General features: G+C 65.2%; 48 protein-coding genes, 2 tRNA genes, 1 other RNA gene and 9 pseudogenes (1 of these 60 running past the window's edge). 23 read left to right on the top strand and 37 right to left on the bottom strand.

Annotation, left to right across the window (positions count from 1 at the left end):
* From zwf to WJW29_RS04125, 5 genes are all read right to left on the bottom strand, one after another.
* Positions 1-331: the start of a glucose-6-phosphate dehydrogenase gene (gene zwf / locus WJW29_RS04145; RefSeq protein ID WP_011407429.1), read on the bottom strand. Its footprint begins 1,466 nt before the window's first position; the window shows 331 of its 1,797 coding nt (coding positions 1-331); the start codon lies at positions 329-331; its stop codon lies off the left edge, out of view.
* Positions 328-2,127, bottom strand: a complete 1,800-nt coding sequence (locus WJW29_RS04140; RefSeq protein ID WP_113055237.1) for a glycoside hydrolase family 15 protein — start codon at positions 2,125-2,127, stop codon at positions 328-330. The genes zwf and WJW29_RS04140 overlap by 4 nt, the downstream gene beginning before the upstream one ends.
* A gap of 63 nt (positions 2,128-2,190) precedes the next feature.
* Complete coding sequence (locus WJW29_RS04135) at positions 2,191-2,520, bottom strand: phosphotyrosine protein phosphatase (RefSeq protein ID WP_041181939.1); 330 nt, start codon at positions 2,518-2,520, stop codon at positions 2,191-2,193.
* Positions 2,521-2,546: 26 nt separating this feature from the next.
* Positions 2,547-5,867 (bottom strand): ankyrin repeat domain-containing protein, encoded by a 3,321-nt coding sequence (locus WJW29_RS04130; RefSeq protein ID WP_027704266.1) that lies wholly within the window; start codon positions 5,865-5,867, stop codon positions 2,547-2,549.
* Positions 5,860-6,120, bottom strand: a complete 261-nt coding sequence (locus WJW29_RS04125; RefSeq protein WP_011407425.1) for a YcgL domain-containing protein — start codon at positions 6,118-6,120, stop codon at positions 5,860-5,862. The genes WJW29_RS04130 and WJW29_RS04125 overlap by 8 nt, the downstream gene beginning before the upstream one ends.
* A 218-nt stretch (positions 6,121-6,338) precedes the next feature.
* Here WJW29_RS04125 and WJW29_RS04120 point away from each other — a divergent pair, with 218 nt between their 5' ends.
* From WJW29_RS04120 to WJW29_RS04100, 5 genes are all read left to right on the top strand, one after another.
* Entirely contained in the window at positions 6,339-7,538 is a 1,200-nt protein-coding gene (locus WJW29_RS04120) for a beta-ketoacyl-[acyl-carrier-protein] synthase family protein (protein WP_011407424.1), read from the top strand.
* On the top strand, positions 7,538-8,311 hold the full coding sequence (locus tag WJW29_RS04115; RefSeq protein WP_011257393.1) for a beta-ketoacyl synthase chain length factor: 774 nt from the start codon (positions 7,538-7,540) through the stop codon (positions 8,309-8,311). The genes WJW29_RS04120 and WJW29_RS04115 overlap by 1 nt, the downstream gene beginning before the upstream one ends.
* Positions 8,308-9,129, top strand: a complete 822-nt coding sequence (locus WJW29_RS04110) for a glycosyltransferase family 2 protein (protein WP_011257392.1) — start codon at positions 8,308-8,310, stop codon at positions 9,127-9,129. Before WJW29_RS04115 ends, WJW29_RS04110 begins: the two co-directional genes overlap by 4 nt.
* The gene (locus WJW29_RS04105) at positions 9,126-10,748 is read left to right on the top strand and encodes an NAD(P)/FAD-dependent oxidoreductase (RefSeq protein WP_012446289.1); all 1,623 of its coding nucleotides are present in this window, start codon (positions 9,126-9,128) and stop codon (positions 10,746-10,748) included. The genes WJW29_RS04110 and WJW29_RS04105 overlap by 4 nt, the downstream gene beginning before the upstream one ends.
* Positions 10,749-10,858: 110 nt before the next feature.
* The gene (locus WJW29_RS04100) at positions 10,859-11,173 is read left to right on the top strand and encodes a hypothetical protein (RefSeq protein WP_229002660.1); all 315 of its coding nucleotides are present in this window, start codon (positions 10,859-10,861) and stop codon (positions 11,171-11,173) included.
* 103 nt (positions 11,174-11,276) lie between these two features.
* Here WJW29_RS04100 and fabG read toward each other — a convergent pair whose 3' ends face one another.
* The 4 genes from fabG to bioB all read right to left on the bottom strand — a co-directional run bounded on the left by fabG (position 11,277) and on the right by bioB (position 16,008).
* The gene (fabG, locus tag WJW29_RS04095; RefSeq protein WP_113055241.1) at positions 11,277-12,014 is read right to left on the bottom strand and encodes a 3-oxoacyl-ACP reductase FabG; all 738 of its coding nucleotides are present in this window, start codon (positions 12,012-12,014) and stop codon (positions 11,277-11,279) included.
* A gap of 178 nt (positions 12,015-12,192) precedes the next feature.
* Positions 12,193-13,252 (bottom strand): IS630 family transposase gene (locus tag WJW29_RS04090; RefSeq protein ID WP_113082437.1). Its coding sequence is split into 2 segments (ribosomal slippage): positions 12,193-12,360 and positions 12,362-13,252, totalling 1,059 coding nucleotides; the frame shifts between segments, so codons are not numbered across the junction.
* Between the two features lie 424 nt (positions 13,253-13,676).
* Positions 13,677-15,050, bottom strand: coding sequence for an 8-amino-7-oxononanoate synthase (gene bioF / locus WJW29_RS04085; RefSeq protein WP_027704113.1), 1,374 nt, complete (start codon positions 15,048-15,050; stop codon positions 13,677-13,679).
* Complete coding sequence (bioB, locus tag WJW29_RS04080) at positions 14,974-16,008, bottom strand: biotin synthase BioB (protein ID WP_113055217.1); 1,035 nt, start codon at positions 16,006-16,008, stop codon at positions 14,974-14,976. Before bioB ends, bioF begins: the two co-directional genes overlap by 77 nt.
* A 49-nt stretch (positions 16,009-16,057) precedes the next feature.
* On the opposite strand from bioB, the gene WJW29_RS04075 reads away from it, so the two are divergent.
* Positions 16,058-16,783, top strand: a complete 726-nt coding sequence (locus tag WJW29_RS04075) for a ComF family protein (RefSeq protein WP_042465430.1) — start codon at positions 16,058-16,060, stop codon at positions 16,781-16,783.
* 255 nt (positions 16,784-17,038) lie between these two features.
* Here WJW29_RS04075 and ubiA read toward each other — a convergent pair whose 3' ends face one another.
* The gene (gene ubiA / locus WJW29_RS04070; protein ID WP_011257385.1) at positions 17,039-17,938 is read right to left on the bottom strand and encodes a 4-hydroxybenzoate octaprenyltransferase; all 900 of its coding nucleotides are present in this window, start codon (positions 17,936-17,938) and stop codon (positions 17,039-17,041) included.
* A 454-nt stretch (positions 17,939-18,392) separates the two neighbouring features.
* On the opposite strand from ubiA, the gene WJW29_RS04065 reads away from it, so the two are divergent.
* The 4 genes from WJW29_RS04065 (at position 18,393) to WJW29_RS04050 (ending at position 22,460) form a co-directional block, all read left to right on the top strand.
* A tRNA-Arg gene (locus WJW29_RS04065) sits at positions 18,393-18,469 on the top strand.
* A 604-nt stretch (positions 18,470-19,073) separates the two neighbouring features.
* Positions 19,074-20,180: an AI-2E family transporter gene (locus WJW29_RS04060; RefSeq protein ID WP_011407418.1), complete on the top strand. Its 1,107-nt coding sequence runs from the start codon at positions 19,074-19,076 to the stop codon at positions 20,178-20,180.
* A 131-nt stretch (positions 20,181-20,311) separates the two neighbouring features.
* Positions 20,312-21,049 (top strand): HAD family hydrolase, encoded by a 738-nt coding sequence (locus WJW29_RS04055; protein WP_011257383.1) that lies wholly within the window; start codon positions 20,312-20,314, stop codon positions 21,047-21,049.
* Positions 21,050-21,089: 40 nt separating this feature from the next.
* Complete coding sequence (locus tag WJW29_RS04050) at positions 21,090-22,460, top strand: leucyl aminopeptidase family protein (RefSeq protein WP_011257382.1); 1,371 nt, start codon at positions 21,090-21,092, stop codon at positions 22,458-22,460.
* A gap of 53 nt (positions 22,461-22,513) precedes the next feature.
* On the opposite strand, the pseudogene WJW29_RS04045 reads toward WJW29_RS04050, so the two are convergent.
* Both WJW29_RS04045 and WJW29_RS04040 read right to left on the bottom strand, forming a co-directional pair.
* Positions 22,514-23,266 (bottom strand): annotated as a pseudogene (locus WJW29_RS04045) (anti-sigma factor).
* Positions 23,263-23,778: an RNA polymerase sigma factor gene (locus WJW29_RS04040; protein WP_011257380.1), complete on the bottom strand. Its 516-nt coding sequence runs from the start codon at positions 23,776-23,778 to the stop codon at positions 23,263-23,265. The pseudogene WJW29_RS04045 and the gene WJW29_RS04040 overlap by 4 nt, the downstream one beginning before the upstream one ends.
* Before the next feature lie 164 nt (positions 23,779-23,942).
* Here WJW29_RS04040 and WJW29_RS04035 point away from each other — a divergent pair, with 164 nt between their 5' ends.
* The 4 genes and pseudogenes from WJW29_RS04035 (at position 23,943) to WJW29_RS04020 (ending at position 27,380) form a co-directional block, all read left to right on the top strand.
* Positions 23,943-25,034 (top strand): catalase family peroxidase, encoded by a 1,092-nt coding sequence (locus WJW29_RS04035; RefSeq protein ID WP_011257379.1) that lies wholly within the window; start codon positions 23,943-23,945, stop codon positions 25,032-25,034.
* Complete coding sequence (locus tag WJW29_RS04030; RefSeq protein ID WP_011257378.1) at positions 25,031-25,564, top strand: cytochrome b; 534 nt, start codon at positions 25,031-25,033, stop codon at positions 25,562-25,564. The genes WJW29_RS04035 and WJW29_RS04030 overlap by 4 nt, the downstream gene beginning before the upstream one ends.
* 159 nt (positions 25,565-25,723) lie before the next feature.
* A pseudogene (locus WJW29_RS04025) lies at positions 25,724-26,038 on the top strand (IS30 family transposase); the annotation flags it as partial.
* A gap of 226 nt (positions 26,039-26,264) precedes the next feature.
* Positions 26,265-27,380: an alpha/beta hydrolase gene (locus tag WJW29_RS04020; protein WP_011407417.1), complete on the top strand. Its 1,116-nt coding sequence runs from the start codon at positions 26,265-26,267 to the stop codon at positions 27,378-27,380.
* Between the two features lie 79 nt (positions 27,381-27,459).
* Here WJW29_RS04020 and rarD read toward each other — a convergent pair whose 3' ends face one another.
* On the bottom strand, positions 27,460-28,368 hold the full coding sequence (gene rarD, locus WJW29_RS04015; protein WP_011257375.1) for an EamA family transporter RarD: 909 nt from the start codon (positions 28,366-28,368) through the stop codon (positions 27,460-27,462).
* Positions 28,365-29,287: pseudogene (yedA, locus tag WJW29_RS04010) on the bottom strand (drug/metabolite exporter YedA). Before yedA ends, rarD begins: the two are co-directional and overlap by 4 nt.
* Positions 29,288-29,331: 44 nt before the next feature.
* On the opposite strand from yedA, the gene WJW29_RS04005 reads away from it, so the two are divergent.
* Both WJW29_RS04005 and WJW29_RS04000 read left to right on the top strand, forming a co-directional pair.
* Complete coding sequence (locus WJW29_RS04005; protein WP_011257373.1) at positions 29,332-29,784, top strand: Rap1a/Tai family immunity protein; 453 nt, start codon at positions 29,332-29,334, stop codon at positions 29,782-29,784.
* Positions 29,785-30,203: 419 nt separating this feature from the next.
* A non-coding RNA gene (locus WJW29_RS04000) (sX9 sRNA) lies at positions 30,204-30,280 on the top strand.
* 4 nt (positions 30,281-30,284) lie between these two features.
* Here WJW29_RS04000 and WJW29_RS03995 read toward each other — a convergent pair.
* From WJW29_RS03995 to rocF, 7 genes are all read right to left on the bottom strand, one after another.
* Positions 30,285-31,937 carry a M28 family metallopeptidase gene (locus tag WJW29_RS03995; protein WP_027704117.1) on the bottom strand — a complete coding sequence of 551 codons (1,653 nt, stop codon included), beginning with the start codon at positions 31,935-31,937 and terminating at the stop codon, positions 30,285-30,287.
* Positions 31,938-32,399: 462 nt separating this feature from the next.
* Positions 32,400-33,344 (bottom strand): MBL fold metallo-hydrolase, encoded by a 945-nt coding sequence (locus tag WJW29_RS03990; protein WP_041181936.1) that lies wholly within the window; start codon positions 33,342-33,344, stop codon positions 32,400-32,402.
* 130 nt (positions 33,345-33,474) lie between these two features.
* Positions 33,475-34,764, bottom strand: a complete 1,290-nt coding sequence (locus tag WJW29_RS03985; RefSeq protein WP_011257370.1) for a tryptophan--tRNA ligase — start codon at positions 34,762-34,764, stop codon at positions 33,475-33,477.
* A gap of 168 nt (positions 34,765-34,932) precedes the next feature.
* Entirely contained in the window at positions 34,933-35,142 is a 210-nt protein-coding gene (locus tag WJW29_RS03980; protein ID WP_011407411.1) for a CsbD family protein, read from the bottom strand.
* Positions 35,143-35,385: 243 nt separating this feature from the next.
* The gene (locus tag WJW29_RS03975; RefSeq protein ID WP_011257368.1) at positions 35,386-35,520 is read right to left on the bottom strand and encodes an entericidin A/B family lipoprotein; all 135 of its coding nucleotides are present in this window, start codon (positions 35,518-35,520) and stop codon (positions 35,386-35,388) included.
* A 63-nt stretch (positions 35,521-35,583) separates the two neighbouring features.
* The gene (locus tag WJW29_RS03970) at positions 35,584-35,736 is read right to left on the bottom strand and encodes an entericidin A/B family lipoprotein (protein WP_011407410.1); all 153 of its coding nucleotides are present in this window, start codon (positions 35,734-35,736) and stop codon (positions 35,584-35,586) included.
* Between the two features lie 107 nt (positions 35,737-35,843).
* Complete coding sequence (rocF, locus tag WJW29_RS03965; RefSeq protein WP_011407409.1) at positions 35,844-36,767, bottom strand: arginase; 924 nt, start codon at positions 36,765-36,767, stop codon at positions 35,844-35,846.
* 321 nt (positions 36,768-37,088) lie between these two features.
* On the opposite strand from rocF, the pseudogene WJW29_RS03960 reads away from it, so the two are divergent.
* The 4 genes and pseudogenes from WJW29_RS03960 to tmk form a co-directional block, all read left to right on the top strand.
* Positions 37,089-37,307: pseudogene (locus WJW29_RS03960) on the top strand (hypothetical protein); the annotation flags it as partial.
* Positions 37,299-37,763 (top strand): annotated as a pseudogene (locus WJW29_RS03955) (hypothetical protein); the annotation flags it as partial. The pseudogenes WJW29_RS03960 and WJW29_RS03955, both read left to right, overlap by 9 nt.
* A pseudogene (locus WJW29_RS03950) lies at positions 37,760-38,302 on the top strand (GTPase). The pseudogenes WJW29_RS03955 and WJW29_RS03950, both read left to right, overlap by 4 nt.
* A gap of 479 nt (positions 38,303-38,781) precedes the next feature.
* Complete coding sequence (gene tmk, locus WJW29_RS03945) at positions 38,782-39,465, top strand: dTMP kinase (protein WP_011257363.1); 684 nt, start codon at positions 38,782-38,784, stop codon at positions 39,463-39,465.
* A gap of 700 nt (positions 39,466-40,165) precedes the next feature.
* On the opposite strand, the gene WJW29_RS03940 is transcribed toward tmk, so the two are convergent.
* The 4 genes from WJW29_RS03940 to birA form a co-directional block, all read right to left on the bottom strand.
* Positions 40,166-40,241: transfer RNA gene (locus tag WJW29_RS03940), tRNA-Thr, on the bottom strand.
* A gap of 32 nt (positions 40,242-40,273) precedes the next feature.
* The gene (locus WJW29_RS03935; protein ID WP_011407408.1) at positions 40,274-41,194 is read right to left on the bottom strand and encodes an SPOR domain-containing protein; all 921 of its coding nucleotides are present in this window, start codon (positions 41,192-41,194) and stop codon (positions 40,274-40,276) included.
* Between the two features lie 9 nt (positions 41,195-41,203).
* Positions 41,204-41,932, bottom strand: coding sequence for a type III pantothenate kinase (locus WJW29_RS03930; RefSeq protein ID WP_011257361.1), 729 nt, complete (start codon positions 41,930-41,932; stop codon positions 41,204-41,206).
* Positions 41,929-42,945 carry a bifunctional biotin--[acetyl-CoA-carboxylase] ligase/biotin operon repressor BirA gene (gene birA, locus WJW29_RS03925; protein ID WP_012446310.1) on the bottom strand — a complete coding sequence of 339 codons (1,017 nt, stop codon included), beginning with the start codon at positions 42,943-42,945 and terminating at the stop codon, positions 41,929-41,931. The genes WJW29_RS03930 and birA overlap by 4 nt, the downstream gene beginning before the upstream one ends.
* Positions 42,946-43,251: 306 nt before the next feature.
* Here birA and WJW29_RS03920 point away from each other — a divergent pair, with 306 nt between their 5' ends.
* Both WJW29_RS03920 and WJW29_RS03915 read left to right on the top strand, forming a co-directional pair.
* Positions 43,252-43,563 carry a hypothetical protein gene (locus WJW29_RS03920; RefSeq protein WP_012446311.1) on the top strand — a complete coding sequence of 104 codons (312 nt, stop codon included), beginning with the start codon at positions 43,252-43,254 and terminating at the stop codon, positions 43,561-43,563.
* A 20-nt stretch (positions 43,564-43,583) separates the two neighbouring features.
* The gene (locus WJW29_RS03915) at positions 43,584-44,327 is read left to right on the top strand and encodes a M90 family metallopeptidase (RefSeq protein ID WP_042464394.1); all 744 of its coding nucleotides are present in this window, start codon (positions 43,584-43,586) and stop codon (positions 44,325-44,327) included.
* A 152-nt stretch (positions 44,328-44,479) separates the two neighbouring features.
* On the opposite strand, the gene WJW29_RS03910 is transcribed toward WJW29_RS03915, so the two are convergent.
* From WJW29_RS03910 to WJW29_RS03860, 11 genes and pseudogenes are all read right to left on the bottom strand, one after another.
* The gene (locus WJW29_RS03910; protein ID WP_027704119.1) at positions 44,480-45,664 is read right to left on the bottom strand and encodes a DUF1501 domain-containing protein; all 1,185 of its coding nucleotides are present in this window, start codon (positions 45,662-45,664) and stop codon (positions 44,480-44,482) included.
* 119 nt (positions 45,665-45,783) lie between these two features.
* A complete protein-coding gene (locus tag WJW29_RS03905; protein ID WP_012446313.1) occupies positions 45,784-47,373 on the bottom strand; it encodes a DUF1800 domain-containing protein in 1,590 nt (529 codons plus the stop codon).
* Between the two features lie 120 nt (positions 47,374-47,493).
* Complete coding sequence (locus WJW29_RS03900) at positions 47,494-48,864, bottom strand: ATP-binding protein (protein WP_012446314.1); 1,371 nt, start codon at positions 48,862-48,864, stop codon at positions 47,494-47,496.
* Positions 48,865-48,938: 74 nt separating this feature from the next.
* Positions 48,939-49,622 carry a response regulator transcription factor gene (locus WJW29_RS03895; protein WP_002808458.1) on the bottom strand — a complete coding sequence of 228 codons (684 nt, stop codon included), beginning with the start codon at positions 49,620-49,622 and terminating at the stop codon, positions 48,939-48,941.
* Positions 49,623-49,693: 71 nt separating this feature from the next.
* Positions 49,694-49,996 (bottom strand): hypothetical protein, encoded by a 303-nt coding sequence (locus WJW29_RS03890; RefSeq protein ID WP_024711526.1) that lies wholly within the window; start codon positions 49,994-49,996, stop codon positions 49,694-49,696.
* 336 nt (positions 49,997-50,332) lie between these two features.
* Entirely contained in the window at positions 50,333-51,337 is a 1,005-nt protein-coding gene (gene dusA / locus WJW29_RS03885; protein WP_011257354.1) for a tRNA dihydrouridine(20/20a) synthase DusA, read from the bottom strand.
* A gap of 463 nt (positions 51,338-51,800) precedes the next feature.
* Positions 51,801-52,025, bottom strand: coding sequence for a hypothetical protein (locus tag WJW29_RS03880; protein WP_012446316.1), 225 nt, complete (start codon positions 52,023-52,025; stop codon positions 51,801-51,803).
* 720 nt (positions 52,026-52,745) lie between these two features.
* Positions 52,746-53,321 (bottom strand): ankyrin repeat domain-containing protein, encoded by a 576-nt coding sequence (locus tag WJW29_RS03875; RefSeq protein ID WP_011257351.1) that lies wholly within the window; start codon positions 53,319-53,321, stop codon positions 52,746-52,748.
* Between the two features lie 58 nt (positions 53,322-53,379).
* Positions 53,380-54,885: a catalase KatB gene (gene katB, locus WJW29_RS03870; RefSeq protein WP_027704120.1), complete on the bottom strand. Its 1,506-nt coding sequence runs from the start codon at positions 54,883-54,885 to the stop codon at positions 53,380-53,382.
* Between the two features lie 580 nt (positions 54,886-55,465).
* A pseudogene (locus tag WJW29_RS03865) lies at positions 55,466-55,687 on the bottom strand (hypothetical protein); the annotation flags it as partial.
* Between the two features lie 8 nt (positions 55,688-55,695).
* A pseudogene (locus WJW29_RS03860) lies at positions 55,696-55,791 on the bottom strand (hemolysin D); the annotation flags it as partial.
* A gap of 234 nt (positions 55,792-56,025) precedes the next feature.
* On the opposite strand from WJW29_RS03860, the gene WJW29_RS03855 reads away from it, so the two are divergent.
* Complete coding sequence (locus WJW29_RS03855; RefSeq protein ID WP_042464383.1) at positions 56,026-56,214, top strand: hypothetical protein; 189 nt, start codon at positions 56,026-56,028, stop codon at positions 56,212-56,214.
* A gap of 12 nt (positions 56,215-56,226) precedes the next feature.
* On the opposite strand, the pseudogene WJW29_RS03850 reads toward WJW29_RS03855, so the two are convergent.
* Positions 56,227-56,684, bottom strand: a pseudogene (locus tag WJW29_RS03850) (IS1595-like element ISXo5 family transposase); the annotation flags it as partial.

The raw sequence follows: 56,684 nt of genomic DNA, 5'->3' as shown, positions 1-56,684 counted from the left end.
CCAGCGCCTGATACGCACCCAGGTCGGTGAAGTCGCCGCACAGGTAATGCATGCGCTCGCGCAGCCAGTCCCAGGGGGCGGTGTCGAATTCGCCGGCCTGGAATTCGGCATCGCGGCTGCTGAGCAGCTGCGTCATCGATTGCCCCATGTTGCTGCGCCACGCACGCTCGCTGATGTCGCCATGGTCCATGCCGACGATGGCGAATTGCTCGCCCAATGCGCCAGCGCGGCGCAGGTTGTACAGCGCCGGCATCACCAGGCGCTTGGTCAAATCGCCGCGTGCGCCGAACACCACAATGATGCACGGCGGGGTCGTTGCTTGCTCACTCATGGATGCGTTTCCTTTTCGCCCATGCGTCCGTGCAGGCGCAATGCCGCATTGACCAGGGCCACGTGGGAATACCCTTGCGGGAAGTTGCCGAGCATGCGTTTGCTGCGCGGGTCGTATTCTTCGGCGAGCAGACCAACGTCGTTGCAGAGCCCGAGCAGACGTTCGAGCAGCGCACGCGCCTGGTCGGTGCGGCCGATCAAGGCATAGTTTTCCACCAGCCAGAAACTGCAGGCCAGGAAGGTGCCCTCGCCGGCCGGCAGGCCGTCGGCGCTGTCGTCGGCACGATAGCGCTCGATCAATCCATCGATGGTGAGATCGCGTGCGATCGCGTCGGCGGTCGCAGCGATGCGCGGATCGTCCGGCGGCAGAAAACCCACGATGGGGATCAGCAGCAGCGAGGCATCCAGCCGATCCGAGCCATAGCTCTGCACGAAATGGCCGTCCGGATGTACGCCTTTTTCCAGGACTTCGGCTCGAATTTGGTCGGCAATGCGGCCCCAGTGCGCGCGTTTTTCAGCGTCTGCATTGGTGATGCCGTCACGCGCGCCGCAGTCGAACGCCAGCCAGGCCATCACCTTGGAATGGACGAAGTGGCGGCGCTCGTCGCGGATTTCCCAGATGCCTTCATCGGGTTCGCGCCACAGCGTTTCCAGTGTATCGAGGATGTTTTCCAGCAGCGATGCGGACGAACCATCGTCGTCCGACGGCGGGCCGACGCCTTTTTCGCTTGCGTAATGAAAGGCGCCGATCAACTCCCCATAGACATGGAGCTGAAACTGATCCACCGCGCCATTACCGATGCGTACCGGGCCGGAATCTTCATAACCGGGCAACCAGGACGCTTCCCATTCCTGCAAGCGGCGTTCGCCGGCGATGCCGTACAACGCCTGCAATTGATCCGGCGAACCGGCAATGGTGCGGTGGACCCAATCGCGAAACGCAGCGGCTTCATCGCGATACCCGGCCTGCAGCAACGCAATCAGGGTGAACACCGAATCGCGCAGCCAGCAGTAGCGGTAATCCCAATTACGCGTGCCGCCCAGATGCTCCGGCAACGCGGCAGTGGGCGCGGCGACAATGCCGCCGGTGGGCAGATAACTCAGTCCCTTCAAAACGACCAAAGAGCGGCGTACCTGCTCGGTCCACGGCCCGACATCGGTGCAGCGGCGCGCCCAGCCATGCCAGAACGCGGTGGTGCGTTGCAATGCCTGTTCGGCATCGATCAGGGGCGGCGTCTCCAGATGCGAGGCGCCGTGGCTGAGCAGAAACCAGGTGCTTCCGCCTTCGCGCAGGGTGAAGTCGGCTTCGGTGCCCATGTCTTGGCCGCGCAGCGTTTGCGGCGAACGCAGTGCCAGTTGATCGGGGCCGGCGATGGCGCGGATGCCATCGACGATACGTGTGACCCATGGCACCGTGCGGCCGTAGTTGAAGCGGAAGGTGAGGCGCATGTGCATCGGCACGCTGCCCTGTACGCAGCGCACGAGACGCACCAGGTGCTGGTGGACTTCGGTGTTTTCGCTGGCCACCATGAAGTCGACCAGTTCCACCGTGCCGCTGTCGGTGATCATGCGCGTGCACAGCACCAGACTGTCGTCTTCGTAGGCGCGCTCGGTGCGGAAGTCGGCAGCCGGCGACAATGCCCATTGCCCATGTTGGTCAGCGCCCAACAACGAGGCGAAGACGGCGTCGGAATCGAAGCGTGGCAGACACAGCCAATCGATGGTGCCGCGGTGATCGACCAGGGCCGCGCTGTGGCAGTTGCCCAGCATGGCATGGTCCTCGATACGCACGCTCATGGGTTGGGCGCTTCCTTCCGGCGAAAGAACGCGCAGTTTTGCATGCACCGTGTCGGGATCAGGTCACGACTGCGCCGGCAAACCAAGCAGCGGTGGCACCGTGTGTTGCAGGCGCCGTATCAGTGCCGGATCCATGTACGCGTAGTCGTCGGGAATCTGCAGACAGATCACCCGGCAATGGCGCAGGTGCGCAGCGAAGCGTTGACGCAGCAGTTGCAGATGACGGCGTTCCATCACCAGCACCACCTGCGCCTCTTGCAGCAATTCCGGGGTGACCTGCACGTCGGCGTCTGCGGCCACTCCCGCCGATTGCGCCTGCACGCCGGGCCAGTCGGCGAACACGCGCTCGGCAGTGGGGCTGCGCAGCCGGTTGCGGCTGCACACGAACAACACCCGCAGCGGTTGCCCGCCGCGCTGGCTCAGCGGCCTTCGCGCAGGAAGCGCGCCATCGAGGACACACCCGGCAAGGCGGGTTCGAACTGGCCGGCCACATCGATGAAGCCGCGCATGATGGCGATCTCGCGCGGGGTGCGGTTGAGCGCATCGCGGCGGTCGGCATCGGCGCCGGCCCGCAGCAAGCGCTGCACCAGCAGCGGGAGGCCGTGCAGTGCGGCCAGATGCAGCGGGCCGAAGCCGCGTTGGTCGGCCACGTCCAACGAGACATCTTCGTCGAGCAGACGTTCGACCCCGGCCAACACCACCTGCTCGTCGCAGGCGGTGCCCGGTTCGGCACGTGCGCCCAGCAACAGCAGCAAGGGGCTGACCCGGCCACCGGCCAGGTGTTCCGGGTCGGCGCCGGCCAGCAGCAAGGTGTCCAGCAAGGCCAGCAGGCGATTCTTGTCGCGCGCGCTGAAGCCGTACAACGCGGCGCAATGCAGCGGCGCCAACCCTTGCTCGTCGGTGGCGTGCACGTCGGCTGCGGCGGTGAGCAGGCGCGCCACGATGTCCGGCAGGCCCAGCGCGCAGGCCAGCATCAATACGGTCACGCCGCCGGGCAGGCGGTGTTCAATCTGCGCGCCGGCCTGCAGCAACGCAGCCACGATCTCGGTCTGGCGCATGCTCACCGCCGCCGACAATGGCGTGGCGCCGCTGTTGGCGGCACGCTGCGGATCGGCGCCGCGGCCGAGCAGATGCGTCACCACGCCAAGGTGGCCGCCACCGGCCGCACGCAGCAGTGCGGTGCAGCCTTGCGCGTCGAGGGCGTCGACCGGCAGACCGAGGTCGATCAGGCGACGCACCGCATCGGTATCGCCGGTCATTGCGGCAGCCGGCACATCCGCTTCGCGCAGCGTGCGGCGCGGCAGCGACCAGATGCGCCAATCCAGCCAGCCGGCCAGATCGCGGCGGCCGATCGACAGCGCCACGCCCAACGGGGTCTGCCCATCGGCAGCGCGCGCTTCCGGCGAGGCGCCGTGTTTGACCAGCAATTTCAGCGAGGCGTCGCGGCCCAGCGCGGTGGCCAGATGCAGCGCCGTCATGCCGTGGCTGTCGCGCGCTTCGCGGTCCACGCCATGTTCCAGCAACCACTGCTGCAAGCGCAGCCAACCCAGCCGCACCGCCAGCGACAACGGCGGATCGTCGGCAGCCGACGCAGCGAACGGGTCGGCACCACGTTCGAGCAACTCGAGCGCGAACTGTTCCAACCCGCGCGATGCCGCGTCGTGCTGCACGCAGGCGCTCAGCAACCGGGTCAGACCACCGGCACCCGCTGGCGAGACGCCATGCCGCAGCAACGCCTGCAGGGCCGGCACCGCCTCCACGCCGCGCGCGAGCAGCGCGAACATCGGCACATCGCCGCAGGCGTCGCGCACTTCGGCATCGGCGCCGTGGCGGAGCAGCCAGTCGACCGCCTCGGCGTTCAAGGCCAGATGCGCGTCGTGTAGCAGGCCGCCAAGTTCCTCCGGGGCGCACAGCCGCGCCAGCGCGACCAGACCGTCGCGCTGCCCGAACTGCAGCCCTTCGCGCAGCAGCACCAGCGGCGGGCGATCGGGCAGCACGGCAACGCCAGGCGCATCGCCCTGCGCGTCGCTGACCACGGCGGGCAACGGGTAACTGGGATCGAGCAGTTGCACGATCGCCCAACGTCCGGCTTCGGCGGCCACATCCACCGCGCGACGACCATGCGCATCGACGCTATCGGCAGGCACCTGCAGATCCAGCAGACGGCGGATCAACGCCGGCGAGACGTTGTCGGCGGCGCAGGCCAGCATCAACGCGTTGCGGCCGTCGCCATCGATGGCCAGCACATCGGCCTTGCGCGCGACCAGGCGTTCGAGCACCGCGCTGCGCGCCTGCCGCGCGGCATCCAGCCACGGCGTGCGACCGAGCAGATCGCGCGCTTCCAGATTGGCTCCCGCCGACAACAGCGTCTCGACGATGTCGCCGTGGCCGGCCAGTGCGGCTTCGTGCAGGGCGCTGCGACGCTGGCGGTCGCGGGCATCCACGCGCGCCTTGTGCTTGAGCAGCAATTGCACGCCGGCCGGATCGTCTTCTTCGGTAGCGGCTGCGGCCAGCAGCACCGGGGCGCCGCCCTCGGGTTCGGAATGCGCGCCGCGTTCCAGCAGGAATTTGGCCAGCCGCCAGTTGCCGACCTGGCAGGCCATCGCCAGAGGCGAGTGACCTTCATTATTGAGCGCGTCCAGTTCGGCAGCGGCATCGCGCAACAGCGCGGCCACGCCCGGGTCGGAACTGCGCACGGCGTGATGCAGCGGGGTATTGCCGTCGTTGTCGCTAGAGCGCGGGTCAGCACCGTTGGCCAGCAAGGTCATCACCGCGTCCGGGCGACCGTGCCAGCTGTCGCGGGTGGCAGCCAGCAACGGGGTCATGCCGCGGTGCGGTTGGTTGACGTCGACGCGGCGCACGATCAACTCGCGTAGCAGGCGCAGATCCGGCAACACCGCCGCCAGCGCCGGCAGGCTGCGTTGGTCACGCCATTCCGGCAGCGGCAACGCCTGCGGGTCGGCACCGGCCTCAAGCAATTGCAGCGCGCGGTCCACCCGGCCACTGCGCGCGGCTTCAAACAGTTCGGGCACCAGCTGATGCTGCGCCACCGGCTCCAGCGGGCACGGTTCGGCTGCGGCTTCGGAGAAGAAATCGGCGGCACGGCGTGCCGGCGGCGCAGCGCTGCGCATGGGAGCGGCGCTGCGTTGCAGCAGCAGGTGGGCCGCCGGCAGCAGCACAGCGGCGGCAACCGCCAGTCCCCAGCGCAGGCCCCCGGACAACCAGCCCGGCCAGGCCAGCACCACGGCCAGGGTGCACATCGCCAGCACCAGTACGGCTGCCAGCAGGCCGCGCCAGGCATGCAATTCCTGTGTGGCCAGCGCCTGCCAGCGCGGCGCCAGCGCACCACCGTCGCGTTCCACCTCGCCCCACAACGGCCAGGTCCGCCACAACCCGAGCAGGGCGGCGCTGACTGCCACACTCAAGGCCAGCGCGGCGGCCAGGCTGCCGCTGTCGCGCAAGGCGGTCAGTGGCCAGCTGATCAGTGCAGCCAGCGCCAACAGGCCCACGCCCCAGATCGCCAACAACGGCGGCAGCGTTTGCGCGATGGCGCGCGGCTGGCTCGGCACTGTGCGCGTGCCACGTGCCCACGACACCGCCAGCGCCAAGGCCGGCTGCGCCAGCCACAGGCTCAGCGCAGCAACCACACCGCCAACGCCACTGAGCAGGCACAACACCACGCCAGCCGCACCGGCCAGCGCTGCGGCGCGCATCCGTGCGCCGCGCGCAGGCTCAGTCATAGTCGCACTCGCCTGCGAGCACGCGTGTTTTCGGCAATTGCAGATAGAAACCGTGCTTGCCCAGCGCCTCGCGCACCGTTGCCACGTCGGCCTGCGCCAGCCGTCGCTCGGGCGTCAACGCCACCTCCAGCACGAACGAAAACGGCGCCAGCTGCGCCTGCACTTCGGCAGGAAGACCGGAGAAATCGTCACGCGTGGCGAGATAGACGAAGGTGTCCTGCTTGCGTTGGCTTTTATAGACGTAGGCGTGCATGCGCGCGTGGTCGCGCTCGAAAGAGAGATGTGTCGCGTCGATTGTGTCGCAATTGCGGCGATGGCGAAAGCGCGGCCTGCGCAAGAATCCCAGCCGCGTCAGCGACATGACTGTCACGTTCAGTTGCGCTGTCCACGGGGCGGGCGCACGCCATCGATATACTGACCACACTTTTTGCCAGCCAGACCATCGTGAGCCAAGTGCAGCATTCGTCCCAGATGGCCCCGGTTGCCGTCACCGCGTTCACTTCCACCACTGCGCTCGGCGCCGGGCTTGCCACCCAGGCCGCCGCGTTAACGGCCCGCCGTAGCGGCCTGCGGCGCAATGATTTCGGTCCGCAACCGCTGCTGCCCTGCTGGGTTGGCCGCGTCGATGGCGTTGAAGACGTCGTGCTGCCCGATGCCCTGCAAGACTGGGACTGCCGCAACAACCGCCTGGCCTGGCTTGCTCTGCAGCAGGACGGCATGGCGCAGGCCGTGCAGGCCGCCGCACAGCGCTACGGCGCCGAGCGGGTGGCGGTGATCATCGGCACCTCCACCTCCAGCATCGGTGCCAGCGAAGAAGCGTATACGCGGCTGGTCGACGACGCCGACGGCGCGCGTTTCCCCGAGGATCTGAATCGCCCGATCGTGCACACCCCGCATTCGCTGGGCGACTTCGTACAGCACGCCACCGGCTTGCGAGGCCCGTGTGTCACCGTGGCCACGGCGTGTTCGTCCAGCGCCAAGGTGTTCGCCCAGGCGGCGCGGCTGATGGATGCCAGGGTCATCGACGCCGCGCTGGTCGGCGGCGTGGATACGTTGTGCGGCAGCGTGCTGTTCGGCTTCAACGCGCTGCAGGTGGTGGCACCGGAGATGTGCCAGCCATTCGATGCGCGCCGGGTCGGCCTGAGCCTGGGCGAGGCGGGCGGCTTTGCGCTGCTCGAACGCCCGGCCGCCGCACCGGATGCGGCGCTGTGGCTGTGCGGCTACGGCGAATCCAGCGATGCGCACCATATGTCGGCGCCGCATCCGCAAGGTTTGGGCGCGCAGTTGGCGATGCGCGGTGCGCTCGAGCGCGGCGGTCTGGAGCCGGGTGCGGTGGGCTATCTGAATCTGCACGGTACCGCCACGCCGGCCAACGACAGCGTGGAAGCTGCTGCCGTCGCCGCAATCTTCCCCGGCAGCTTGCATGCCAGTTCGACCAAGGCCTGGACCGGCCACACCCTCGGCGCGGCAGGCATCGTCGAATCGGTGATCGCCCTGCTCGCGCTGCGCGACGACGTGCTGCCCGGCACGCTCAACAGCGAGGTGCCCGACCCGGCCTGCGGCCCGCAGATCCGCTTCGACAACGCCCATGCCCGGATCGACTACGCCATGAACAACTCTTTCGGCTTTGGCGGCAACAACTGTTCGCTGCTGTTCGGGCGGGCGCGCTGATGCTGACCGCGACCATCGAAGGCATCGGTTTCTGGACCCAAGGGCTACCCAACTGGGAAGCCGCCAGCGCATTCGTGCGCGGCGGCGCGCTGCAGGAAACCCCCACCCGCCCGGCGCCGCAATTGCTGGCGGCCAACGAACGCCGCCGTGCGCCGGACACCGTTGCGGTGTCGCTGGAAGCCGCGCTGGCGGCCTGCACCGCCGCCGGCCGCGACCCGGCCAGCCTGCCGTCGATCTTTACCTCCACGTACGGCGACCTGGCGATCTCCGACTACATGTGCACCACGCTGGCCAGCGACCCGTTGGCGATCTCGCCGACCAAGTTCCATAACTCGGTGCATAACGCCGCGGCTGGCTATTGGACCATCGGTGCCGGGGCGATGACCCCGGCCACCGCGATGAGCGCCAGCCTGGGCAGCTTCGCGCAGGGCCTGCTGGAAGCGCTTGTGCAGCGCGCTGCCGGCGCGGAGGCCGTGCTGCTGGCCAGCTACGACGCCCGCTCGGTCGGGCCGCTGGGCCGGGTCGCGCCCAGCCAGGGCCTGCTCGGTAGCGCGCTGGTGCTGGGCGCCCCCGGCCAGTCCGGCAGGCCGCAGCTGCACGCGCAGTTGGAAGACGGCACGCCCTCTCCCGGCGATGGCGCGCTGTCGCGCCACATTGCCGGCAATGCGATGGCGCCGATGCTGCCGCTGTTCGACCTGCTGGCCGGCAGTGGCGACAGCGTGGCGCTGTATGCAGCCCCGGGCAGGGTATTGCGCGTGGAGATCCAGCGATGAGCCGGCAGCCGCTGAGCCGCGACGACACCGCCATTCTGGTGCCGGCCTTGAACGAGGCCCTGCGCATCCGCGAAGTGGTCACCGACGCGCTGACCTACTGCGCGCACGTCATCGTGATCGACGACGGCTCCGACGACGGCACCGCCGAGTGCATCGCCGGCATGCCGGTCACGCTGATCCGTCACCCGCAGCGCATGGGCAAGGGCGCCGCACTGCGCAGTGGTTTTGCCGAGGCGCAGCGCCTTGGCATGCGCGCGGTGATGACCATGGACGGCGACGGCCAGCACAAGGCGTCCGATTTCCCGCGCCTGCTGGCTGCCGCCAACCGTCACCCGGGCTGCGTGATCATCGGGGCGCGCATGCGCAAGCGCGCCACCCAACCCACCATTCGCCGCATCGGCAACGATTTCGGCGACTGGGGCATTGCCTGGGGCTGCGGCTTCCGCTTGGTCGACAGCCAGAGCGGCCAGCGGCTGTATCCGGCTTCGGTGTTCACCCTGCCCGACGTGCCCGGCGAAGGCTTCGTGTTCGAAGCGCAGCTGCTGATCTCGGCCGCACGCCAGGCCGGCGCGCGCGTGGTTGCGGTGCCGATCGAAACCCGCTACGCCGGTACGTCGCCGGGCACGTTTCGCAAGAGCCATTTCCGGCTGGTGCGCGATCTGTGGCATATCACCTCGCACGTGGTCAAACAGGTCTGGGCGTACGGCCATGTGTGGCGCGAATATCGCCGCGTGCGCGCCAACCCGGTGATCGTTGACGATGCCGACGGCGAATTTGCTACTGTGCCCGCCATCATCAGGAGCAACCAGTCCCCATGAATACACAGCGTGCCGATGTCGTGATCACCGGGGGTGGCCTGGCCGGCCTGAGCCTGGCGTTGCAGTTGAAGCAACGCGATCCCGCACTGGCGATCACAGTGCTGGAACGGCGCGCGCATCCGGTCCGCGAGGCCGCGTTCAAGGTCGGCGAATCCACGGTTGAAATCGGCGCGCATTATTTTGCCGACGTACTCGGCCTGCGCGAGCATCTGGAGACCGAGCAGATTCGCAAATTCGGCTTCCGCTTCTTCTTTTCCGACCAGCGCCACGACATCGACCGTTGCACCGAACTGGGCGTGAGCAAGATCCTGCCCACGCCGTCCTGGCAGATCGACCGCGGCCGTTTCGAGAATTTTCTCGGCGCGCGCGCGCGCGCGCAGGGCATCGCCTTTGTCGACAGTTGCAGCGTCAAAAGCGTTGAATTGTCTGAAGACGACACCGACCATGCAGTGCGCTTCGAACGCGATGGCACGCCCGGCACGCTGAGCGCCCGCTGGGTGGTCGATGCCAGCGGCCGCGCCGGCCTGCTCAAGCGCAAGCTCGGCCTGACGCAGGACAACGACCACAATGCCAATGCGGTGTGGTGGCGTGTGGAAGGCCTGATCGACCCCAACGGCTGGTCGCAGGACAGCAACTGGTTGCAGCGCTGCACCCCACCAGACCGGTGGCGTTCGACCAATCACATGTGCGGGCCGGGCTACTGGTTCTGGCTGATTCCGCTGTCTTCGGGGGCGCATTCGTTGGGCATCGTCTGCGATGCAGACATGCATCCGCTGGAAGGCATGAACACCCACGAGAAGGCGATGACCTGGCTGCGCACGCATCAGCCGCAGGTTGCCGCCACGCTCGACCAGGCCGACTACCGGCTGCAGGACTTTCTGTTCCTGCGCAACTTCTCGTATGGCTGCAAGCAGGTGTTCTCGCCGCAGCGCTGGGCACTGACCGGCGAAGCGGGCGTGTTCCTGGACCCGTTCTATTCGCCCGGCAGCGACTTCATCGCCATCTCCAACACCTACATCTGCGAACTGATCGGCCGCGACCGTGCCGGCAAATCGCTCAGCCCGTATGTGGAGCTGTACCAGCAGCTGTATTTCTCGTTCTACGAAAACACGCTGACGCTGTATCAGGATCAGTACGCGCTGTTCGGCGACGAGCAGGTCATGCCGGTCAAGGTGATCTGGGATTACACCTACTACTGGTCGCTGCTGGCACCGCTGTTCTGCAGCGGGCGCATCGCCAATCTCAGTTTGTTGTCGCGGATGAAGAACGACTTTTTGTTCGCACGCGATATGAACCTGGCGATGCAGCAGGTGCTGCACGACTGGGGCGTGCGCAATACCGCACAGGCCATCGCCACCGGCAGCGGACGGCTGCTGGACCAATACCTGATCGGCTGGTTCAACGACCTCAACGGCGCCTTGAACGACACGCTCGAGGACGACGCATTTGTCGCGCGCATCCACGGCAACGTCGCGCAGATGGCGGTGCTGGCCCGCGAGATCCTGCACCAGACACGTCAACGCTACCCGGACCTGCCGGACCACGGTCTGGATGCATTGACTGCCGATGCCAACGGCGAGGCGATTCTTACTGCCCCTTGGTACGCCGACGCGGCGTGAGCTGATCTAGCGCGCAGATAGCGACACCACGCGTTGAGAAAAATCTGCCGGGCATCCAGGCACTGATGCCTAATCAAACGAGGTGACCGTTGTACCGGACATTGCACGCATTGGCTGCTGTCGCGACGTTATCTCTCGCCGCGAGCAACGCTGCCGCACAAGATATCGTGCAGTACACCCACGAACCATTGCTCATGAACGGTAGCGACCTGGTTCCCGTGTGTCAGCGCGCCGCGGAGAACCATTATCTGGCGCAAGGCGCCAGCATCTCTAACTGGACGGCGTCCTACCACGACCGCGGAAACGGCCTGTATGTGGACGGCCGTCTACGTGTCAACGGCAATACGGCGTCGGTGCACTGCACCGCTGCACGTGGCTCACGCGAACGCGAGCTGACCATGAAGATCGACGAGACCGGCGGTTAATTGCCTAGCGCTGCAGTCCAAGGCTGCAGCGCGTTCTGGTCTGTCGCAGGTCATTGGCTCGCCACCTTTTCAGCGAACACGCCACACGATTCGGCTGCGGCCCTCAGCCCATCCCACCATTGACGCCAATCACCTGGCCATTGATGTAGCCACCCGCTTCCGAGCACAGAAAGGCGACCAGCGCAGCCACTTCATCGGGCTTGCCGACGCGGCCGGCCGGCACCAATTGCTTGATCACCTCCGGCGCAAAACTATCGCCAACCATGTCGCTTGCGATCACGCCCGGTGCAACGACATTCACTGCGATACCGCGGCTGGCCATTTCGCGCGACAGCGACTTGCTGGCACCGTGCAACGCCGCCTTGGCGGCGGCGTAGTTGGTCTGGCCGCGATTGCCCAACACGGCCGCCACAGACGAAACGCTGACGATGCGGCCCCAACGCGTGCGCGCCATCGGCAGCAGCAACGGCTGGGTGACGTGGAAGAAACCGTGCAGCGACACATCGATGACGCGGTGCCACTGCTCCACATTCATGCCGGCCATTGGCGCGTCGTCGTGGATGCCCGCGTTGTTGACCACGATCTGGATCGGGCCAACTTCAAGCAACGCCTCCACAGCCGCCAAACTGGCCTGCGCATCGGCCACATCGAAGGCCACCGCCTGTGCGCTGCCGCCATTGGCCACGATCGCAGCAACCACCTCTCGCGCACGCACCAGATTGCGATTGGCATGCACGATCACATGCCGGCCCTGGGCTGCCAGGTGACCGCAGATCGCACCGCCAAGATCGCCGCTACCGCCGGTGACGAGTGCACGACGTTGTGGAATGGATGTGCTCATGGAAATCTCGATGGAGCCGCGCATGCGGCAGCGGAAACAAAAAGAAGACCATACTAATCAGTCACGCCGGCCAGGTGCCAGCGATCTGCTCAAGGCTGATACCGCTGACCTCCTGCGACAGCGAACGCACATCACGACGTGCTGGGGGTTTGCGGTTGTGCACCATCGCCACCATTACTCATAAGTCAGAAATATAGGCGACACTTGGATACCTGAAGAACGAGCGCACCAATTCTGGTCGAGCTGCAATGTCGGACAACTGATCATGCACCCGATCGGCCAGCTTCTCGCCACTGCTCAGCGGGCTGCGCGCCACGCCTGTGCGCTTGGTGTAGCTCCATACCAATCTCGTCGGGATTCAAGTCCGGCGCGTAACCCGGCAGGAAATGCAGCGTCAGCCTGCCCTTCAGGCTGTCCACGTCATCGCGTACGCCACGGGTCTTGTGAGCGGGCAAACCATCGAGCACCAGATGGATTGGACGGCGACGGCCTTTCATCATTCGCTTGAGCAGGTCCACGAACAATTCACCGTTCAAGCCGCCGCTGTACACGGCGAACCAGAACCCGCCCTTGCTGTTCACCGCCGAGGCCGCACTGATGCTCTGGCGCTGCCCCGGCACCGCGACAACCAGCGTGACGCCCTTGACGGCCCACGTCCGTCCTTGCACCGCATCGGCACGGAAGCCAGACGCGTCCCAGAAGTCAATCTCGGCCTTTTCCCGCTTGGCGTGCTTCACGATCGCCGGGTACGTCTGCTTCTCCCACTGCGCTACCGCCAGTGGATCGCGCTGATAGGCGTGTTGCAGCGGCTTCTGTGGGCTCAGCCCCAGCCGCGCCAGCAACGTCCCGACGCTGGCCAGACTCAACCGTGCGGCAAACTTCTTCTCGATTAGTTCACGCACGACCTGCCGCGTCCACAAACCGAAGTCGAAGCCATGCTGGCCAGGGTTCTTGCCATTAACCCAGCCGAACACCTGGCGCTCCTGCGCCGGCGTCAACGTCCGCGGACGACCGCTGCCCTTACGCGTCATCAATGCGCCAGCGCCGCCCTCCTGTGCTCGCGCCAGCACTTTGTACGCCCAGCCGCGATGCAACCCGAACGACGAGGCCACTTCGGCCGGCGATTCGCCTTCGCCCATCCGTTGCAACGCCATCAGGCGCATTTCTTCCAGCGCTGCCCGAGATACCAAACGTCCGTCTCTCTTCTTTATGGATGGTTGGACAGCAGACGTCGACATTTGTTCGGTGAATTCAACTCCGATTCGCAACGCTTTTGAGGACCTGGCATTGTCGTAAATGTCCTCGCACATCCTGGCATGGCCGTAGATGAAGCGTCACAACTCATGGTGATCCTTCCCAGAAATTCGAAGCTCGTGGCCGAACTATGGGCGCCCAGCTCGGCGGTCGGTCTGTTACAGGTCGGTAAGCCTGTGGACATTAGCTACGATGCATTTCCTGCCGCTAGGGACATGTCAGTGCACAGATGCGATTGGATACGAGCGCGCGCCCGCTGCAACGCCGGTGCACTGCATGGGACCCATATCGGAACGAAAGATCAGCACATGGTTGTCGCCTTCCACGCGCATGCGTCATGCAATCAATGCACTCGTTGAGTGACCCACGCTTGTTTCAGCGCAGGCCATGCACAAGCCACAGCTTGTCTCAGGCAGACGCACGCAGCGGCTGCCGGCTCACCACATCGCGCGCCTGCACGATAGCGTCGATCAGCGCCTGCACCTGCTGCGGCGTATGCAGCGCGGACAGCGTCACGCGCAAGCGCGCCTTGCCTTCGGGCACGGTGGGCGGACGAATGGCGCCGACCATGAAACCCGCCTGTTCCAGTGCGGCCGACATCGCCATGACGGTCGCTTCTTCACCGCACAGCAAGGGCTGGATCGGCGTGTCGGACGCCATCAGTTCGAAGCCATGCTTGCGCGCGCCATCGCGGAACGCAGCAATCAATTCGACCAGGCGCGCACGCCGCCAATCGTCGCGACGCGCCAGGCGCACGGCTGCCAGCGTGGCGGCGACTTGGGCCGGTGGCAATGCAGTGGTGTAAATGTACGGGCGCGCGGTTTCGGCCAGATGGCGCACCAGCGCGTCGTCGCCAACAACAACCGCGCCGTAGCCACCGAGCGCTTTGCCCAGGGTCACCAACTGCAACGGCACTTCGGCCACGCCCAGCCCGGCATCGGCCACGCAGCCGCGACCCTGGGGGCCGAGCACGCCAACACCGTGCGCGTCGTCCACATAAAACAGGGCGTCCTGCATGCGGGCCACCAGGCTCAACGCGCGCAGCGGCGCGACATCGCCATCCATGCTGAAAACAGCGTCGCTGGCCAGCATCGCCGCACCCTCGGGCGCGCCTTTGAGCTGACGCATCGCGCCTTCCACATCCAGATGTGGATAGCGTCGCAGCCGGCAGCCAGCCAGCCGTGTGGCGTCGAGCAGGCTGGCGTGATTGAGCCGGTCCTGCACGCAGACATCGTCTTCTTCGCTGAGCAGTGCCTGTTGCACCGCCAGATTGGCGATGAAACCGTTGCCGAACAGCAACGCCGATGGATAGCCCAGCCACTCGGCGATTTCGCGCTCAAGCGTTTCGTGCGCGGTGTGGTGGCCGCAGATCAGATGCGAGGCGGTGGCACCGGCGCCATCGCGGGCAGCGGCATCCTGCAGCGCGGCGATCACTTCGAACTGTTGCGACAGGCCTAGATAGTCGTTGGAGCAGAACCCGGTCAGCCAGCGGCCGTCGATTTCCAGCCGCACGCCATCGCGGCGGCCGACCTGTCGCCGCACCCGCACCCGGTCCTGGGCCACATGCAATTTACGTAGCGACGAAATCCGTCCGTGCAGATCGGGGCGAGCCATGGGAGCGTTCAACGGCAGAGAAGGGCCGCTAGCGTAGCGTGCCGGGCTCAGCGCGCCCAGCCGGCACCGACGACCGGTGCCGGACGCCGGCTCAGGCGGTATGCTCGCAGGCCGCGCTGCGGGTGATCTCCGCATGCACGGTAGCGGGGTGATCGTGCTCGGCCGCATCGACGGTGATCTGCATCGGGCGCAGACCCAGGCGCTGGAACAGCGTCTGGTCGCGCTCGGTATCCGGGTTGCCGGTGGTGAGCAGTTTTTCGCCGTAGAAGATCGAATTGGCACCGGCCAGGAAGCACAGCGCCTGCAGTTCGTCGCTCATTGCTTCGCGGCCGGCGGACAGGCGCACCATCGACTTGGGCATGGCGATGCGCGCAACCGCGATCATGCGCACGAACTCGAACGGGTCCAGCTGCTGGGTGCCGTGCAGTGGAGTACCGGGCACCTGCACCAGCTGATTGATCGGCACCGAATCCGGATGCGCCGGCAGCGTGGCCAGCGCCAGCAGCAGGCCGATGCGGTGGTCGCGGGTTTCGCCCATGCCGACGATGCCGCCGCAGCAGGTCTTCAGACCGACATCGCGGACATGCTCCAGCGTGTTCAGGCGGTCCTGGTACTGGCGGGTGTGAATGATGGTGTCGTAATAATCCGGCGCGGTGTCCAGATTGTGGTTGTAGTAGTCCAGCCCGGCATCCTTGAGCGCACGCGCCTGGCCGGCGTCGAGCATGCCGAGCGTGGCGCAGGTTTCCATACCCATGGCTTTCACCTCGCGGATCATCGCGGCCACCTTGGGGATGTCGCGCTCCTTGGGCGAGCGCCAGGCGGCGCCCATGCAGAAACGCGAGGCGCCAGCCGCCTTGGCCTGACGCGCCTTGGCCACGACCTCTTCGGTCTCCAGCAGCTTCTGCGCGGTCACGCCGGTGTCGTAGCGCTGCGCCTGCGGGCAATACGCGCAGTCTTCCGGGCAACCGCCGGTCTTGACCGACAGCAGTGTGGAGACCTGCACTTCAGCCGGATCGAAATGGGCGCGATGCACGCTGGCGGCGCGGTGCAGCAGCTCCGGAAACGGCAGATCGAACAGCGCCTGCAGCTCTTTGTGATCCCAGTCATGGCGGACGACAACAGACATCGGAGTTTCCTGACAGTCAGCGGCTTGAAAGCAAGGCAGTCTGGTGAGCATGGGAGATGCTGTCAACGTCAATCAGGTGCGATCGGTTTACAGGTGGCCGCAACGGGTGTTTCGGTTGTTGCTGCCGAGCCTGTGTCTGGTGTGCGCAGAGGCAGGCACGGCCGACGGCGATCTGTGCCCCTCCTGTCGCGCCGCCTTGCCGGATCACGGCCACGCCTGTTTATGCTGCGCCACTCAGCTGTTCGCCTCCGATGGGGTGGCCCTGTGCGGGCAATGCCTGCAGGAACCACCGCCGCTGCAGCGCGTGCATGCCTGTTTCACCTATCGCTGGCCAGTGGACGGGCTGCTGCGGCGGTTCAAATTCCACCAAGATCTGGCGGCGGGTCGCCTGCTTAGCGAGCTGATGGCCCGGCGCTGCGTGGAGCTGCCGCGCCCGCAGGCGTTGGTGCCGGTGAGCCTGCACCGGCAGCGCCTGCGCCAGCGCGGCTACGACCAGGCGCTGGAGTTGGCCAGGCCGCTCGGCCGCGCATTGCAGCTGCCGTGCCTGCCGTTGCTGCGCCGCGTGCGCGCGACCGCGCCGCAATCCGAGCTGGATGCGGTCGAGCGGCAGCGCAATCTGCGCGACGCCTTCGTCGCCCGCGGCCCGTTGCCGGCACATGTGGCGCTGGTGGATGACGTGATGACCACCGGCGCGACGCTGCACGCCGCTGCGAAGGCATTGCGAAAGGCTGGAGTGCAACGGGTGGATGCCTGGGTCTGCGCGCGGGTGCCGTGATCTAGCCTGCCGGCGCCAGCTGTGTGAGGCTTCGCCCTTACCCGCACCCCTTCCGCTCTTCCGCAGGAGAGGGGCTCTCTGTCTGACAGGACAGCGTGGTCGATAGCGATCCGGCTTCCGTGGGTGGATCGCTAAAAAAGAGATTGAGCAATTGAACAGTAGAGGCTGGCAAGTTGTGAATCCTTGCTCGCTACTTCAATGTCTGATCTTCAATCGACGAATTTCCCATCTCCATCTCCATCCCGATTCCCGAATCTAACGCCCCGCCACCGCGATGCCAACGAAGATCGCCAGGCCAACCCAGTTGTTGTGCAGGAAGGCACGGAAGCAGGGGCCGCGCTCGCGGTGGCGGGCGATGCGGAATTCGTAGGCCACCAGCAGGGCCGCAACGCCCAGACCGGCCCAGTACGCCGCACCAAGATCAGCGCGCAGGTCGACCAAGGCCAGGACTGCGAACATCAGCGCATACAAGATGCCTTGCGCGACCAGATCGAATCTGCCGAACAGGATGGCGGTGGATTTGCTGCCCATGCGGATGTCGTCGTCGCGGTCGACCATGGCGTACCAGGTGTCGTAGGCAGTTGCCCACAGGATGTTGGCGGCGTACAGCAGCCAGCCCAGAACCGGCACGCTGCCTTGCACGGCGGCGAAGGCCATCGGGATGCCCCAGCCGAACGCCATGCCCAGATAGACCTGGGGCAGGTGGGTGTGGCGCTTGAGATAGGGGTAGCTGGCGGCCAGGAAGACGCCGGGCACGCTCAGCAGCACGGTCAGCCAGTTGAGCGTGAACACCAGCGCGAAGGCCACCAACATCAGTACCACGAATACCCAGAGCGCCTCGCGCCCGGAGACCGCGCCGGTGGCCAGCGGACGCGATTTGGTGCGCTCCACGTGCGGATCCAGCCAGCGGTCGGCGTAATCGTTGATCACGCAGCCGGCCGAGCGGGTCAGCCACACCCCGGCGGTGAACACGAACAGCGTCCAAAGCGGCGGCAGGCCATCGGCGGCCAGCCACAACGCCCACCAGGTAGGCCAGAGCAGCAGCAGACTCCCGATCGGGCGGTCGCCACGGACCAGCTGCCAGTACTGGCCCAGTCGCTGCGGGCACGTCAGCCCGCACGCTGCGGGCAGTCGTTCGACATCATGCTTGCTCATGCGGCAAAGGGTAGCAGCGCGGCTCGGCCGTGGTCATGTGGGCGCTGTGCGGGCGGCAATCCTGGCAATGCCCTGCCTCCGCGATGGGATACGGCTGGCCGCAGCGATCAAGGTTGCGAGCGGCCAGGGCCGTGCGTTGGTGCAGGCGGGCTGGGGCGGGCGGTGCGATTGCCCCGCAGGCTCGGCAATGACCGCGCTCAGGCGCGTGCTCAACCTGACGGTCAGGTGGGGAGCGTTGAGCAGGCTTGCATCTGGCGACGGCCGCTTGAGATGGCCGCGCCGCTGCACGTCTGGACCCTGTGCGCTTGAACCTGGGCATCCGGTGCCGCCCGGCGAATGCCCCGGCCGAGAGGCCGGTGTCATCACATCTGGAGTGACGCCGTGGCTGGCCAGGTCCCGTGTCGCCCAGCCCCATCACGCGCACGCCGGCTGTTCTGGCATAATGCGCGGCCAGGCGCTCGTAGCTCAGCCGGATAGAGTAGTGGCTTCCGAAGCCATTGGTCGGGGGTTCGAATCCCTCCGGGCGCACCAATTTCAGTTCCAGGGCTTATGCTGGGATTTAAAAGAACCCTCGAGAGATCGGGGGTTTTTTGTTGTCCGTACACAGCGAAAGGTCAACCCGGAGCCATTGGCATCCAGGCTGATCGGGCATAGATGGGCGCACCCGCCTTCAACGCAGGAGTGCAGAAGATGGATGTCCCATGCACTCAAGCGGCTTCATGGAACACTTCAACGACAGCGACCAACGCGGCGTCCTGGATATGCAAGGGTTCGGCAGTCTGCGCGAAGCTGGCAAACAGACCGGCTGGCGCTTGGCTGGCGGCCGGCAGCAAATAGAGACAGCATGGACGCGGCGGGTAAGCACCCGCCGAGTTCTGCAATCAACACACCAGCATGCCTGTCCGTTGTTAACATAGGCAAAGGTATGCTTGCGCTGCGATCCCAGCGTCGCCGGCGACGCCACATCGCGTGCCGACCCGACCCCTGAAAACTGCACCAGTGCGCGCGCGGCCGAGTCCTCCAGGCAACCACCCGCTCACTGACACCGCGCCCATGGATTCTGTGCGCGCTGTTGACGCATTGGGCCGATAATGGCGCACCGCTGGCAGCACGCCAGTCTGCTGCCAGGGCGCGTATGTCTCTTTCCGTCGACTCATCGGATGCCGCCACCGCGGCAGATTCGCTTCCGCCCGCACCAGCGCACCGCCCGCGCGCACCTGCCTCGATGGTGGTGCTGGCCACGCTTGCCGTTGGCTACACGCTGTGGGCGGCGCAGACGATCATTCTGCCGATCATGCTGGCCGTGTTTTTCGCGTTGATCGGCAACCCCATCCTGCGCGGTCTGCGCAAGTTGTATATCCCGCGGTTTCTCGGCGCTTTGCTCATCCTGTGCCTGGGCCTGGCAGGCACCGTGACCCTGGCGGTGCAACTGGCCGGCCCGGCTGCCGAGTGGGCGCAACAGGCACCGCAGCACATGCAGCAGATTGCCCACGATGTGCGCAATCTCACCAAGCCGGTGATGCAGGCCAATCAGGCGGCGGAAAATTTTGCACGCGCCGCCGGTGGCGAAGGCCAGCGCGGCGTGCAGATCGTGCGCACGCAGATGGACGACCCTTACAAGGCCCTGGTCCGCACGCCCAAGCTCGCCGCGTCGGTGTTGGCGGTGGTGCTGCTGACGTTCTTCTTCATGGTCTATGGCGAAAGCCTGCAGCGGCATGCGATCGCCTTGCTGCCGAACCGCCAGCAGCAACGTTTCACCACCGAGATCATGCTGGACATCGAACGCGAGGTTTCGCGCTACGTGCTCACCATCAGCGTGATCAACACGCTGGTCGGGCTGGTGTTTGCCGGCATTTTGTATGTACTGAAGATTCCGCTGCCGGAAGCGATCTTGTGGGGCACGGTGGTAGGGTTGTTGAATTTTGCGCCGTATGTGGGTCCGTTGATCGGCGTGATGCTGATGCTGCTGATGGGCTTTGTGGAATTCCGCACTACCTTGTCCTCGCTGTTGCCGGCAATCCTGTACCTGGCACTGCACACCATCGAAGGCCAGGTGGTCACGCCCATCGTACTGGGCCGCCGCATGGCGATCTCGCCGCTGATGCTGATCCTGGGGCTGATGCTGTTCGGCTGGTTGTGGGGCATGGTCGGCCTGCTGCTGGCGGTTCCTTTGCTGGTCTGCATCAAGATGGTGCTGAGCCGGGTGGACGTCATGCAGCGCTGGGCGCGGTTGCTTGAGTAGCGGGGACTGGGGAGCCGCAAAGGCATGCATTGCGTCACTGGATCGGCTCGAAGGCCACTTGACTGCTTTTGCCACTCTCCAATCCCGACTCCGCAACCCCCTTTTCATAGCCACCGCCGTAAAATGCGGCAATGAGCTTCCACATCCGCGCCATCACCCTCGACCTCGACGATACGTTGTGGCCCTTTGCGCCGATCGGGGCGCGGATCGATCAGATGCTGTACGACTGGATGCGCGAGCACAGTCCGGTCACTGCCGAGCGCTTTCCGGTGGAGGCGATGCGCGCGCTGTGTGAGCGCAGCTTTGCCGACAACCCGCACCTGCATCACGACCTCAGCGCGCTGCGTCGGTTGACGCTGGAAATGGCGTTGCGCGAGAGCGGCGGCGATCTGGCGTTGCTGGAGCCGGCCTACGAAGTGTTCTATGCCGCACGCAACCAGGTGGAATGCTATCCGGATGTGCTCGACGCGCTGGCGCGCATCGCTGCGCACGTACCGGTGGCCGCGCTCAGTAACGGCAATGCCGATCTGCAGCGCATCGGGCTGATGCATCACTTCGCATTTCAGCTGGGCTCGCGTGAACACGGCAGCGCAAAGCCCGACCCGAGCATCTTCCTGGCCGCCTGCGGCCGGCTTGAGGTGTCTCCGGCGCACGTGCTGCATGTGGGCGACCACGTGCGCACGGACGTGCTGGGCGCGCTGGATGCAGGCCTGCGCGCTTGCTGGATCAACCGCGAAGGTGCGGTGTGGTCGCACCCCACCCAGCAACCGGATCTGGAATTCGACAGCATGACCGGGCTGGCCGATTGGCTGGACGCGCAGCCGCCGCATCCTGGCCCCGCGCACGCCGGCATCACCCTTCCCGCCTGAGCCCATTGCTCGGCGCACGGCGCCACATTCGAGGATTCCCATGTCGCACCTCACCGGTTTCATCGATTCCAACGCCGCGGCCTTGCCGCTGTATGTACTCGACCGCGAGAGCTTTACGCGCTGGTGCGCACAACAGCCCACCGGTGTGCTGTCGTGGGCGCAGGCGCAGCGTTTCGAAGCCGCACCGGGCAGCGTACTGCTGTTGCCGGGCGACAACGGGCTGGCCGGGGCGATTCTCGGTATTGGCGATCGTGCTGATGCCTACGCTTATGCGCATGCGCCGATGGCATTGCCGCCGGCCAGCCGCTGGACGCTGGCCAACCCGTTGAGTGATGCCGAGCAGGCGTTGCTGCATCTGGGCTGGGGATTGGGCGCGTATCGCTTCGCGCGTTATCGCAAGGTGCCGCGTGCGCCGGCCGAACTGGCGGCCACGCCGTCGGCACAGACGCGCGCCTTGATCGAGGCCTGCCTGCAGGTGCGCGACTGGGTCAATACGCCCACCGAAGACATGGGCCCGCAGCACCTGGAAGACGCCACGCGCGCAGTTGGCCAAGCGCATGGCGCTCAGGTCGATGCGATTGTCGGCGAGGCGTTGCTGGCGCAGAACTTCCCCACCATCCATACGGTGGGGCGCGCGTCGCATCGCGCGCCGCGCTTGATTGAGTTGCAGTGGGGCGACACGGCCCATCCGCATCTGGTGCTGGTCGGCAAGGGTGTGTGCTTCGACACCGGCGGGCTGGATCTGAAGCCGGCCGATGGCATGCGCAACATGAAGAAGGACATGGGCGGTGCGGCGCATGCGTTGGCGCTGGCCGGGCTGGTGATGGCGCAGCAGTTGCCGGTGCGGTTGACGCTGCTGATTGCGGCAGTGGAAAACGCGGTGGGCCCGGATGCGTTCCGCCCTGGCGAGGTGATCACCACCCGCGCCGGTGTGACGGTGGAAGTGGACAACACCGATGCCGAAGGCCGCCTGGTGCTGTGCGATGCGCTGAGCTATGCCACCGAGCAGCGCCCGGACCTGATCCTGGATTTCGCCACCCTCACCGGCGCGGCGCGGATCGCGCTGGGCCCTGACCTGCCGGCGCTATTCGCCAACGACGATGCGCTGGCACAGGCCTGGATCAACGCCGGCGAACAGACCCGCGACCCGGTGTGGCGCATGCCGCTATGGCGTCCTTATCTGCGCTATCTCAACAGCCATGTCGCCGATATGGCAAACGCCGGCTCGCGCATGGCTGGCGCCGTCACCGCCGCGCTGTATCTGGAACGCTTCGTGGCACCCGGCCAGCCGTGGGCGCATCTGGACGTCTACGCCTGGAACGACAGCGACCGCCCTGGCCGCCCCGCCGGCGGCGAAGCACTGGCCCTGCGCTCGGCGTTCGCGATGCTTCAGCAACGTTACGGAAGTTGAGCGCGGTTAGCGCTGCTGTCACGCTGCGGCGAACACAGCGCTCGCTGCGCGGGTCATCCCTGGTTACGCAACAACGGCGCGATCGTGCGCATGCGTGTCTGCGTCGCCGGGCCGATCAATGCAAATGCGGTATCGCCTTCAGCCCAGTATTGTGCCAACAGACGGCCATCGCGGCGCTCGCCGGTCGGCATCGGTCCGCTGCGTGGACGCAGATACAGGCCAATGCGCGCAATTGGCACGCTATACACCAGCATCGCGGCCGCGCCTTCCAGCATGAACAGCAATTGCCCACCGCGCAGCGTATGGCCTTGCGCGCGCAGATCCGGCACGACGCCGGCATTGCCGAAATACGTGCGCAACCACGGTTGCAACTCCGCACGGCGCTGCACGTCCAACGCAACGCCCTGCTGCGTGCCGGCATCGGCGAACAGGCGATAAGCGGCGACGGCAGCGGCCATCGGCACGCGTTGGCTGGCGACCCGGCTCGCATGCAGCTGCCAGCCCAGTCCGGTACCCAAGCCCAGTGCCAGCACGCAACTGGCGGCCACAGCAAACACGGCGCGACGGCGTTGTTGCAGGCCACGGCGAATCGCCGCAGGCGTGAGTGCATGGCGCCCATCTCCGGTGCAAGGCCGGCATGCGCGGCACGTAGCGCTTCGGCATCGCGCTTCCAGCCAGCCAGCCACGCGCGCGGCCGGCGCGGGATGCGCCTGCAACCAGGCCGCCACTGCTGCGTGTTGCTGCGGGGCAAGGCGGCCATCGACATAGGCGTGCAACGCGTGTTCGTCGGGCGGTGCGATGGTCATTTCAGGATCCTCGATGCAGGTGCGTGGTTCACGTGACCTTCGTTGACTGCGCGCAAGCGTTCGCGCGCACGCGACAGGCGCGAGATCACCGTGCTAATCGGGATGCCGAGGGTGTCTGCCACCTGGCGATCACTGAAACCCTCCACGCTGACCAAGAGCAACAAGGCGCGCTGCTCGGGTGGCAACAACGCCAGACGGGCCAACATGGCGCGACCGTCGTGCACCTGTTCGGCGGATGCGGATTGGCTGGGCTGTTGTGGGGCGAACAGACCCACCACCCGCTGCCAGCGCGCGACACGGCGCTGCCCATCCAGAAACTGCCGGTACAAAATGGCGAACAACCACGGCTGCAGGGCGTCGGCGGTATGCCGTGTGCGCCACCGCCGCAGCGCACGCTCGAGTGTGGCTTGCACCAGATCGTCGGCGCTGGCGGGGTCGCCACTCAGCGAGCGCGCGAAGCGGCGCAGCGCCGGCAGCATGGCGCGCAGTTGGTCATCGTCCAGAGCATCCATTGGCAGGTTTTGGTGGTGGCATCACGCAGTGGACGCACTGAAGCGCGGATGATTCCCACCATTCGTGCGCGTGCCACACTATTATTGGCGATCAAGGGAATAACTCGGCGCACACGTCGTCTCACTGCATCGACCACTCACAGCATCGACCACAGGAGCCAGCCATGACGTTGCCACCTCCCTCGCCCCCGCGTGCGCGCAGCCCCGTGCTGCCGTTGTTGGGGATTGCCGCGATTGCCGGCGGCGTTGCGCTGGCGTTTGCCTGGACGGCCGGCTGGATCGGCAGCGACCGGCTCACTGCCGCACGCATGACCGACACCATCGAATCCAGCGGGCCGCCGCATCCGGGCTTCCGCCGTGCGCATACCAAGGGTGTCTGCGTGAGCGGGCACTTCCAGTCCAGCGGCAAGGCCACCTGGCTGTCGTCGGCACGCATCTTCAGCCAGCCCAGCACGCCGGTGCTGGGACGCATGTCGATCGGCGGCGGCGACCCGCACGGGCCCGACGGGCAGGCGCGCGTACGCAGCATGGCGCTGCTGTTGCGCAGCGACGATGGGCAGCAATGGCGCACGGCGATGAACAGTTTTCCGTTCTTCGTGGTCGCCACGCCGGCCGGCTTTCAGGCACTCAATGTGGCCTCCAAGCCAGACCCGGCCACCGGCAAGCCGGACCCGGAAAAACTGGCGGCGTTCGGCAAGCAATATCCGGAGGCAGCAAAGTTCCAGCAGTGGGCCAAGACCGCGCCGTGGTCGGACAGCTGGGCCAACACGCAGTACAACGGCGTCAACGCGTTCCGCGCGATTGCCGGCGATGGACGCGAACGCTACATCCGCTGGTCGATGCGCCCGCAGACGCCGTTCAAGGAATTGAGCGCCGAACAACGCAAGCAGGCCGATGGCGATTTTCTCGCCACCGATCTGGATGCGCGGCTGACGCAGGGGCCGCTGCGTTGGGACATGGTGCTGACCATCGCCGAGCCCGGCGATGCGGTGGACGACCCGTCGCAGCCGTGGCCGGACAGCCGCAAGCAGATCGTGGCCGGGACGCTCTTGATCGAGCGTGCGCAGCCGCAGGCCACCGGCCCGTGCCGCGATCTCAATTACGACCCGTTGATCTTGCCCAAGGGCCTTGCCGCATCGAATGACCCGATTCTGGCGGCACGCTCGTCGGTGTATTCGCAATCGTTCAATCGCCGCGAGCGCGAGATCGCTGACGGCCAAGGCAGCGCCGCCACCGGCCAGGGAGCACGCCAATGAGCAGACGCACCCACTTCAATCTGCCTGCGCGCGTATTGCATTGGCTGATGGCCGCGATGATCCTGACCATGCTGTTCGTCGGTGTGGGCATGGTGGCCTCGGTGACGCAACGGCCGTGGTTGATCGATCTGCATCGCCCGCTGGGCATCGCGATTTTGATCCTGGCAGTACTGCGCTTGATCAACCGCTTGCGCCATCGCCCACCGCCGCTGCCGGCCGATCTGCCGGCGTGGCAGAAGGCCGCCGCGATTGCCTCGCATTGGCTGCTGTATGCATTGATGCTGGGCATGCCATTGATCGGCTGGGCGATGTTGTCGGCCGGCGGCTACCCGATCGTGCTGTGGCCGGGCGCGAACCTGCCGGCGATCGCACCGCACGACCCTGCGCTGTATGCCTGGCTGCGCAGCGCGCATGGCTGGCTGGCGTATCTGTTGTTCGCCACCGTGCTGGGGCATCTGAGCGCAGCCCTGTTCCATGCCTGGGTGCGCCGCGACGGCGTGTTTTCCAGCATGGCGCTTGGGGAGCGGTGACTCTTTCACATGAGCCTTTGATCACGCAGGTGGAGCACGGACCCAGCTTGCACTGAGCGAGCCCTTTGCCTTGCCCTGGACAGCAGGGCTCGCTCATTGGCAGAGTCCGTCAGCAACAGTGCGTTAGAGCCGCCTATCTACAGGTGGCTTCAACTCTGACGTGCGCCCAGCACGATCAGCCGCAAACTGCGTCGCAACCAGCACGCTGTGCAGTATCGGCCCGATCACGCGCAGCGCATCAGCGCCCATCGGCGCACGCAGGCCAGCCGGCGTCCACGCATCGACGCCGAGCGCATCCGCCAGATCGAGGTTCTGCTGAGGGAGGACGTCAGTCCCGAACAGATTGCCGGCCGCACCGGCTTGGCCAGTCACGCAGGGATCTATCGGCACATCGACGCCGACCAGAAGCGCGATGGTCGGTTATTCATGCATCTACGCAAACGCCGCCGCAAACGCCGTCGGCGTGGCGTGCGCGTGCGTGCAGCGCGTTTGCTGATCGCCACGACCGTGCGCGAGGTGTAGGCGGGCCATTGGCCCGCCGGGATTCGGGAGTCGGGAGTGGTGACAGCTGCGGCAGCGCATCTGGCTGCCGCAGCTGAACACAGGGCAGGCTGTCATCGTTCTGTCACCGCAATGCGGTAGATGCGCGGGCCGGGCAGGCCGTAGTCTGCTCGGCCGTTTGTTCCATCGATCAATCGCGATGACGCGCCTGCTTCTGCTGGTCTGCGCCTGCCTGTGGCTGGCCGGCTGTTCCTCTCCTTCGACCTCGCTCAGCGAGCGCCTGGTTGCGCCCGGTGGCACCTCGCCGCTGCTGGACGAAGAACGCATCGCCGCCACCATCGCCACGGTGCCCAACCGCAGCGGGCATGTGCTGACGCGCGATGGCGTGCCGATCTTCTGGCGTGCGATCGACCCCGGCCAGTACGCCATGCAGTACCGCTACATGGGTCAGCGCAACGACCCGGCGCATGCGCTGGATGTGGATTTCAGTTTCAAGGTTCCGACCGCTGTGCCGCCGACACCACGCGGCACGGTGGTGGTGCTGCATGGTTGGATGATGGATGGCGATTCGCTGCTGCCCTGGTCGCTGCAGCTCGCGCAGGCCGGCTATCGCGTGGTCACCATCGACCTGCGTAACCACGGCCATTCCGGCGGCGGGCCGTCCGGCTACGGCACGCGCGAATCCGATGACGTCATCGATGTGATCGATGCACTGCAGCCACGCGGCGAAATCCGCGGGCCGCTGTATCTGTTCGGTATTTCCTACGGCGCGGCCACCGCGCTGTTCACTGCCGACAAACTCGGCCCACGCGTGACCGGCGTGGTGGCGATGGAATCCTTCGCCAATGCCGGGCGCGGCATTCGCGACATGGTGCCGCACATGCTCTCCAGCCAACCGCACGGATGGCGCGGGCGGGCGGTGGCCGCGTATGCGCGCTGGCGCTATGCCGACCAAAATATCGACGCGGTGATTGCAGCGGCCGATACCCAGCTCAAGTTGGATCTGGACCATGTCGATGTCGCACACGCTCTGGCCGACACGCGCAGCTGCGTGCTGCTGTTGCATGGCGATGCCGATCAGCACATTCCAGTAACCCATGGCCGCGCACTCGCCTTGGCCAGTGCGCGTGCGCATTACGTCGAGCTCGCTGGCGAAAACCATTTGAGTCTGCCGCTGCGGCTTGACCTGCTCGGCGGGCCGATCGATCAATGGCTGGCGCAGGTGCAAGAAGACCCCAGCCATTGCCCTGCGCCGCAAACGCTGCCCGCTTCCACGCTGGCCGTCGCCAGCCCCCTGGCAGTGCCGCAGAGTTGAGCACGGCAATCGCGGCACGCTGACGCGCAGCCTTCGCGCTGCTCCACGCCACACGCATCGCATGCAGCGTGGCGCTGACTCAGCGCGCCGCCACCGGCTGACGCGAACGCAGTACGCTGTCTCCAACGAACAACAGCAAGCCGACCCAGATCGCGGCAAAGCCCATCGCGCGCCCTTGGTCGAACGGCTCGTGGAAGAACCACACGCCCAGCAGCAGCTGCAGGCTCGGCGCGATGTATTGCAAGATGCCCACCAACGACAGCGGAATGCGCCGCACGCCGTAAGCGAAGCCGATCAACGGCAGCGCCGTCACCACACCACCGAAGATCAGCATCGCATCGGTGCGCAGGCTCCAGCCGCTCAGGAACGCGCCGCCGTGGCCCTGCTCGCCCCAGGCCGCCAGCAGCAACGCCGGCACGAACAGATACACGCTTTCCACGCCCAGCCCGGCCACCGGATCCACTGCCACCAATTTGCGCAGCAGCCCGTAAATACCGAACGACACCGCCAGCCCCAGCGCAATCCACGGCGGCGCACCGGCAACGATGGTCAGCCACAGCACGCCCACTGCCGCGCACACCACCGCCACCCACTGGATGCGACGCAGGCGCTCTTTCAACACCAGCACGCCCAGCAAGACGCTCAGCAGTGGATTGATGAAGTACCCCAGGCTGGCCTCGATGACATGCCCGGCGTTGATCGCCCAGATGTACAGGCCCCAGTTGAACGCGATCGCCACGCTGCTGCCGGCCAGCATCCACAATGCACGCGGCTGCGCGGCAATGCTGCGCCACCAGCGCAGGCCCAAGCTCGCCAGCAGCCACACCACCACCAGCACCGTGCTCCACACGATGCGGTGGGCAATGATCTGCAGCGACGGCACCGCCTTGAGCAGATGCCAATACAGCGGCACCAGCCCCCACAGCACGAAGGTGGACGCGGTGATCAGTAGCCCGCGCCGCGCCTCCTGTGGCGAGACCGTGCTCATCGCCGCGCCTTGGCGAAGATGACTACCAACACGCCCGCCAGGATCACCGCCATCGCAGCGATGTCCTGCGCGCGGAAGCGCTCCTGGCCCAGCCAGGCGCCCAGGCTCACCGCAATCACCGGGTAGGCGTAGCTGCCGGCCAAGGCCGGACGCACGTGATGCAGCAACCCCACGTAAGCGGTGAACGCCACGATCGCGCCGAACACCCATCGGTATGCCACGGCCAACACGCCTTGCGGGCTCGGCCATGCCTGTGGGCGCTCGCCGATCAGCAAGCCGGTGCTGACCAGCAGCACGCCACCGCACAGCATCTGTCCAGCGGCGGTCATGAACGGCGACGGCAGATCGCGTCCGCACGACCACACCGAGCCGAACGCCCAGCCGATCGGTGCGATCAGCAGCAACACCAACCCACCCGGCGTCGCGGTCAAACGGGTGCTGGCGTTGAACCACACCATGCCCACAAAGCCGATCACAATGCCCAACCATTCGCCGCCGCTGGCATGCTGCCCGCGCAATGCACCGACGGCACCGTCGCCACCGCCGTGGCGGCCAGCCCGGACGACACGCTGCGCCCGGCCGACACCACCATACCGTTGCCCAGCAGCAACAATGCCGCGCCCATCAGCGCCACGTTCTTCCATTGCGCGCGCGTGGGCGCAGCCACACTGCGCCAGCGCAGCACGCTGTAGAGCACGCTACCGGCGACGATGAAACGTATGCCGGACACCATCGTCAGCGGCTGCGCACCACTTTCCAGCGCAACGCGGATCGCCAGATAGGTCGAGCCCCACACCACGTAGACCAGCAACACGGCGAGAACGACTAACCCGCTGCGCGCAGGCGCGGCAGCATCGTGAGAGGAAGACATCGGAATCGTGCCGGGCAGTACAGCGGAAACCTCAATTCTAGAGCACATGCACACGCCCTCGTCGCACACAACCGGCAGCCGTCTATCGCGCTATGGTGCACGCCAACCCGCATCCGAGAGCGCATATGCAGCGTCGTCTTTTCTGGTTGGCCCTGGCCGCCCTGAGCGCACTGTCCACCACCACCGCAGCACGCACCCCCGAGCCTTGGGAGCTCAGCGGGAGCAAGCTGATCGACGCGGGACTGGACGGATCGCTGGCGCCGGAAATCACCGCGCCAGAGCAAGCCGAACTCAAGGTCATGCTGTCGGCCAACCGCGCTGGCGCCTATCTGCTGGGCGTTGCCAGCGCCAGCTACTGCAGCCAGTGGTGCATGCCGGTAGGAAAGGCAGGCATGCCGGACCTGCAGGCGATCATCGCCGACATCGGCGCGCTGCCCGACGCGCGCCAAGCGCAAGCCGCGCCTGACCTGATCGTCCAGGCACTGGCCAAGCGTTATCCGTGCGGCAGCGTCGCCCAGCACAAGCGTGCCGCCAGCGGCACGTAACGCAAACATCGGCAAGTCGTAGGGCACGCCTATACGTAGGCGTTCAATGCGAGAGCGTTGACCACAACACCAGCAGTCGCACTGAGAGCGACGAACACAACGTCGCGAGCAACCGTCCAATGCGCGTGGACAGTGCACAGGGTCGGCAGTGGACGCGTGAGCGAAGGCCACACCGAGCACCGACTGCGTCCGCTTGGCGTAGCGAGCAGTCACCGATGCGCGTGGACAGCACGCAGGATTCGCAGTGGACGCGTGGCACGTACCGCACGCCCGCCTGGCAATCAGCGCAGCCGTGTTGCTAGCTGGTCTTGGCCCCTTGATCGGGGGCACGCTGCCCACGCACGCCCTGCACACTTAGAGCGGCTAACAAAACGACTGCGCTCACCGCCAGGCGGGCGCGGCCGGTGCTCGGAATCCGCATGTACCACGCGCACACCCCGGTTCTGAGCGCGACGTCCGCGCCCACCTGAGCGCTGCTCGCTAGGTGTTGTTAGCCGCTCTTATTTGCGCGCCGCATCGCTCTTGGCACGGATCGCCTTGAACTCCGAGCCATCCTGCCAGCTCGGCCACTGCCGGCCGTTGGCCAGCGCCACGCCCACGTCGTAGACCAGCGTGGTATCGGCGGCATGGCCGCTGGCATCCCATTGCGGAGTCCAAATGTCGCAGGGCTGGTGATAGCAATTGGCGAAATATGTGTCGCGCAGCGCCTTGCCCGCGGTGATGCCGCCGTTGACCATGTCCAGCCCCGGACCAACCGTGATCGCCGGCACGCCCATACGCGCAAACGCAAAATGATCGGCACGGTAGAAGAAGCCCGCCTCCAGATTCGGGTCCGGCGAATAGCTGCGTCCACGCGCCTTGGCGGCGGCTTCCAGATCGCCTTCCAGCGACACCCGTCCACGTCCCCACGAAGCGATGTCGCGGGTCAGGCCATCCGGGCTGAACATTTCCATATTGAGCACGGCCACGGTCTTGTCCAACGGCGCCAGCGGATGCGCAGCGTAGTAATTGGCGCCAAGCAAGCCCTTTTCTTCGGCGGTCAACGCGATGAAATACAGGCTGCGCTGCGGCTTGGGGCCGGCCGCGAACACACGCGCCAGTTCCAGCACGCTGGCCACGCCGGTGGCGTTATCCACCGCACCCCGCCGAATCGTCTCGCCACTGGCATCGGCCTTGCCGATACCGAACGCATCCCAGTGCGCGGAGAAGATCACCGTCTCATCCGGGTGCTGGCTGCCGGTGAGTTTGGCCACCACGTTATGCGTGACCACACGCTCGCGCTTGAGCTTGAAATCCACCGACAACGTCGCATCGCCCAGTGCCACCGGCGCGAAATCGCGCTGCTGCGCACGTGCCTTCGCTTGTTCGAAATCCAGGCCCGCCTGCTTGAACAACGACACCGCCAGCGCACGCTGCATCCAGCCACGTACCGGCACATGCTGCGCGCGGGCGTCGGCATCGCTGCGTTCGATGTCGAACAACGGCGACATGCCCGAACTCTGCACCGTGGCCCAGCCATACGCCGCCGGCGCAGTCTCGTGCACGATCAATACACCGGCCGCACCGCGCCGCGCGGCCTCTTCGTACTTGTAGGTCCAACGGCCGTAGTACGTCACGGCCTTGCCGTCGAATGCACCCGGCTGCGGCGATTCGAAATCGGCATCGTTGATCAGCACCACGGCAATCTTGCCGCGCAGATCCACGCCTTTGTAATCGTCCCATTGCCGCTCGGGTGCGCTGATGCCGTAACCGACGAACACCAGCGGCGCATTCTTCAGCGCGACCGCTTTCTGCGGCCGCAGGCTCTGCAAGATCACATCGTTGCCATTGACCAGCGCTTGGGTCTTGCCGCCGACGCGCACGCTTGCGCGCACCGGGCCATCCACCTGCGCGCGCACCAGCGGCACTGCCTGCGTCCAACCGCCTTGCTCGCCACCTGGCTCCAGGCCGGCCGCCTTGAACTGCTCCACCAGGTAATCCACGGTGCGCTGCTCACCGGCACTGGCCGGCGCGCGCCCTTCGAATTCGTCCGACGCCAGCAGGCGCACATGCCGCGACAACGCCTCGGCATTGATGCCGCCGCCCGGCAGATCGTTGGCGGCCTGCGCCACACCTCCCACAAACAGGCAGGCGGACAACAGCAGGATGCGCATCGGATTCACGGCAAGCCCTTTCAACAGGTAGATGACACATAGTTTACAAGCGCGCAGCCAATGCAGGAGCACCATGACGCGAGAATGCAGTCGATTGCGGGAACTGCGTGCATGGCTGAGGGGCCACAGGTGGGCGGACGGCGACCATCGAGATGCACGACGTGCATACCTGCAATCGGGTCACCACCGACATTGTTGTTGCAGCGGCGTGCCCCATGCGCCTGCCAATTCAAGCCAGGCAACCGCAGAGCGTTGAAGAAGATCATCGGCGCACTGTCTGGTGCGGTGTCTTCGCCGCTTGCGGGACCGTGGGCGGCATGAATGCCGCCATCGAGCCTACAAGGACGTACTTGCGGCGTATCCTGCAAGCGGCGAGGGCACCGCGCATTCGACTGACTGGCTTTAAACGACGTGACAATTCGCTACAGCGGTCGAGAGGACATATCAGCCGCTCCCGGAGCGCTAACTTGGTCGCGCTGCACGATCCAGCCAAAACCCCAGCCCTTGCGCGTTGAGTTCGATATCCGTTGCCAGCAGTTGCTCCACGGCCGCATCGTCCAACCGACATCCATGCTGGCGTGCGCGTTCCAAATACAATTCGGTCAACGCCGCCACCATGCAGCGATGCCGGTCCGGACGTTGCGCGCAACCCAGCGCAATCTCGGTCATCGCATGAATCTGCTCGCCTAGCGCCTGCGCCAACGGTGCCGGCGATGTGACACGGCCGTAATGGGTGAGATACATCGCCTCCGGTGCGGCGTCCATCAGGCGCGTCATCGACTGCAGCATCGCCTCGGGCTCGAACTGTACCGGCGACGAGGTGGGCAGGATGAAGGCACCCCGGGCACTGTCCAGTTGCCGATACGACAGGCCGAAGGTATCACCGGTAAACCAGCTGCGGCTACGCGCATCCCACACGCACAGATGATGGCGTGCATGCCCCGGGGTATCGATCGTGCGCAGCGCGCGCGCGCCCAGCATCACCGTGTACCCATCGACCGCCTCGACCACGCGCTCGGCCGGCACCGGCGCAATGACACCGTAACTGCGCGCCATTTCCGCCTCGCCATACACCGCGGTGGCGCCGGCAATCAGCCGTGTGGGGTCGATCAGATGCGGTGCACCGCGCGGATGCACCAGCGCCTGCGCATTGGGCAGGTGCTGCAACAAGGTCCCGGCACCGCCGGCATGATCCAGATGTACATGGGTCAGGATCAACCACTCTATCTGCGCCGGCGCCAACCCGGCCGCCTGCACCGCGGCCAGCATCTGTGGCACCGACAGCGAGGTGCCGCAATCGATCAAGGCGCCGCGTTGCGCTTGGACGATCAAATACGCTGCATCGAATTGCACACCACCAAAGCCGGTATCGATGGTGTGGATGTTGAACTCGGCTGTCACTGTCATTCGCACCCCGCGGCGGTTGTAGAGACTGCAGTGTAGGCCCAAGCATTGCGTCGCTGTGATGCATGTCGCCACAGGCACCCCAGAATGCGGCTAGCCATGGCGAACAGCGACGCCTGCAGCGTCATGTCGATCATGCCTCGCGCAATGCGTGCATCGCCGCAAGAATCACGTCCGCATCCATGTGCGCATGCACGCCCGGCAGTTGCAAATCGCTCGCCTGCGCTGCCTGTTTCAACCGTGCGATCAATTGCCCGGCATCGCGTGGCGATGCGAAGCCATCGCTCTGCAACAGCAACGTACCTGCGCCGTCGTTCAACTTGAAATAGAACTGGCCATCGCTTTCACGGTATTGCTTGAATACCGGCAGCGCGATCCTCTCGCCGACCGCGCTCACCGCTGCACCAGCCTGACGGGACAGATCGCGCAGGCCTACTGCATCGCGCAGCTCGGCCAGCAGCGGGGTGGCGTAGCGTGCGCGCAGACGTGCGCCGCCAGCGCGCAGCATCGCTTCGATCTTGGCCGGCTCTGCCATCAATGCTTCGTAGCGTGCGCGCAGCGGTGCAATGTCCTGATCGATCCGGTCGAACAACTGCTGCTTCGCATCGCCCCAGCTAATACCGTCGGCAAATGCCTGCGCAAATGCCGCAGACTCCTGCGGCGCAGCGAAGGCCTGATACAGCTGGAATAAGGCCGACCCCTGCGTGTCCTTCGCCTCACCCGGCGCACGCGAATCGGTGAGGATGGAAAACACCAGCTTGCGCAACTCCTCGCGCGGTGCAAACAGCGGAATCGTATTGCTGTAGCTCTTGCTCATCTTGCGGCCGTCCAGCCCCGGCAAGGTAGAGACCTGCTCGTCGATCACCCCTTCGGGCAAGGTGAAAAACTCGCGCCCATAGACATGATTGAAGCGCTGCGCAAAATCGCGTGCCATTTCGATGTGCTGAATCTGATCGCGCCCCACCGGCACCTTGTGCGCGTTGAAGATCAGGATGTCAGCCGCCATCAGCACCGGATACATGAACAAGCCTGCGGTGACGCCGGCATCTTCGTCCTCACCGTCGGCGCAGTTCTTGTCCACCGCGGCCTTGTAGGCATGCGCGCGATTGAGGATGCCCTTGCCGGCCACGCAGGTCAGCAGCCACATCAACTCGGTAGTCTCGGGCACGTCGGACTGCCGGTAGAACCACACCTTGTCCGGATCCAGACCGCAGGCCAGCCAGGTGGCGGCAATTTCCAGCGTCGAGCGCTGCGTGCGCGCCGGGTCCTGTGCCTTGATCAGGCTATGCAGGTCAGCCAGAAAATAGAAGCTCTCGGTATCGGCGCCCGCGCTGGCCTGGATGGCGGGGCGGATCGCGCCGACGTAATTTCCCAGATGCGGGGTGCCGGAAGTGGTGATGCCGGTAAGGACACGAGTGGTCATCTGCGTAATGCCAGGGAATCAGCCCCCAAGTTTAGCGGTTCCGCACGCCCGCCATTGCCGGCCCCTGGTCGAAGGCAGGTTTTAGACGCACAAACGCAGAACGGGCCGCACTGGGCGGCCCGTCGTCTGCAATCTGCTCGCCCCGTCGGGCGGCAGAATGACGCGCCATCAGGTGTCGTCGCGCAGCGACTTCTCGAACGCACGCACCTCGGTCTGGGCACGGTCGCGGTCCCAGCCATAACGTTCCTGCAACTTGCCTTGCAGATATTGCGCATTGCCTTCGGCAACCTTGAAATCGTCGTCGGTGAGATCGCCCCACTTTGCCTGGGCCTTGCCCTTCAACTGGGTCCACTTGCCGGAAATGATGTCAGTGTTCATGCGATGACTCCGCTTGATACGGCCTCGATTGACCGTGTCGCCAGACTGACGACAGCGGTGTTTGCGATTGATCAACAGGTGTCAAACGATTGATCACGGCACTGAACGGTTACCGACGCACGGCCAGTCTGCAACGCGTAGGCCGCGCCAGGCGCAGCATCCGGATGCCACCTTGCACGGCGCGATCGCGCACAAAAAAAAACGGACCTTGCGGCCCGTTTTTTGTTTGCATGCGGCGTCAGATTACTTACGCGCTGCGTCTTCCACCTTCTCGCCGGCGCCCTTCACGTCCTTGCCGGCACCTGCGACGGTGTTGCAGCCCGACAGCAGACCGACCGACAACATGGACAGCACGAGCAGCACAATTGCACGCTTCATAACAGACTCCTCATGGATAAAGCGGCGCGTTGCCGCAAATCGAACAATTCAGGTGGTGACGGATCAGCACTTACCATCGCTGCATTTTTCGGCCGTTTTCTCGACCTTCCCACCCGCGCCCTGCAAGTCCTTGCCAGCGCCAGCCACGGTGTTGCAGCCCGTCATCACGCCGGCCGAAAACAGGCCCAGCACCATCAGTGTCAGCAGTCGCTTCATCGCTCGTCCTCGTTGTGTAACGGTGCCAGCGCACCTAGCTTGGCGCCAAATCTGACTGCGCGGCCGTGGATTTGATGTGAACGTGGCGCGCCGCGTTCAGCGCTGGATCAATCCCGCATCAGCGTCGATTTGCCGAACAGGCTTTCGACCAGATCCACCGCCAGTTCGGCGGTCGCGTTGCGGTTGTCCAGCACCGGGTTGAGCTCGACGATGTCCAACGACCCCATGCGCCCGGTGTCGGCGATCATCTCCATCACCAGCTGCGCCTCGCGGTAGTTGGGGCCACCGGGCACGGTGGTGCCCACGCCCGGCGCGATGCTGGGGTCGAGGAAGTCCACATCGAAGCTCACATGCAGGTGCGTGTCGGCACTCATGTCCTGCAACGCGGCCTCCATGGTGCGCTTCATGCCGGCTTCGTCGATGTAGCGCATGTCGTAGACATCGATGCGGTGCTGCTTGATCAGCCGCTTCTCCTCCGGGTCCACCGAGCGGATGCCGATCTGCCGTACCTGCTCGGGCAACAGCGCCGGCGCACTGCCGCCCAGATGGGTCAGCGTCTCCGGGCCCAGCCCGCACAGACAGGCCACCGGCATGCCGTGCACATTGCCCGAGGGCGTCACCTCGCTGGTGTTGAAGTCCGAGTGCGCATCCAGCCACAGCACCCGCAACGGCCGGCCCTGCTCGCGGCAGTACTTGGCCACCGCGGTGATGGAGCCGATGCCCAGGCAATGGTCGCCACCGAGCATGATCGGCATGCGTCCGGCACGCAGTTCGGCGTAGCTGGCGCCCATCAGCGCCTGGTTCCAGGCCACCACTTCGTCCAGATGCCGGTAGCCGGCTTGCGGTGCCTGCCAGGGATTGCGCGGGCCATCCAGGTTGCCCAGGTCGCGCACCTCCACACCGCGGCCGACCAGGGCCTCGTGCAGTCCGGCGATGCGTAGCGCCTCCGGTCCCATGCGCGCGCCGCGGTGGCCGGCGCCGATGTCGGTGGGAACGCCAATCAGGGAAACCGGCACGTACTGCGTTGCCATGCATTGCTCCAGTATCGATAAAACCGAGCATTCTAGTGGTACGCCCGCACCGTGACGCGCAGCAGCGCAACACGGCATGGGCCGTGCCATGAACGGTGCGACGAAGCGCGAGGTTAGATCTGCCTCGTCGCGCCGCTACCGCGACACACCAGGACACTGTTTGGCGCGCCCGACGTTGCCGATCCTGTCTGTCTGACCGCCCGGTGAAGCAACACGGGCGAGAGTGACAGCCTGCTCGGATCCGGTGGGTATGGTGCGCGCCGGCCAGCGCAGCACGCCACGCATGCACGCGCTCAGGCCATCAAGCAACAGGGGGATTTCATGCCGAATAACGCTGTCAACCAGGTCGTCAAGGCTGCTGTGGGCGAGGTCCCGCGGGCGTTGCATTTTGAGAATCTACAGCGTATCGAGCATACGGTCGCGCAGACCATCGAGCGCGAGCCGGGCATCGGCATGTTGATGCTTTCCACCGCCGACGGGCGCGCCATTACCGAGCAATCCAGCCTGGATGTGGACGGTCGCCGGCTTGCCGCACTGGCCGAGGTGATCGCCACGCTCGACCGCTTGGGCTGGCACGCCGTGCCCGACCTTGCTGCCACCGCGCTACCGCAACGTCTTTCATGCGAAGCGCTGTTTTTTGCCCTGCCCGAACATCTGCGCCCGGCGCTGCCGGCCGTGGAACCCAGCCATGCGCTGCAACTGCGCCAGTGGCCAGAGCTGAGTGCAGAGACCAGTTCGCCGGCTCAATTGCTCGCCGTCGCCCATCTGCCTGCGCGCCCGTGGCGCCCGTGGCGCCCGCAGGCGCTGGCCAGCGCCTGCAAGCTGCCGGTGCAAACGGTGGAATGCCTGTTCGCCGCCGCGCTCGCCAGCGGCCGTGCCCAGACTGCGGAGAGTCCCGTGCCTGCAACGCAGCGTCGTCCGGACAGCGGCAACACGCGGTTCTTCTCATGGGTCGCACGTCGGTTCGGCCTTTCCCTCTTCCAGACGCAATCATGAGTCTTCCGGCCAACACGCTGGTGTTCGTCGGCGGCATGGGCGCCGGCAAGACCACCGCAGTGCGTGCCATCTCCGATGTGGAGCCAGTCGACACCGAAATGCCGCTCAGCCAGGATGCGGACGGCGACAAGACCTACACCACCGTCGCGCTGGACTGCAGCTTGATCGAGCTGGAAGACGGCGAGCTGCTGCACGTCTACGGCGTGCCTGGCCAGAAATACCTGGATTTCATGTGACCGCTGGTGTGCGACGGCGCGTTGGGCGTGATCGTGCTGACCAACGCACGCGACCCGCAGACGCTCAATGCCACGCTGGCGCTGTTGGGTGAGTTTACGCAGATCGCCCCGGACGCCAGCCTGGCGGTGGGCATCACCATGACCGATGAAGTCGAAGCTTTCCTGGTGCCGCCATTTCGCGATGCCTTGGTGGCCGAAGGCTTTCGCATCCCGGTCATGCGGGTGGATGCACGCTCGGCCACCCAGATCACCTTCCTGGTGAAGTCGCTGCTGTCCTATCGCTACACCTCGGCGACCAGCTGATCGCCAGCGCGCGTGACGCGTGCATATGCAGTCGACGCGGTGAGTAAGACAAGGAATCCGGTCACGACGGTGCCTGAAAGGGCGTCACGCGGGGGATGCCGCCTCTAGGGTTGCGGCGACGCGTCCGTCTTCCTTGAAGCCAGAAACAAGACTCGGTCGTAGTACAAATCTGCCTCGTGTCTGACTCACTCAGTATACAGCGTGGTCAGACACCAGGACATCGGGACGTTTCCGACATCGCGCAGGACATACCGGCGATAAGTCATCGGCATATGCCGCATGACCTGCCAGCCCTGGCGTGCCGGTGTTCGCCACATGCTGCTCCATCACCTTGCGGCAGCGTTCGCGGCGCATGTCTGCGTCCGCAACTGGCTCGGTCGCTGCTGCTTCGCCATCGCGCGGGTCCGCTGCGGACGCATGCTCACCATCGCGATGCTGCCGGTTAAGGGTCCATCGTCACGATCAGATAAAGTAGCGCGATGACAATTGAACTGAAGCCCGGCGGCTTGCTGATCGCCATCGAAGGCATCGACGGCGCCGGCAAGACCACCCTCGCCCGCCGCCTGACCACCACGCTGGAAGCCGCTGGCGCGCGCGTCGTGCTGAGCAAGGAGCCGACCAACGGCCCCTGGGGCACCAAACTGCGCCAGTCCGCCGCCACCGGCCGCCTGAGTGCGGACGAAGAAGCCGAGCTGCTGATCCGCGACCGCCACGAACATGTGGACACCTTGATCGCGCCCGCGCTGGCACGTGGCGACATCGTGATCCTAGACCGCTACTTCCCCTCGATGGTCGCCTACCAGGGCGCTGCCGGCCTGCCGCTGGACGAGCTACTGGAACTCAACGCCTTCGCGCCGCGCCCGGACGTACTGCTGCTGCTCGACCTGCCCCCGCCCACCGGCCTGGCCCGTATCCGCGCGCGCGGCGATGCGCCCAATCACTTCGAAACCCAAGACAACCTGGAACGCTGCCGCACCATCTTTGCCGGGCTGGAATTGCCGGGCAAACACGTGGTGGATGCCAGCGCCGACGCCGACAGCGTGCTGCGCCAGGCGCACGCCATCATCGTGGCCGCATTAGCCGACCGACTGAGCGGCGACGGCGCGCCGGCAGACACCGGCAAGGCCGCGCTGGAACTGCTCTCGGCCGGCCGCCCGGCCTGAGTGCTGTACTGCGCGTCGCGTCGCGTCGCGTCGCGCGACAAAAGTAGCGTGCCTCTCGTGGCGAATCGCTACTGGCAAGTAACTTACCTGCACCCGACTGAGTAGCAACCGGTTGAACCAAAGATCCCGCGCACGGTAGAAAACGCGGAAATTAGGCCGATCCGCAAAGCGCATACGGCTTGAACAAGTTATGAGGGGTCACGCGCACGCGTCGAACGGATTTCCCTTCTTGGGTCGTGCGGAGAACAACGCCCAGCGCGTGTTGCCTTGTATGCGCGGCCACTTGAACCGACCAACGAGACCGTGCACAGAAATGGATCGCCATAGGAGTGCTCACGGTCTGCGGGGCCGGACCCAAAGGCACCGAATTCAACAGTGACTTGCGCGTGCGAGAGTGAGACGCCCGCATTTAGAGCCATCTGCTCCAAGCGGCGCGTGTAGTGCAATTGGATGGCCTGAGCGACAGAGCCAACGGCAGACGAACTGTTGCAGAGCAACTCGATGGACACCGACGATACGTGGCGCTCCAAAGCCTCACGGTAGAGCTGGCCGATACCCCATACCCAGTCACATCATTGTTTCGACTGACGCAAGTGCTCGACGAGTCCGTGTGCAATTCCGTTCAGCGCACGCCGCCGTGTCATGTGCCCCCCCTGACAGCACAGCCAATCAAGATTGCCGCAGACGCGTGGATCGAAGATGGTGCCGGCACCCGGATTCGAACTGGGGACCTACCGCTTACAAGGCGGTTGCTCTACCAACTGAGCTATGCCGGCGAAGGCAGGCGCATTGCGCGCCGATGCGCATTCTAGCGCAGCGCGGCGCAATCTAGCGAACGCTGACGCGCGGCACCGGCAGCACCTTGCAATGCGCTGGTGGCCGCGCTGCTGCGCACATCGATCCACCACCGCGATTGCCCGCTGCCGCTGGGCACCAATTGCGCCGGGAAGCCTGCGCCGACCAGGCTGGCCTGGCGCCGCTCGGCGCGCTCGCGGCTCTGGTACTGGCCCAGCGCCACGGTGTTGTCCTCGCCCTGTGCAATCACGTAATAGTCGCCCATCCCAGCCGCAGCAATGCGCTTGACCAGCGCCTGCGCGGCCGCGCGGTCGCCCACGTTGGGCAACATCACCCGAAACGTGCTGACACCAGCGTCCTTGTCCTCGCGCACGCTGGCGCGACTGGCCTGCCCACGCACACGCGCCAGCGCCGCATCGGCATCGGCGCGTGCCACGAATGGCCCCAGGCTGGCGCAGCGCTCCGGTGCAGGCGATGGTGTGGTTGGCGACGGTTTTGTCGCCGTAGCAGCCACGCTATCGGCAGGCTTTGCAGCAGTTTTTGTGGTCACCGACGGCTCGGCTGCAGCATGCGGCGTTTCCGCTGCGACAGCGCTGGCTGATGTCGTCGATGCCGGCGTGGACGTGGATGTACTGACAACTGCCGCCGGGGTGGGGGCGGGTACCGCTGCGGATACAGGCGTTGATGCTGGTGTGGCTGGTGTGGCCGATGCAGTCGACTCACTCTCCGCCGCCGACGCCGATCCGGTCGCCGCCGCTGCACCCGTCAGCGCCGCTCCGCCAACACCCGGCAGGGTTGGCAGCAGCTCCAGCCGCGCGACACCTGTCGGTTGCGGCGGCGCTGGCGGCGGTGCCGGCGGTGGCTGCAAGGCCCACCACAACGCCACCCCGGCATTGAGGACGATCAAAACGACGATGAGCGCGCGGACATACATGCGCCGATTCTACGGGGATGCCGCAGCGGTCGCCCACGTCGCCAGACCGTCCAGCACCAAGGCGGCGCGGAACGTGGCACCGGGCAGCAGCGGTAGCAGCGGCGGCGCGCCACCACCATGGACGAGCAGCCGCACCGGCGCGCCCAGGCTGCGTTGCGCGTGCTGCAAGCTGCGCTCGATCAGCGCCACCGCCGCGCCGTCGCAGCCGGAGGTCAAGGCATCGTCGGTGTCGATGGCCAGCTCGACGTAATCGCCGCCGCTGGCCGGCAGCTGCACCGCGCGCGCATGCAGCGCTTCGCGCATGGTGGTTGGCGAGGCGGCGATGCAGCCGCCATGATGCAGGCCATCGGCGCCCAGCACGTCGATGGTCAGTGCGGTGCCCACGCCGGCCACCAGCACCGGCGCGTCGCCCCGCGCACCCAGCAGCGCCAAAAAGCGGTCCACACCGAAGCGGCTGGGATCGGCATAAGCAATACGGATACCGGCGCACTCGGCGGCGGTCCGCACGATGCGCACCTGCGTAAAGCGCTCCTGCAGGCAGGCGATCATGCGCTGCGTCAATGCCGGTGCGGCCACGCTGGCAACGTGCGCGATCTGCCCGGACGGCAGCGCCGCCAGCGCGGCCGCATCCATGGCCTCGGCGCCGTGTGCCCATGCCTGCACTTGGCCGGCACGGTTGCCGTGCAGCGGCGCGTACTTGAACCGCGAATTTCCCAGGTCGAACAACCACTCGCTCATGCAGGTCTCACGCTCACTTCTCCGCAGTGGAACAGACGCACCGTGTCGCCCAGTCGCACCCGCAACGCGCCGTCGGCCGCCAGGCCGAGCGCAACGCCACGATGTCGGGTGCCGGCCTCTTCGACCTGCACCGCACGCCCGCTCAGGACGTCCAGGTCTGCATAGCGCCCCAGGAACGGCACCAGCCCCTGCGCCTCGAACAGATCCAGCGCCGGCAGCAAAGCGGACAGCACCGCCGCCACCACTTGGTCGCGTGACACCGGTCGGCCGGCCAAGGTATCCAGATCGATCCACGGCTGGTCGATGCTGGCCGCTGCCGCCGCCGGCATGTGCACGTTCAAGCCCAGCCCGATCACCGCACGCGCGTTGCCGGTCATCTCGCCGCCGCCCTCGATCAACAGGCCGCCCAACTTGCGCTCGCGTGCCAGCAGATCGTTGGGCCATTTCAGACCGACATCGGCAAACCCGCAACCACGCAGGGCTTCGGCCACTGCCACGCCCACGGCCAGGCTGAGCCCGGCCAACTGGCCCAGCCCGCCACTGAAACGGCGCGACGCCGACAAGTAGATATGCGCGCCCAGCGGCGAGGTCCATTGCCGACCGCGCCGACCGCGGCCACCGGTCTGGCGCTCGGCCAGCAGCACTGCCACGCCCTGTTCGGGCGCCGACTGCGCCAGCAAGGTGGTGTTGCTGGATTCCAGCGTCCAGGCCACGTCCAGCGCAGCGAGGCCAGCGGCCGCATCCGGTGCCATGCCGGCGCGAATGCACGCCGCATCCAGCAGGTCCAAGGGCGTGGCCAGGCGGTAACCGTCGCCGGCTCGCCCTTCGATGTCGACCCCGGCCGCACGCAGATTCTGGATGCGCTTCCACACCGCCGCACGGGTCAAGCCGGCATCGCGTGCCAGCGCATCGCCGGACAGCCTGCCACTGGCGAGTTTGGCCAGCAAGGCGCGATCATCCACGGCTGCGGTGCGCGAGAAGGCATGAGCGGACAAATGCGCGGGCGGCGGCATGTGTAGAAGAGGCACACCCTGCATGCTTGATTGGTCGCCAGAGCAACGCGCGTGCCGCTGCATCGGCGCCCCACACGAAGCGCGGCGTCGGGTTGGTGGCCGGCAGCACACGGGGGGCATGCCGTGGCTGGTCATCACGCGCGTCGGACCAATGCCCCGCGGCGTCCGCGCCGCAAGGCTGGCCGCCGGCGCCTCTTATCTCAAAGTGCATCACACGCCTGAAGTCCCCGAATCTATCAGCCAAAGTATGCGCCAAGCCCTCCCGGGCGCCCAGCGCGGCTTGCGTGAGGGAGTGAAAAGCGCGTTATGATCGGTGCCTCACGCCGCTTGCCCTGGATGTGGACGATGCGCCGAATCACGGTCTGCCTGCTCATGCTGTTGGCTCCGCTTGCCGCCCTGGCTTCGGACCAACTGGTCGACGGCGATCATGACAGCTGCGTCAGCACCAACTCGGCCGCACGCTGCAGAACGCCGGCCCCCGAGCCGGCACCGGCGCGTACCACCCCGCACAAAGCCGCGCCGTCCACCAGTGGTGGTGGCAGCGATGGCGATTCGTTAGTCCCACACATACGCACGATGCCGCGTTGGCACAGTTTCCTGCCGGGCATGTTCCGCTGATCCAGTGGTTGACGCGCTAGCTGCGCCGGCCGCCTCCCGATATCGCTGATGCGCTGTGGCAACCGCTGTGTAGCAGGTGCGCATGGGTCGCAGCGCTCGATCTGCCGCGGCGGCAACGTCTGCGCGCATTGACCGCGCAATTCCTGCATCAAAAAACCATTTCGCCTGTCGACGGGCTGCAGCTGCAACCAAGCGATGCGCTCATGCTGGCTGCGACCTGCTGCCTGCCGCTGTTGGAAATCGGCGCCGCCGGTTGGCGCGGCTGGTCGCAATTGATGGTGTATCCGGATGCGTTCCGCGTGCAGCGCACGCACATGGATGCAGCCGGAGTGATGCACGCATGGGACGACACCCTGATCGGCGAAGCCTGGGAGCAAGGTCCGTTGATCGTCAGCTGGGCGGATGTGCAGGCCGATCTGGATGACCCGCAGGCAGGCTTCAACGTGATCGTGCACGAGATGACGCACAAGCTCGATGCACTGGATGGCGCGCTCGACGGCAGCCCGCCATTACCACGCTCCGCGCAACGCACCTGGGCACGTGATTTCCAGCATGCCTACGATCTTTTTTGCCAACGCGTCGATGCCGGCGAAGACACCGAGATCGACCCATATGCCGCCGAAGCACCGGAAGAATTCTTCGCGGTGGTCAGCGAATATCACTTCTCCGCACCGCACCTGCTTGCACGTGCGATGCCGCAGGTTGCTGCACACTTGGAACGTTTTTACGGACCCTCGCCGTTTGCGGCGTCAGTGCAGCGCTGAGTGTGCTGCGTCACTGGACGGCGTGGTTGTCGCTTCAGCGCGGCTGACAAAACGACTGCGCAGCCGCCGCTTGAAGCACTGACGATGCATTGAAGCGAATCCGCCGTCATCCCCCGCACATGTTCTTTCTTGCGCTTAGTCGCTCTCCAACTTCAGACCAATCCAAGATCGCGTGGTGTGGCGCCCGGAAAAACCCGTTCCACTTGCGCTGGCGACAGGCCCCACATGCGAGTCAGCACCCCGCCGAACAGGCTGCGGTAATTGTTGAGCACCGGGTAATCGCGGTTCTGCAGCAGCTGCGCCTGTTCGACCGCCACCTGCTCGCCAGCGATGCGGCCGCCGTGCACACCTCCGCCCAGCACCCAGTACGTGGTGCCATGGCCGTGATCGGTGCCCTTGCTGCCGTTCTCGCGAAAGGTGCGGCCGAACTCGGAGATCACCACCACCACGGTGTCGTTCCACGCCGGCCCCAGCGCATCGGCATACGCGGCCAGCCCTTCGCCGAGATTGCGCAGGTTATTTGCCAGGCCACCTGCCACGCTGCCTTGATTGGCATGCGTGTCCCAGCCACCGACATCGACGAATCCCAGGCGATAGCGCTCGCGCATCCAGGTCGCCATGCGCCGGGTTTCATCGGCAAAGGTACGGGCGCTGGCGGCGCCACGGGCGGCCTGCTCCATCTCGTCGCGCAACTGCACGGTGACCTGCTGACGCAGCGCCAAGCCGTCGCGCGCGGCGGCAGCCAGCGGCGTGCTGTCGTACATCTGCGACAGGATCTGCGCCTGCCGCGCGTCCAGTCCATCTTTGCCGATGCTCCGCAACGACACATTGGGTAAATCGCTGCCGCCTTGAAAGGTCAGAGGCAGCGAATCAGTGAACGCGATCGCCGACACTCCACTCAACACGCCCGACAGGCGCGCCATGAATCCGGAACGGTAATCGCGGTGCTTGCCCGCCTGGCCGGATTCGATATCGTCCTGGGTTTCGAAATGACTGCGCGACAGATCGTCGGTGCCAGCGAACGGCACGAAGGCCAGTTGCTTGCGTTCCCAAAACGGCAGCAAAGCATCGCGCATCACCGGGTTCAGGCCCCACTGCGCATTCAGTGCGACAGCACTGTTTGGATTGGCTGGATCCGGTCGTGCAATCGCCAGGCTCGGCCGCGAGTGGTAATAAAAATCGCTGCCATGCGGCACCAGCAGATTATTGCTGTCGTAGCCACCCCGCAGAAACACCACCAGCATGCGCGCGCTATCGCGTGGCGCAGCGAACAAACGACCGGCCCACGGCATGCTTGCTGCGGCTGCAGAGGCAAGCAGAAATTGACGTCGTTGCATGGCGTACTCCCGCGGCGATGGCCGCTTGGCATTCGTTGGATCGTTGGATCGGTCGTTTTGAATCTGCAAGCGTTGAATCGTTGACGTTGCATCAGCGGATCCGAATCGGTGTCATTGCGTCAGCGATAGTTGAAATCAGGCGACGACAGCAAGAATCCATTCCATTCGGCAGGCGAGCGCGCCTGGTCCAGCGCCTGCTGTGTGGCGGCGGACAGCGAGGGCGCCAGCCACCGGTACGCAGGCCGCGTGTCGATGCGCGTCACCGCCGGAATCGGCGTGTCGTTATCACCATCCAGACGAAACAGTTGCTTCGGTCCGCCGCCGATTGAGCGCGCCACCTCGAACCGGCGCGCCAATTGCCCGGAGCTGGTCCAGGCCTGCGACTGCAGCGACCAGCCATCGGGCGTGATACGCCCAAACAACGGCTCGCCCAGTTGCTGCACCCAACTGGCCATCGGCGCGGCATTGATCACCGGTTGATCCTCATACGCCACTCGCATCGCCGACACCACGAATCGGTTCGGGTCCTTGAACTTGCGCGGTTGCGCCTGCGCAAACTCCGGCGACGCCAGCATGGTCTGCATCACCTGGGCGATATCGCCATCACTGCGTTGGAAGGTGTTGGCCATGCGCGTCACCAGCGCAGCGGGGGGCGTGTCGCTGACGAAATACTCGGCCAGGCGTTGCGAAATGAAGTGCGCGCAGGCTGGCTGCCGTACCAACAGCTGCACGGCGCGCTCGATCTCATCCAGACCACCTCCAGCGATGCGCTGACCAAGCAGCATCTTGTCGCCAGGTTGATGTCGCGCCGGATTGAATTCGAACAAGCCTTTGCGCACGACCTGCGTCTGCCCTGGTGCTGCAGCTGGCAACGGCGGCGCGCCGTTGGCCTTGATCGGCACCAAGCCTGCGCCGGTGAGGATCAGCGCCAGCTGCTGCACGTCCTGCTGGCTGTAGCCGCCATGCACCCCCAGCGTGTGCAGTTCCATCAACTCGCGTGCGTAGTTTTCGTTGACCTTGCCCTTGGCGCTCTTGGCATTGTCCAAGTATTCCAGCATCGCCGGGCTTTCCAGCGTGGCCATCACCAAGTCGACAAACTTGCCGGTGGCATTGGGGCGAATCGCGTTTTCCATGTAGTCGGCGGCCATCCATTTCACCCGCGCCTTGTCGGCATACACGCTGAAATGATTAAGCCAGAACCACACCAGTTGCTCGCGCAGCTGATCCGGCGCGTACACCGCGCGCAGCAATTGCGCCTGGCGCGCCTGCACCAACATCTGCCCGCCGCGCGCCTGCCAGTCCTTCTTCAGGGCAACCTTCTCATCGCCATCGGGCATGGCCTGCAGGCGGACCTTGTCGGCCTCGTATTGGGTCAGCAAATCCACCAGAGTGGTATGCAGCCCATCGAAGCGCTGCAGCTGCACGCGTACCGGCGCCGGCAACGCCGCGTCGTCGCTGGGCTGCAATAACAGCGCACCGAAGCGTTTGGGGCCTAGCTGTGTCAGTTGCGTCGCGCTGTTGGCGTCCACACCGTAGGTGGCGCGTTGCAGCCAGCGTGTCTGTGTTGATGTGAGCGGCGCTTCGGCGGCCGTGCAATTGAGCACCCAGACGCTGCCGATCAACAGCGGCAGCGCTCGCCGTCCTCGCCATTGCTGCGCGCGTACCACACGCGTTTCCATGCACCCTGCCTGACTCACTCGCTCGAACATGCGGCCCTCCATCGCAACGACGTACCGACCCAGTATGGGCAAGCCAACGCATGCGGGGTTAAACGGTTGTCGGAAGGCCTGTGGACATTGACCAGGTGTTTATCGGGCCACTCCCGCTGGTCACAATCCCGGCGGCATGGTCACGTCGAAGCGGGCGCCGCCCAGTTCCTGCGAGCGCACCACCTGCAACTCGCCGCGGTAGGCCTTGATCAGATCCTGCACGATCGACATGCCGATACCGTGCCCTTGCACGCGCTCATCGCCACGCACACCGCGCTGCAGGATCTTGGCCACGTCTTCCGGCGCGATGCCGGGGCCGTCGTCTTCCACCGACAGGATCAACCCGGCACGACGGCTACCGGTCGTGGGTCCCGGTTGTGCGGTCAACAGCACGCGGCTAAGCGCCCACTTGAAGCCGTTTTCCAGCAAATTGCCGAGCAGCTCCTGCAAATCGCCCGGCTCACCGTGAAAGCGCGCTTCGGGGGAAATATCGAACTCGCACAGCACGCCCTTGACCGAATACACCTTCTCCAGACCACGCACGATTTCTTCGGCGGTCGGCTCGATCGGCAAAGGCGCGGCGAATAACTTGTGCCCGCTGGAAGCGGCGCGTGCCAGCTGGTAAGACACCAGATCGTTCATGCGGCGCAGCTGCACATCCATTTCTTCATGCAGATCGCGCTCGGACGCGCCGCTATCCAATTGCGTGCGCAAGACGGCGATGGGTGTCTTGAGGCTATGCGCCAGATCGGCCAGCGTATTGCGCTGGCGCTCCAGGTTGTCGCGCTCGCTCTCGATAAAGGCATTGATGCTGTCGGTCAGCGGCTCCAGCTCGCGCGGATGCTGCTCGCTCATGCGCTGGATCTCGCCGCGCTGCACCTTGGTCAGCTCGTTGATGACCCGCCGCAGCGGACGCAGGCTCCATTGCAGAATGAAGGCCTGCAACACCAGCAACACCACGCCAGCGCTACCGAGGTAGAACCACACCGCACCACGGAACACGCGCAGCTGCGCGCCCATCGAGCGCGCATCTTCCATCACATAGATGGTGTACGGAATCTCGCCACCGTGTTCGCGTTCGACATAACTCACGCCCAGGCCGTAGCGATACAGCTGGCCCAGGCTGCCGTCGATCTGGGTCATTTCCAGCGGGCCGATGAACTCTTCCTGGCGCGGCTCCAGCATGCGGCCGTGCGGAATATTCGGGCCTTCGGCCGACATCGAGGTCCAGCTTTCGTCGGGACGTACAACTTCGACATAGAGCCCGCCGCCAGGCACATCGAAACGCGGGTCGGGCGGTTGCCCGCCGATGTACAGCGAGCCGTCGCGTACGAAATCGATATTGGCCGCATACGCGGAAGCGTAGTTCTTCAGCCGCTCGCGCAGATTCTTTTCGGCGGTGTCGGCAAACGCCACATCCAGCGCGTAACCCGCCAGCGCCAGGAAGGCCACCAGACTGAGGCTGGCGGCCAGCAGCTGGCGGGCCTGCAACGAGCGCGGCCGCCAGCGTCTATACCACTTGGAGCGGCCCGGCACGTGGTCTTCCCGTTCGTTGACGCGCGGACTCAGCCTTCGGTACGCGGAATGGCGAAGCGGTAGCCGCGACCACGGACGGTTTCGATCGGCTTGAGCTCACCATCGGGATCGAGCTTCTTGCGCAGACGACCGATGAACACTTCCAGCACGTTCGAATCGCGGTCGAAGTCCTGCTGGTAGATGTGCTCGGTGAGGTCGGCCTTGGAGACCAATTCGCCGGCATGCATCATCAAGTACTCAAGCACCTTGTACTCGTAGCTGGTCAGATCCACGTTGGCGCCGTTGACGCTCACCGTCTGTGCTGCCAGATCCAGCGCAACCGGACCGCATTCCAGCGTGGGCTTGCTCCAGCCAGCAGCACGTCGCAGCAAGGCGTTGACGCGCGCCAGCAGCTCTTCGACATGGAACGGCTTGACCAAGTAATCGTCGGCGCCCTGCTTGAGGCCTTCGACCTTGTCCTGCCAGCTCGAACGCGCGGTCAGGATCAGCACCGGAAATTTCTTGCCTTCATCGCGCAGGGCCTTGATCAGCTCCATGCCCGACATCTTGGGCAAGCCAAGATCGATGATGCCAACGTCGAACGGCACTTCACGGCCCATGTAGAGGCCTTCTTCGCCGTCCTGTGCAGCGTCAACCGCAAAACCTTCACGCTTCAGACGCGCCGCAAGGGTTTCGCGCAGCGGAGCTTCGTCTTCGACCAAAAGGATACGCATGCACTCTTCCTAGTTAGGTTGTCGGCCAGTGGCCGGGGAATTTATAAGACTGAACGTAGAACTGTCTACGTTCAGCGGTTATCGTCGCGTGGTGGCGCGTCCGGCGGCGGCAAGTTCTGCAGCGGCGCGGCCTGCGTCTGCTCCGGCTCATACACGGTGTGTACGCGCCCGTCTTTCATGTACTTGACCCGGTTGAGATTGCCGCCATCGAACGGCACGCGCTCGGCACCAAGGATCTGTCCACCGGTAGACCGTTGCACATGCCGAATGGTGTCCGACAGCGTGCGGCTATTGCCGCGTGCCGACGGCGGCAACGTCTCGCGCCCGCTCTGCACCATCGGGTAGCCCTGGCCCCAGGCCAACGGCGCGGCCATGGCCACCGAGAGGGCAACCAGAGCAATTTGGCGAGCGCGGCAGGGCAATCGGGTCACAAACGAATCCTAGCGGGTTGTTCAGAAACATTCAGAATTCGTGAAATCGACCATGCGTTACAGATGGTCGAGCATCGGAATTGAGCCAAATTCTTGATTTTTCGGGGTGAATCCGATCTGAACTTTTTTAGCTTCGAGGTAACGGCATTCAGCGAAATGAATATCGTCAGTGCTCAAAGCCATGGTGGGCGTGGGCTGTGGCGGACGCGCCCGTTGCTGGAAACCCTCGAAACCATCGATATCCCAGCAGCCCGTTCAGGAACGCAAGCGGTGGGCCAACTAGGCGACCACCCGCCAGGATCGCGTATCGGTGCGCTGCAGCGCCTGTTCGACCAACTCCCAGCCGGCACCCGGACGATGTGCGCCTTCACTCAAGACCTGCCGGAATGACCGCCCGCCGGGCTGGCCATGGAACAGGCCCAGCACGTGCCGCGTCATATGCTTCAGGGCAAGACCTTGCGCCAGCTGCGATGCCACGTACGGCTGCAATGCGCGCAGCAGGGACTCGCGCGGTTGCTCGGGCCGCTGGTTCAAGGCAGCGTCCAGACAATGCAGGACGTAGGGGTCGTGGTAGGCCGCGCGGCCGAGCATGACGCCATCGGTATGCTGCAGATGCGCCATTGCGGCGTCCACGGCCACGATGCCACCGTTGAGCACCACAGGCAGGCCGGGCCGCTCCTGATTGAGCCGGTAGGCCCAGTCGTAACGCAGCGGCGGCACTTCGCGGTTTTCCTTCGGCGACAGGCCCTTGAGCCAGGCGTTGCGGGCGTGCACCACCACCATCGCCGCGCCGGCCGCGACCACCTGGTCGACAAAGCGGGCGAATAGCGCGTAATCGTCATCGTCGTCCACGCCAAGACGGCATTTGACCGTGATCGGCACGTGGGTGGCCGTGCACATGGCAGCGACGCATTCGGCCACCAGTGCCGGCTCGCGCATCAGGCAGGCGCCGAACCGCCCGGCCTGCACGCGGTCGGACGGGCACCCGCAATTGAGATTGATCTCATCAAATCCCCACTCCTGCGCGATCGCCGCCGCCTGCGCTAGCAAGGCCGGATCACTGCCGCCCAGCTGCAGCGCCAGCGGATGTTCGACCGCATCGAAGCCGAGCAGCCGCGCGCGATCGCCGTGGATCACCGCATTGGCGTGCACCATCTCGGTGTACAGGCGTGCCGACGGCGCCAACAGACGGTGGAAGACCCGGCAATGACGGTCGGTCCAGTCCATCATCGGAGCGACGGACAGGCGCAGGGAGGCGGCGTAGCGATCGGCGGAAGCGGTCATCGACGAAGTGGCCGCAGCGAGCAGCCAGTAGAATGCGAAGCAGGATCAACAGCTTACACGGGCGTCGATGAATCTGCGGCGGTGCGCAGTGGCAGGCCGGAGCGGCTGCTTTGGGATTTAGCTGCAGGATCGCCTACTCGTTGCGCCATGTGATCGCCCCCCCCATCAGCTGGCCGGCTACGCGTATTACGCGCAATTGCGGATGGCGCTGGTGAGGCGCTTCGGCGGCCAGCATCACGGATGCGTTCTACTGTCGGGAAGGGCAATAGCGCCGAAGATCGCGTTGACGCTGTTTTTGTTCCCCTCGCTCGCCAAGTGCGGGCGGGGACGGGAGGCAGCGCTGCAGGATGCGCGGTGCCTGTCTGCGTTCGCCTCTGCGGCGAACGCCTTGCATCGTCAGTGACGAGCGGAGCTTTCCAAGTCCGGTGCCGCGGTGACCGCTGCGCTGGGACGAACCCGGACCTTACGGGTTACGGACACCCACACGCTCTTCGGCGCTGAGCGGCTTGCCGAGTGCGTGGTACGAGGCGACCAGCGTGATCAGGGCGGTGCCCAAGACCGTGTAGAAGCTCCACGACTTGGCCAGCACGTGCACCTGGCCGAACACCAGCGCGACAACGGCAGTGGCGGTGCACAGCACCATGGCCAGCAGAGACATCAGGAAAGGAATGGAAGGATCGAGCTTCATGGTCCGCGGGTTCCAAGGTGCGATGCGATAGCTGCAGCATCGGCGTTCCCGGCGCTTTCTTGAACTGTTTTTCTGCGCTTTTTTCAGGCAATTTCGAGCAAGTCAGCAAGCACTCAGTTTTCTGTCAAAGCCTTGGCGCACAAGGCCTTGTGTGTCGAAAAACTCCTGACGCACCGGCAAAAAAATCACCACCCGCGCCAGCGTTCCAATGCGGTCGTGGCGGAAAACCGACGGGCCTGCACGAGGCGATTTGTGGCGTGTCGCAGGTGCGGTTTCCGAGCTGTGCCGGTTGCAGTTCTTCCGGGCGATGCAGTGGGGTGCCGAGGTGGAAGATCACGGCAAAGGTTAGAAGTCATCGCCAGGCTCAGGCAACAACGTGCAGGTCACCGGCCTGGCGTTGCGCTTCCAGGCGCTTGCCAGGACCAGGCTGTCCTGACGCTGGCTCTACAAAGCCGCCGATGTGGAGCCGGGTCGGGGATGCGCTGCCAGGCAATGGCGCAACCTGCAGAAGACCTGGAGGTTGCACCAGGGTCTGCCAATGTTGCGTTGAGTCTGACAAGAGCTCTCAAGCGGCAGCCTACATGTCGCACAGCGGGCAGCAGCGGCCAGACGCGTCTCGCGCAGGCATATTGCAACATGCAGCCGAATACCGAGGCGCTTGGACGCCGATGACACGCGCACGACGCGCGCGGGCCTAACCAGCAAGCAAGAGCAGCATGCTCAGCGCGCCGGGGCGGTAGTGAATTCGCCGCGTTGCAGTTTGCTCACGTCGTTGCCCTGCCCGTCCTTGAGGCTGAGGTCAGCGCCCTTGGCGGCCAGATCCTTCAGTACGTCGGTACGTTGAAACAGCGCTGCATACATCGCCGCGGTCTGCCCGGCGTTGTTGCGCTGGTCCGGCGCACAGCCGGCCTGCATCAGGCGCTTGGCGATGCCCAGCTCGCCCTTGAAGATGGCGCCCATCAGCGCGGTGTTGCCGCGCTTGTCCTGCGCACAGGGGTCGGCGCCGGCGCTGAGTAATTGCTCCACCGCCGGGCGCTGGCCGTGGTACGCGGCCAGGATCAACGCGGTATAGCCCTTCTCGTCGCGGGTATTGAGGTCGTAGTGCGAGCGAATGAATTCGGCCAGCATGTCTTGGCGACCTTCACGCGCGGCATCGAAGAAATACGCACGCAGTTGCAGCTTGATCTGCTCGGGTGTGGCGGTGGCCGTTGCATTGGCGGCGGGAGTGGATGCCGGCGAAGCAGCATTGGCAACTGCAGACAGGCTGCCAAGCATCAAAAACAAGAGGGTGCGCATGGGAATCTCCCGGACTCAAGACGACATCGCGGCGCAGGCCGCGATGTCGTCGGGCGGATCAGTCCTGCAGGCTGGAAGCCAGCTGCTTGACGCGCGACAGGTCGCCCTTGGCCACGCGCGTAACGCCGCTGCCGTACTCGGGGTCGGCCTTGTACAGGAACGACAGCATCCGGTGCTTGCTTTCGGTGTCGGTGTCGGCCAGCGACTCGCCGAAACTCTGCACCAGATCGGCCCGATCCTTCTTGCTATAGGAGCGGTACAACTCGCCGGCCTGCTTGAAGTTCTGCTCGCGGGTGATCTTGGCCTGCTGCGTGGTGCCCGACAGCGGCAGCTCGCTATAACGCGCAGACGCGTCTTGCGGACGCGGCTGCAGACGGCTCGGCTCGTAGTTCACGCCGCTGGTGGTCTGCCCGATATTGCCCTGCCCATCCTGGTTGCCGTTGTTGACCGCTACCCGCGGGCGGTTGACCGGCAGGCTCAGGCCATTGGCACCGATGCGGTACAGCTGCGTATCGGCATAAGAGAAGATACGGCCCTGCAGGAGGCGGTCTTCAGACGGCTCGATACCCGGCACCAGATTGGCCGGCGCCATCGCCACCTGCTCGGTCTCCTGGAAGAAGTTGTCGACGTTCTTGTTCAACACCATCTGGCCGACCTTCTGCTCCGGCACGTCCGGCCAGATCTTGGTGGCGTCGAGCGGATCGAAATCGAACTTGGCCAGGTCTTCCGGCTTGAGCACCTGCACGTACAGGTCCCACTTCGGGTAATCGCCCTTCTTGATCGCAGCGACCAGATCGTTGGTCAGGTGGCTGTAGTCCTTGGCCTGCACGGCGGCAACCTGTTTGGGATCGAGATTCTTGATGCCCTGCAGGGTCTTCCAGTGGAACTTGACGTAATGCACTTCGCCCTGCGCATTGACCAACTTGTAGGCATGCACGCCATTGCCATCCATGAAGCGATAGCCGGCCGGGGTACCTTCATTGGAGTAAAGCAGCGTCAGCGTGCGGGTGGCTTCGGGCACGTGCGAGAAGAAATCGAAACGGCGCGAATCGTCATCCAGATTGGTGCGCGGGTCTGGCTTGAACGCATGCACCATGTCGGGAAACTTGATCGCATCGCGAATGAAGAACGTGGGGAAGTTGTTGCCGACCAGATCCCAATTGCCTTCGCTGGTATAGAACTTGGTGGCGAAACCATGCGGGTCGCGCAGCGTTTCCGGCGAATGATTGCCGTGCACCACCGAGGAAAAGCGCACGAAGACCGGCGTTCTTTCGCCCGCGCTGAAGACCTTTGCTTTGGTCAGCTTGGACACATCGGCGGTGGCGGTGAACTCGCCTTTGACGCCAGTGCCGCGCGCATGCACCACGCGCTCGGGAATGCGCTCGCGATCGAAGCGTTGCAGTTTCTGGATCAGCTGGACGTCTTGCAGCAGGGTCGGGCCGTTGGGGCCAGCCGTCTGCGAATTCTGGTTATCGCCGACCTTGGCGCCATTGTCGCGGGTCAGAACGGATTGGGCGAAGACCGGCGGAGCGATCAACGTCGGGGCTAGCAGGGCTAGCACCATGAGAGATCCAGGGCGCATGGCGTCAGCTCGTTTGAGGAGGCTGCATCATGGCCAGCAGGCCGAAGCGTGAGAAGTCGTTAGTTACTATCGCTGCGATAGGGGAACGTGATGATGACTGCGTTGCGTGATAAGCATCTCGCTACAGAGTGGCAGTTGGTCTTGAATCACGCAGCGACCTGGCGCATTCGCTGAGCAATCGCATCTCGACGACCTCACATGTATGCGCTGGCGGCAAGTCATTTGCTGCAGTGCGGAGACCAGTTGGCGCTTGCTATATGCGCTGCCACGACAACGAAGAACACTGCCCATCACCCGTTGCACGGATACGCGCAGGTGCCCGCTCGGTGATGCCGGTCCGCACGATCAGCACAGCCGAAAACGCATCGCCATGCTGCGTAGACCGATTAGACACAGCACGCTGGGTGCCGCGCCGTTGCTCGGCAGTCCCCTGCATGGCCAACGCAAGTTAGGAATGCCGATCGAAGCGTGAGCCCACCGTTCAAACCACAAACCACCGACAGACCCGCGCGTTAATGGTGGCACCTGCATCGTGTTCGGATCCGGACCCGCCAGCGCGACTCTCTTGCTCAGGCAGCCCGACCTCTGCCCGCCGCTGTTGTAGGTCGGCAGGACTCTCCAACTTGAACAAGCTGCCGTCGGCTTTGCGTTGCGTACCGCTGCGGCTTCCCCGACATGATGAGGTTACGATCAATGAACACGGCGAGGTCCGCCGTGCTGTAGGCACTGATAGCGCAGAAGCACGCGGTCGCCGCATGTTACGAATCCAACTGCCTTGGAAGGCACCCACAGCTCGGCGCGCAACGCGATGTCCTTGGATAACAAGGTGATCAGCGGCTGTTGCGCACCGACCGGTTGCCCTGCATGCACCAGCAGGTTCGTGACCATGCCATCGGTTGGCGCACGCAATACGACCGAACGGCGTACTCCAGTTTCCGAAAGGGATTGCGCGACATCTGCGATCTGCCTGGCGATGTCGTTGCGCTTTGCTTCCAAGGTTGCAGGCGTTTGCTCCAGCTGCAACTGAAGTTGAGAGTGCTCCACACGCAGGTCCAACGCATGTTTCTGCAACTCTTCGAGTTGCCCCTGATTCTGAATCGCGATGTCTTGCTGCTGCAATAATTGAACCTTGGTCAATATTCCCTTTTCTGCAGCAGTCACCCACTGCTCTTAGAGCCGGAGCGCGCGCTCTGCGCGCTGGCGTTGCAAGCGAATCTGCTCGGCAGTGTTATCCATCTGCGCGTCAAGCAGCGTGACACGCCGACGCAGATCGCGCTGCTGGGCGTCGTAGCGCTGATTCTGAGCCTGTAAATCCGCACCTGATTAGCACGCACTTTCAGCGGTGAACAGGGTGACATCACGCAGGGCCCGCTCGGACCAGGGCTTGCTGGCGGCTGCGGCGGCCAGCAAGCTGGGCACCAGCCGGGTCAGATCGAAACGGCGGTTGAACCGCCGCATCGTCTCTGCCAGGGAGCGCTGGGCGTATTTGGCGAATTTGAAGGCGTGATAGGCACCGTCCAGCGAACGCTTTAGGTTGGACAACACCACGTTGACCCAGCGTGCGTTCTCTGCCTCGCAGCGACTTCGACCGCTGCCTTCGATCACCGTGTGCGCGTGCTCGGCTTCCAGTGCTCGAAACGCACCGAGTCCATCACTGTAGACATCTGCTCCAGGATGCAGGCGTTGCCCGATCCATTCCGACAGCGCCGCCTTGGTGAAGCCTGGGACCGGATCCATCACCGCGCGCAATGGACGACCGTCTTCAGTGGTCTCCACGGCGA

This window comes from Xanthomonas sp. JL1 (assembly GCF_038405005.1).
This window is presented reverse-complemented; position numbering and strand designations above follow the sequence as displayed.

What these genes read in the sequence shown, in the direction of transcription:
- WJW29_RS04140 (WP_113055237.1), bottom strand. Translation starts at nt 2,127, where the DNA reads ATGAGCGTGCGTATCGAGGACCATGCCATGCTGGGCAACTGCCACAGC.
- WJW29_RS04130 (WP_027704266.1), bottom strand. Translation starts at nt 5,867, where the DNA reads ATGACTGAGCCTGCGCGCGGCGCACGGATGCGCGCCGCAGCGCTGGCC.
- WJW29_RS04125 (WP_011407425.1), bottom strand. Translation starts at nt 6,120, where the DNA reads ATGCACGCCTACGTCTATAAAAGCCAACGCAAGCAGGACACCTTCGTC.
- WJW29_RS04120 (WP_011407424.1), top strand. Translation starts at nt 6,339, where the DNA reads ATGGCCCCGGTTGCCGTCACCGCGTTCACTTCCACCACTGCGCTCGGC.
- WJW29_RS04115 (WP_011257393.1), top strand. Translation starts at nt 7,538, where the DNA reads ATGCTGACCGCGACCATCGAAGGCATCGGTTTCTGGACCCAAGGGCTA.
- WJW29_RS04110 (WP_011257392.1), top strand. Translation starts at nt 8,308, where the DNA reads ATGAGCCGGCAGCCGCTGAGCCGCGACGACACCGCCATTCTGGTGCCG.
- WJW29_RS04105 (WP_012446289.1), top strand. Translation starts at nt 9,126, where the DNA reads ATGAATACACAGCGTGCCGATGTCGTGATCACCGGGGGTGGCCTGGCC.
- fabG (WP_113055241.1), bottom strand. Translation starts at nt 12,014, where the DNA reads ATGAGCACATCCATTCCACAACGTCGTGCACTCGTCACCGGCGGTAGC.
- bioF (WP_027704113.1), bottom strand. Translation starts at nt 15,050, where the DNA reads ATGCGGCCGAGCACGATCACCCCGCTACCGTGCATGCGGAGATCACCC.
- bioB (WP_113055217.1), bottom strand. Translation starts at nt 16,008, where the DNA reads ATGTCTGTTGTCGTCCGCCATGACTGGGATCACAAAGAGCTGCAGGCG.
- WJW29_RS04075 (WP_042465430.1), top strand. Translation starts at nt 16,058, where the DNA reads ATGGGAGATGCTGTCAACGTCAATCAGGTGCGATCGGTTTACAGGTGG.
- ubiA (WP_011257385.1), bottom strand. Translation starts at nt 17,938, where the DNA reads ATGAGCAAGCATGATGTCGAACGACTGCCCGCAGCGTGCGGGCTGACG.
- WJW29_RS04060 (WP_011407418.1), top strand. Translation starts at nt 19,074, where the DNA reads ATGTCTCTTTCCGTCGACTCATCGGATGCCGCCACCGCGGCAGATTCG.
- WJW29_RS04055 (WP_011257383.1), top strand. Translation starts at nt 20,312, where the DNA reads ATGAGCTTCCACATCCGCGCCATCACCCTCGACCTCGACGATACGTTG.
- WJW29_RS04050 (WP_011257382.1), top strand. Translation starts at nt 21,090, where the DNA reads ATGTCGCACCTCACCGGTTTCATCGATTCCAACGCCGCGGCCTTGCCG.
- WJW29_RS04040 (WP_011257380.1), bottom strand. Translation starts at nt 23,778, where the DNA reads ATGGATGCTCTGGACGATGACCAACTGCGCGCCATGCTGCCGGCGCTG.
- WJW29_RS04035 (WP_011257379.1), top strand. Translation starts at nt 23,943, where the DNA reads ATGACGTTGCCACCTCCCTCGCCCCCGCGTGCGCGCAGCCCCGTGCTG.
- WJW29_RS04030 (WP_011257378.1), top strand. Translation starts at nt 25,031, where the DNA reads ATGAGCAGACGCACCCACTTCAATCTGCCTGCGCGCGTATTGCATTGG.
- WJW29_RS04020 (WP_011407417.1), top strand. Translation starts at nt 26,265, where the DNA reads ATGACGCGCCTGCTTCTGCTGGTCTGCGCCTGCCTGTGGCTGGCCGGC.
- rarD (WP_011257375.1), bottom strand. Translation starts at nt 28,368, where the DNA reads ATGAGCACGGTCTCGCCACAGGAGGCGCGGCGCGGGCTACTGATCACC.
- WJW29_RS04005 (WP_011257373.1), top strand. Translation starts at nt 29,332, where the DNA reads ATGGTGCACGCCAACCCGCATCCGAGAGCGCATATGCAGCGTCGTCTT.
- WJW29_RS03995 (WP_027704117.1), bottom strand. Translation starts at nt 31,937, where the DNA reads ATGCGCATCCTGCTGTTGTCCGCCTGCCTGTTTGTGGGAGGTGTGGCG.
- WJW29_RS03990 (WP_041181936.1), bottom strand. Translation starts at nt 33,344, where the DNA reads ATGACAGTGACAGCCGAGTTCAACATCCACACCATCGATACCGGCTTT.
- WJW29_RS03985 (WP_011257370.1), bottom strand. Translation starts at nt 34,764, where the DNA reads ATGACCACTCGTGTCCTTACCGGCATCACCACTTCCGGCACCCCGCAT.
- WJW29_RS03980 (WP_011407411.1), bottom strand. Translation starts at nt 35,142, where the DNA reads ATGAACACTGACATCATTTCCGGCAAGTGGACCCAGTTGAAGGGCAAG.
- WJW29_RS03975 (WP_011257368.1), bottom strand. Translation starts at nt 35,520, where the DNA reads ATGAAGCGTGCAATTGTGCTGCTCGTGCTGTCCATGTTGTCGGTCGGT.
- WJW29_RS03970 (WP_011407410.1), bottom strand. Translation starts at nt 35,736, where the DNA reads ATGAAGCGACTGCTGACACTGATGGTGCTGGGCCTGTTTTCGGCCGGC.
- rocF (WP_011407409.1), bottom strand. Translation starts at nt 36,767, where the DNA reads ATGGCAACGCAGTACGTGCCGGTTTCCCTGATTGGCGTTCCCACCGAC.
- tmk (WP_011257363.1), top strand. Translation starts at nt 38,782, where the DNA reads ATGACAATTGAACTGAAGCCCGGCGGCTTGCTGATCGCCATCGAAGGC.
- WJW29_RS03935 (WP_011407408.1), bottom strand. Translation starts at nt 41,194, where the DNA reads ATGTATGTCCGCGCGCTCATCGTCGTTTTGATCGTCCTCAATGCCGGG.
- WJW29_RS03930 (WP_011257361.1), bottom strand. Translation starts at nt 41,932, where the DNA reads ATGAGCGAGTGGTTGTTCGACCTGGGAAATTCGCGGTTCAAGTACGCG.
- birA (WP_012446310.1), bottom strand. Translation starts at nt 42,945, where the DNA reads ATGCCGCCGCCCGCGCATTTGTCCGCTCATGCCTTCTCGCGCACCGCA.
- WJW29_RS03920 (WP_012446311.1), top strand. Translation starts at nt 43,252, where the DNA reads ATGATCGGTGCCTCACGCCGCTTGCCCTGGATGTGGACGATGCGCCGA.
- WJW29_RS03910 (WP_027704119.1), bottom strand. Translation starts at nt 45,664, where the DNA reads ATGCAACGACGTCAATTTCTGCTTGCCTCTGCAGCCGCAGCAAGCATG.
- WJW29_RS03905 (WP_012446313.1), bottom strand. Translation starts at nt 47,373, where the DNA reads ATGTTCGAGCGAGTGAGTCAGGCAGGGTGCATGGAAACGCGTGTGGTA.
- WJW29_RS03895 (WP_002808458.1), bottom strand. Translation starts at nt 49,622, where the DNA reads ATGCGTATCCTTTTGGTCGAAGACGAAGCTCCGCTGCGCGAAACCCTT.
- WJW29_RS03890 (WP_024711526.1), bottom strand. Translation starts at nt 49,996, where the DNA reads ATGGCCGCGCCGTTGGCCTGGGGCCAGGGCTACCCGATGGTGCAGAGC.
- dusA (WP_011257354.1), bottom strand. Translation starts at nt 51,337, where the DNA reads ATGACCGCTTCCGCCGATCGCTACGCCGCCTCCCTGCGCCTGTCCGTC.
- WJW29_RS03880 (WP_012446316.1), bottom strand. Translation starts at nt 52,025, where the DNA reads ATGAAGCTCGATCCTTCCATTCCTTTCCTGATGTCTCTGCTGGCCATG.
- WJW29_RS03875 (WP_011257351.1), bottom strand. Translation starts at nt 53,321, where the DNA reads ATGCGCACCCTCTTGTTTTTGATGCTTGGCAGCCTGTCTGCAGTTGCC.
- katB (WP_027704120.1), bottom strand. Translation starts at nt 54,885, where the DNA reads ATGGTGCTAGCCCTGCTAGCCCCGACGTTGATCGCTCCGCCGGTCTTC.